58 protein-coding genes (1 of these 58 cut by a window edge) are annotated in these 52020 nt (G+C 39.6%); 49 read left to right on the plus strand and 9 right to left on the minus strand.

The features are described from left to right. From AACZ87_RS19545 to AACZ87_RS19740, 40 genes are all read left to right on the plus strand, one after another. Positions 1–406, plus strand: partial view of an ion channel gene (locus AACZ87_RS19545; RefSeq protein WP_339869685.1) — the 3' portion only. It extends 152 nt beyond the left edge of the window; the window shows 406 of its 558 coding nt (coding positions 153–558); the start codon falls outside the window, past its left edge; its stop codon occupies positions 404–406. A 4-nt stretch (positions 407–410) separates the two neighbouring features. Beyond that, positions 411–1430, plus strand: coding sequence for a type II glyceraldehyde-3-phosphate dehydrogenase (locus tag AACZ87_RS19550; RefSeq protein WP_339869687.1), 1020 nt, complete (start codon positions 411–413; stop codon positions 1428–1430). Between the two features lie 269 nt (positions 1431–1699). Continuing rightward, positions 1700–2170, plus strand: coding sequence for a universal stress protein (locus AACZ87_RS19555; RefSeq protein ID WP_339869689.1), 471 nt, complete (start codon positions 1700–1702; stop codon positions 2168–2170). A gap of 638 nt (positions 2171–2808) precedes the next feature. Beyond that, positions 2809–3669 (plus strand): restriction endonuclease, encoded by an 861-nt coding sequence (locus AACZ87_RS19560; RefSeq protein ID WP_339869690.1) that lies wholly within the window; start codon positions 2809–2811, stop codon positions 3667–3669. Between the two features lie 17 nt (positions 3670–3686). Next, positions 3687–4370, plus strand: coding sequence for a hypothetical protein (locus tag AACZ87_RS19565; protein ID WP_339869692.1), 684 nt, complete (start codon positions 3687–3689; stop codon positions 4368–4370). 26 nt (positions 4371–4396) lie between these two features. Next, positions 4397–5701 (plus strand): APC family permease, encoded by a 1305-nt coding sequence (locus AACZ87_RS19570; RefSeq protein ID WP_339869694.1) that lies wholly within the window; start codon positions 4397–4399, stop codon positions 5699–5701. Positions 5702–5713: 12 nt separating this feature from the next. Next, positions 5714–6037, plus strand: coding sequence for a phosphoribosylpyrophosphate synthetase (locus tag AACZ87_RS19575; RefSeq protein ID WP_339869696.1), 324 nt, complete (start codon positions 5714–5716; stop codon positions 6035–6037). A gap of 297 nt (positions 6038–6334) precedes the next feature. Further along, positions 6335–8437, plus strand: a complete 2103-nt coding sequence (locus AACZ87_RS19580; protein WP_339869697.1) for a copper-translocating P-type ATPase — start codon at positions 6335–6337, stop codon at positions 8435–8437. Further along, positions 8437–9666: an MFS transporter gene (locus AACZ87_RS19585; protein WP_339869699.1), complete on the plus strand. Its 1230-nt coding sequence runs from the start codon at positions 8437–8439 to the stop codon at positions 9664–9666. Before AACZ87_RS19580 ends, AACZ87_RS19585 begins: the two co-directional genes overlap by 1 nt. A gap of 234 nt (positions 9667–9900) precedes the next feature. Further along, positions 9901–10125 (plus strand): hypothetical protein, encoded by a 225-nt coding sequence (locus AACZ87_RS19590; protein WP_339869700.1) that lies wholly within the window; start codon positions 9901–9903, stop codon positions 10123–10125. A gap of 109 nt (positions 10126–10234) precedes the next feature. Next, complete coding sequence (locus tag AACZ87_RS19595) at positions 10235–10612, plus strand: metalloregulator ArsR/SmtB family transcription factor (RefSeq protein WP_339869778.1); 378 nt, start codon at positions 10235–10237, stop codon at positions 10610–10612. Further along, positions 10609–11214 carry a mercuric transport protein MerTP gene (gene merTP, locus AACZ87_RS19600; RefSeq protein ID WP_339869702.1) on the plus strand — a complete coding sequence of 202 codons (606 nt, stop codon included), beginning with the start codon at positions 10609–10611 and terminating at the stop codon, positions 11212–11214. Before AACZ87_RS19595 ends, merTP begins: the two co-directional genes overlap by 4 nt. A 46-nt stretch (positions 11215–11260) precedes the next feature. Then, positions 11261–12607 (plus strand): NAD(P)/FAD-dependent oxidoreductase, encoded by a 1347-nt coding sequence (locus AACZ87_RS19605; protein WP_339869704.1) that lies wholly within the window; start codon positions 11261–11263, stop codon positions 12605–12607. Positions 12608–12640: 33 nt separating this feature from the next. After that, the gene (gene merA / locus AACZ87_RS19610) at positions 12641–14293 is read left to right on the plus strand and encodes a mercury(II) reductase (protein ID WP_339869706.1); all 1653 of its coding nucleotides are present in this window, start codon (positions 12641–12643) and stop codon (positions 14291–14293) included. Between the two features lie 87 nt (positions 14294–14380). Then, positions 14381–14653 carry a glutaredoxin gene (locus AACZ87_RS19615; RefSeq protein WP_339869708.1) on the plus strand — a complete coding sequence of 91 codons (273 nt, stop codon included), beginning with the start codon at positions 14381–14383 and terminating at the stop codon, positions 14651–14653. 79 nt (positions 14654–14732) lie between these two features. Next, positions 14733–15314: a metal-sensing transcriptional repressor gene (locus AACZ87_RS19620; RefSeq protein ID WP_339869710.1), complete on the plus strand. Its 582-nt coding sequence runs from the start codon at positions 14733–14735 to the stop codon at positions 15312–15314. Next, positions 15311–15643, plus strand: a complete 333-nt coding sequence (locus AACZ87_RS19625) for a heavy metal-associated domain-containing protein (protein ID WP_339869711.1) — start codon at positions 15311–15313, stop codon at positions 15641–15643. The genes AACZ87_RS19620 and AACZ87_RS19625 overlap by 4 nt, the downstream gene beginning before the upstream one ends. Beyond that, entirely contained in the window at positions 15640–16326 is a 687-nt protein-coding gene (locus tag AACZ87_RS19630; protein WP_339869712.1) for a cytochrome c biogenesis protein CcdA, read from the plus strand. The genes AACZ87_RS19625 and AACZ87_RS19630 overlap by 4 nt, the downstream gene beginning before the upstream one ends. A gap of 513 nt (positions 16327–16839) precedes the next feature. After that, entirely contained in the window at positions 16840–17052 is a 213-nt protein-coding gene (locus AACZ87_RS19635; RefSeq protein ID WP_339869713.1) for an SHOCT domain-containing protein, read from the plus strand. Continuing rightward, positions 17049–17882 (plus strand): universal stress protein, encoded by an 834-nt coding sequence (locus AACZ87_RS19640; protein WP_339869714.1) that lies wholly within the window; start codon positions 17049–17051, stop codon positions 17880–17882. Before AACZ87_RS19635 ends, AACZ87_RS19640 begins: the two co-directional genes overlap by 4 nt. 4 nt (positions 17883–17886) lie before the next feature. After that, positions 17887–18375, plus strand: coding sequence for a hypothetical protein (locus AACZ87_RS19645; RefSeq protein ID WP_339869716.1), 489 nt, complete (start codon positions 17887–17889; stop codon positions 18373–18375). A gap of 12 nt (positions 18376–18387) precedes the next feature. Then, the gene (locus tag AACZ87_RS19650; protein WP_339869718.1) at positions 18388–18630 is read left to right on the plus strand and encodes a hypothetical protein; all 243 of its coding nucleotides are present in this window, start codon (positions 18388–18390) and stop codon (positions 18628–18630) included. Next, complete coding sequence (locus AACZ87_RS19655) at positions 18605–18889, plus strand: DUF5676 family membrane protein (RefSeq protein ID WP_339869719.1); 285 nt, start codon at positions 18605–18607, stop codon at positions 18887–18889. Before AACZ87_RS19650 ends, AACZ87_RS19655 begins: the two co-directional genes overlap by 26 nt. 48 nt (positions 18890–18937) lie before the next feature. Further along, on the plus strand, positions 18938–19165 hold the full coding sequence (locus AACZ87_RS19660; protein ID WP_339869721.1) for a heavy metal-associated domain-containing protein: 228 nt from the start codon (positions 18938–18940) through the stop codon (positions 19163–19165). A gap of 20 nt (positions 19166–19185) precedes the next feature. Next, positions 19186–19944, plus strand: a complete 759-nt coding sequence (locus AACZ87_RS19665) for a glucose 1-dehydrogenase (protein ID WP_339869722.1) — start codon at positions 19186–19188, stop codon at positions 19942–19944. Positions 19945–20008: 64 nt separating this feature from the next. Continuing rightward, on the plus strand, positions 20009–21046 hold the full coding sequence (locus tag AACZ87_RS19670) for an NAD(P)-dependent oxidoreductase (RefSeq protein WP_339869723.1): 1038 nt from the start codon (positions 20009–20011) through the stop codon (positions 21044–21046). Positions 21047–21088: 42 nt separating this feature from the next. Further along, positions 21089–22774: a vitamin K epoxide reductase family protein gene (locus AACZ87_RS19675; protein WP_339869725.1), complete on the plus strand. Its 1686-nt coding sequence runs from the start codon at positions 21089–21091 to the stop codon at positions 22772–22774. A gap of 144 nt (positions 22775–22918) precedes the next feature. Then, entirely contained in the window at positions 22919–23755 is an 837-nt protein-coding gene (locus AACZ87_RS19680; RefSeq protein WP_339869727.1) for a universal stress protein, read from the plus strand. Positions 23756–23803: 48 nt separating this feature from the next. After that, a complete protein-coding gene (locus AACZ87_RS19685; protein WP_339869728.1) occupies positions 23804–23950 on the plus strand; it encodes a hypothetical protein in 147 nt (48 codons plus the stop codon). Further along, complete coding sequence (locus tag AACZ87_RS19690) at positions 23935–24339, plus strand: hypothetical protein (RefSeq protein WP_339869730.1); 405 nt, start codon at positions 23935–23937, stop codon at positions 24337–24339. The genes AACZ87_RS19685 and AACZ87_RS19690 overlap by 16 nt, the downstream gene beginning before the upstream one ends. A 1273-nt stretch (positions 24340–25612) precedes the next feature. Further along, the gene (locus tag AACZ87_RS19695) at positions 25613–25999 is read left to right on the plus strand and encodes a hypothetical protein (protein WP_339869731.1); all 387 of its coding nucleotides are present in this window, start codon (positions 25613–25615) and stop codon (positions 25997–25999) included. A gap of 199 nt (positions 26000–26198) precedes the next feature. Further along, positions 26199–26717, plus strand: coding sequence for a DUF3347 domain-containing protein (locus AACZ87_RS19700; RefSeq protein ID WP_339869732.1), 519 nt, complete (start codon positions 26199–26201; stop codon positions 26715–26717). Between the two features lie 2 nt (positions 26718–26719). Continuing rightward, positions 26720–27175 (plus strand): DUF2231 domain-containing protein, encoded by a 456-nt coding sequence (locus tag AACZ87_RS19705; RefSeq protein ID WP_339869734.1) that lies wholly within the window; start codon positions 26720–26722, stop codon positions 27173–27175. A gap of 29 nt (positions 27176–27204) precedes the next feature. Further along, complete coding sequence (locus tag AACZ87_RS19710) at positions 27205–27966, plus strand: hypothetical protein (RefSeq protein WP_339869735.1); 762 nt, start codon at positions 27205–27207, stop codon at positions 27964–27966. Positions 27967–28051: 85 nt separating this feature from the next. Next, on the plus strand, positions 28052–28570 hold the full coding sequence (locus AACZ87_RS19715) for a nuclear transport factor 2 family protein (RefSeq protein WP_339869737.1): 519 nt from the start codon (positions 28052–28054) through the stop codon (positions 28568–28570). A 22-nt stretch (positions 28571–28592) separates the two neighbouring features. After that, entirely contained in the window at positions 28593–29048 is a 456-nt protein-coding gene (locus AACZ87_RS19720) for a nuclear transport factor 2 family protein (RefSeq protein ID WP_339869738.1), read from the plus strand. 645 nt (positions 29049–29693) lie between these two features. Continuing rightward, positions 29694–30566 carry a DUF3347 domain-containing protein gene (locus tag AACZ87_RS19725; protein WP_339869740.1) on the plus strand — a complete coding sequence of 291 codons (873 nt, stop codon included), beginning with the start codon at positions 29694–29696 and terminating at the stop codon, positions 30564–30566. A gap of 33 nt (positions 30567–30599) precedes the next feature. Beyond that, positions 30600–32882, plus strand: coding sequence for a multicopper oxidase domain-containing protein (locus AACZ87_RS19730; RefSeq protein WP_339869742.1), 2283 nt, complete (start codon positions 30600–30602; stop codon positions 32880–32882). Positions 32883–33358: 476 nt separating this feature from the next. Continuing rightward, positions 33359–34309, plus strand: coding sequence for a zincin-like metallopeptidase domain-containing protein (locus AACZ87_RS19735; protein WP_339869744.1), 951 nt, complete (start codon positions 33359–33361; stop codon positions 34307–34309). 116 nt (positions 34310–34425) lie between these two features. After that, positions 34426–35154, plus strand: a complete 729-nt coding sequence (locus AACZ87_RS19740; RefSeq protein ID WP_339869745.1) for an SOS response-associated peptidase — start codon at positions 34426–34428, stop codon at positions 35152–35154. On the opposite strand, the gene AACZ87_RS19745 is transcribed toward AACZ87_RS19740, so the two are convergent. Next, entirely contained in the window at positions 35151–35450 is a 300-nt protein-coding gene (locus tag AACZ87_RS19745; RefSeq protein WP_339869747.1) for a DUF3892 domain-containing protein, read from the minus strand. The two genes, AACZ87_RS19740 and AACZ87_RS19745, sit on opposite strands and share 4 nt — an antisense overlap. A gap of 156 nt (positions 35451–35606) precedes the next feature. Here AACZ87_RS19745 and AACZ87_RS19750 point away from each other — a divergent pair, with 156 nt between their 5' ends. The 5 genes from AACZ87_RS19750 to AACZ87_RS19770 all read left to right on the plus strand — a co-directional run bounded on the left by AACZ87_RS19750 (position 35607) and on the right by AACZ87_RS19770 (position 38283). Further along, a complete protein-coding gene (locus AACZ87_RS19750) occupies positions 35607–35969 on the plus strand; it encodes a hypothetical protein (RefSeq protein ID WP_339869749.1) in 363 nt (120 codons plus the stop codon). A 42-nt stretch (positions 35970–36011) separates the two neighbouring features. Then, the gene (locus AACZ87_RS19755) at positions 36012–36467 is read left to right on the plus strand and encodes a hypothetical protein (RefSeq protein ID WP_339869751.1); all 456 of its coding nucleotides are present in this window, start codon (positions 36012–36014) and stop codon (positions 36465–36467) included. 99 nt (positions 36468–36566) lie between these two features. After that, positions 36567–37247 (plus strand): hypothetical protein, encoded by a 681-nt coding sequence (locus AACZ87_RS19760; RefSeq protein WP_339869752.1) that lies wholly within the window; start codon positions 36567–36569, stop codon positions 37245–37247. 145 nt (positions 37248–37392) lie between these two features. Then, positions 37393–37833, plus strand: coding sequence for a hypothetical protein (locus AACZ87_RS19765; protein ID WP_339869753.1), 441 nt, complete (start codon positions 37393–37395; stop codon positions 37831–37833). Between the two features lie 39 nt (positions 37834–37872). After that, positions 37873–38283 carry a hypothetical protein gene (locus tag AACZ87_RS19770; RefSeq protein WP_339869755.1) on the plus strand — a complete coding sequence of 137 codons (411 nt, stop codon included), beginning with the start codon at positions 37873–37875 and terminating at the stop codon, positions 38281–38283. 140 nt (positions 38284–38423) lie between these two features. Here AACZ87_RS19770 and AACZ87_RS19775 read toward each other — a convergent pair whose 3' ends face one another. The 8 genes from AACZ87_RS19775 to AACZ87_RS19810 form a co-directional block, all read right to left on the minus strand. Then, positions 38424–41297 (minus strand): type I restriction endonuclease subunit R, encoded by a 2874-nt coding sequence (locus AACZ87_RS19775; RefSeq protein WP_339869757.1) that lies wholly within the window; start codon positions 41295–41297, stop codon positions 38424–38426. A 121-nt stretch (positions 41298–41418) separates the two neighbouring features. Beyond that, positions 41419–41652, minus strand: a complete 234-nt coding sequence (locus tag AACZ87_RS19780) for a hypothetical protein (protein ID WP_339869759.1) — start codon at positions 41650–41652, stop codon at positions 41419–41421. Between the two features lie 110 nt (positions 41653–41762). Beyond that, positions 41763–42359 (minus strand): PIN domain-containing protein, encoded by a 597-nt coding sequence (locus tag AACZ87_RS19785; protein ID WP_339869761.1) that lies wholly within the window; start codon positions 42357–42359, stop codon positions 41763–41765. A gap of 4 nt (positions 42360–42363) precedes the next feature. Beyond that, positions 42364–42807, minus strand: a complete 444-nt coding sequence (locus AACZ87_RS19790; RefSeq protein WP_339869763.1) for an excisionase family DNA-binding protein — start codon at positions 42805–42807, stop codon at positions 42364–42366. 418 nt (positions 42808–43225) lie between these two features. Next, positions 43226–44521, minus strand: a complete 1296-nt coding sequence (locus AACZ87_RS19795) for a restriction endonuclease subunit S (RefSeq protein ID WP_339869765.1) — start codon at positions 44519–44521, stop codon at positions 43226–43228. Then, positions 44521–46089, minus strand: coding sequence for a type I restriction-modification system subunit M (locus tag AACZ87_RS19800; protein ID WP_339869766.1), 1569 nt, complete (start codon positions 46087–46089; stop codon positions 44521–44523). The genes AACZ87_RS19795 and AACZ87_RS19800 overlap by 1 nt, the downstream gene beginning before the upstream one ends. A gap of 174 nt (positions 46090–46263) precedes the next feature. Further along, positions 46264–46872, minus strand: a complete 609-nt coding sequence (locus AACZ87_RS19805; protein ID WP_339869768.1) for a hypothetical protein — start codon at positions 46870–46872, stop codon at positions 46264–46266. Positions 46873–47702: 830 nt separating this feature from the next. Further along, positions 47703–47897, minus strand: a complete 195-nt coding sequence (locus AACZ87_RS19810; RefSeq protein WP_339869769.1) for a hypothetical protein — start codon at positions 47895–47897, stop codon at positions 47703–47705. 228 nt (positions 47898–48125) lie between these two features. On the opposite strand from AACZ87_RS19810, the gene AACZ87_RS19815 reads away from it, so the two are divergent. The 4 genes from AACZ87_RS19815 (at position 48126) to AACZ87_RS19830 (ending at position 51819) form a co-directional block, all read left to right on the plus strand. Further along, the gene (locus AACZ87_RS19815; RefSeq protein ID WP_339869771.1) at positions 48126–48398 is read left to right on the plus strand and encodes a hypothetical protein; all 273 of its coding nucleotides are present in this window, start codon (positions 48126–48128) and stop codon (positions 48396–48398) included. Between the two features lie 279 nt (positions 48399–48677). Then, complete coding sequence (locus AACZ87_RS19820) at positions 48678–48821, plus strand: hypothetical protein (RefSeq protein WP_339869773.1); 144 nt, start codon at positions 48678–48680, stop codon at positions 48819–48821. A 180-nt stretch (positions 48822–49001) separates the two neighbouring features. Beyond that, on the plus strand, positions 49002–50276 hold the full coding sequence (locus AACZ87_RS19825; protein WP_339869775.1) for a toll/interleukin-1 receptor domain-containing protein: 1275 nt from the start codon (positions 49002–49004) through the stop codon (positions 50274–50276). Then, a complete protein-coding gene (locus AACZ87_RS19830) occupies positions 50254–51819 on the plus strand; it encodes a hypothetical protein (protein ID WP_339869777.1) in 1566 nt (521 codons plus the stop codon). The genes AACZ87_RS19825 and AACZ87_RS19830 overlap by 23 nt, the downstream gene beginning before the upstream one ends. The last annotated feature ends 201 nt before the right edge of the window (positions 51820–52020 follow it).

Consider the following 52020-nt stretch of genomic DNA (forward strand, 5'->3'; position numbering starts at 1 on the left):
TTTATTTGCACTAATTAAAACCATATACTTTACATTTTTCACCTTCAGGCAGGTAAATAAATCCATCAAACAATGTCATTCCTTTAGGCAACTGCTCTGGGTTTTTGGTTTACTGGTATTCCTTATCATATTCTCTTATGCCGCAGATTTTAACTGCATTGCTGCTGCCAACACCGCGTCTTTTAACGGCTTGAAAACATCTGGTAGCCTCGGTTATCTAAGTGTTTTGTTCGAGTTCTTTTACTTCAGTGTAGTCACCTTTGCCGCAATTGGCTATGGTGACATAGTTCCATTAACTACTCCTGCCAAACTCTTGGTGATTATGGAAATCGGGCAGAGTTTTGTGCTGGTCGTATTCGGATTATCGAATATAAATAATATTCATACCTCAATTAAAAACCAATAATATCATGAAAAAGAAAATAGCACTTATCGGATATGGCGTAATCGGCAAAAGAGTGACTGATGCAATCGCTCTGCAAGATGATATGGAATTAGCCGGAGTTTGTGATGTGATCAGCGACTGGCGGATACAAACTGCGGTAAGTAAAGGGTATCCCGTTTATGCTGCTACTGATGAGGCAAAAGTTAGCATGGCGCAGGCAGGGGTTCCCTTGGCAGGCATCATGGCTGACCTTTTAGATATAGCTGATCTTGTCGTTGATTGTACCCCAAAAAAGATTGCAACTCAGAATGTAGAAACATATAGAGAGCATAAAATCAAATTTATTCTGCAAGGAGGTGAGAAGCACGAGACAACGGGCCATTCCTTTAGCGCAGAAAATAATTATACTTCTGCTCTAGACCGAGAGAGTACACGAGTTGTTTCCTGCAATACTACATCCATTCTACGCACGCTCACCACTCTTAAAAAAGCAGATCTTTTAGAAAATGCTCGTGGAACTTTGCTACGAAGAGCGACCGATCCTTGGGAAAGCCACCTTGGTGGTATCCTGAATACGATGGTGCCAGAAAAAGATATCCCCAGTCATCAGGGGCCGGATGCCCAAAGTGTTGATCCTGAATTGGACGTAGTTACCATGGCTGTAAAAGTCCCAGAAACACTCAGCCACCTTCATTACTGGAATGTAAGGCTTACCAGAAAAGCTGACAAGAAAGAAATTATTGATGTACTTCAAACGTCAACTCGGATCACATTTATAAATTATAGTGATGGTTTGGTTTCTAACAATACGATCAAAGAAATGTATCTGGATATGGGAAGGCCTTGGGGTGATATGTATGAAGTGGCACTCTGGCAGGACATGCTGAAAGTAGCAGGCAATGAACTGTATTATGCATATGTGGTGGACAATCAGGCGATCGTCATTCCCGAAACGATAGATGCGATTAGAGCCCTCACTGGAATAGAAGAAAATGCAGAAAAGTCAATCCTTAAAACCAACATAAGCCTGGGGATTGTAAGATGAGTCTTTTTGATTCAGAAATCTAGTCCCTTGAATCCCTCAATAGCTCAGGTGAGGAGTACAATGCACAGTTTTACTTAGATAATGCACGTAGTTAATTTTAAACTAATTGAAACGTATCAAATTCTGAGTAACCTCAGTTGAACCTTGTAGCTCGTAGTTTAAGATAAAAGCAGTACAAGTGTTTTACACTTTGCTTCAAAAGAAGATGCCCAGCTATTTTTAATTAAAAACATTTAATAGAACAACGAAATTGACAAAACATTCAGATTATGAAAATACTATTAGCAATTGATGGTTCAGATTTTAGTAAATCGGCCGTTAAGGAACTTGCAAAAATGACATTGTCAAATGGCAGTGAAATTAGTGTCATGAACGTATATGAGCATCCCACCGTCTGGGCTCCAGATCTACTCACGATGGAAACCGTTCGCCCCTACTATAAAGAGGTTATTTCCAGAGCAGAAAAATCGGCAGAGAAATCGGCAGAGAAAATTGTTGCCGAAGCTGCAAATGCATTGAAAAACAAAAATGGTACACTTAAAATAACCACCAGTGTTGTAAGTGGTCTTCCAAAAAAAGAGATTTTAGAACAAGCTGAAGCCTTTGGTGCAGATTTAATTGTACTCGGTTCCCAGGGCCATGGCGCACTTTCTCGTTTTTTATTGGGTTCTGTTTCACAATATATAGCAACGCACGCCAAGTGTTCGGTAATGATTGCAAGAAATAAAGATGAGAAGTGAAGGTGATTTTGGCAATAAATAATTGCTGCTAATTTGTTTAAAAATGGACAGGATCAAACTAGCATAAAGGAATCGGCTTACAAGTTCACTGATGAAAGCGATCTTAAGGATTTCAAAATTATTTCATGTGGTTATCATTGTTGGAGGGTTTGTAGGTCTGGTCTTTTTCCATTCTTATTTTCACGCTAATTTATGTGGCCTTGTCACTGGATGTTTCTCGAGGTTTGAGTAGCACCGAAATAATCAGGCATAAGACTTTGCCTTAACGACACAATCCGTTTGTTGGGAATAGGATTTGGGGATTACTATTACATTGGCTATGATGATTGTGTTTTTTGTTGTTTTTGCAAGTGTATTTTAGGAACACGTCTATTGGCGATTTTAAGTATTTTTAAACTGGCTCTACAGTTAAGAAAGGTAGAAAGGAAGATGGTTACGCATATTCAGTATGGAGCGTAAGCAGATAGAGCTAAGTATAGTTGAGATCTATACCTTTTAATGGTCGAAAAAGTGCTTTTACCTGATCTATGCTTTTTGGATCTAATAAGGTCATAATTTCATACATCGTAAGTGAGATATCATAAATGCCTCAAGGGCTAATATTCTAACTTTAACATTGAATCGTTAATGTAGCTTAAATGCCGAGAAAGACTATTTTTATAACAAAAGCATCAGGGGAAAAAGCGCCTTTTTCAGAGGCTAAGCTGCGGCAATCTCTAGAAAGAGCAGGGGCTGACTTAGCTGTAATAGATCGGATAGTGAGCGAAATTGAGAAGCTACTTTTTGATGGCATGTCGACAAAAAAAATCTATGGAAAGGCATTTTCAATACTCCGTAAGCACTCAAGACCTGTTGCAGGAAGGTATAAAATCAAGCAAGCTATTTTAGAATTGGGGCCTTCAGGTTATCCCTTTGAAAAGTTTGTGGGTGAACTTCTCAAACATCAGGGATACCTCACTAAAGTCGGAGTAATTATTCAGGGCTATTGTGTTAGTCACGAAATAGATGTAGAAGCCGAAAAGGATAATAAACACTTTATGGTGGAGTGCAAATTTCATAATCGTCAGGATTACAAGTGCGATGTAAAAATTCCGCTCTATATAAAATCAAGGTTTGAGGACGTGAAAAAGCAATGGGAAAAGCGTAAAGACCACATCAACAAATTTCATGAAGGTTGGTTGGTAACCAACACTCGATTTACCGAAGACGCCATTCAATATGGCAAATGCTCGGGGTTGATACTCATAGGTTGGGATTATCCACAACAGGGAAGTTTAAGTGATCGGATTAATGTGTCTGGTTTACATCCTATTACTTGCCTCACCACACTCACGAAACCTGAAAAGAAAATGCTGATTGATAACATGGTGGTACTATGCAAGGAACTTTGTGAAAACCCAGAACTACTAACTGAAATTGGGATTTCTGAATCCCGAATCAAACGGGTCACTAAGGAAGCAAAGGAGATTTGCGCTGAAATAGACAACATAGCCGGATAAAAAATAAATAAAAAAACATGCGCAACATTCTCTTCCTCCTTATTTCATTTCTGCAATTAGTTCCCTTCATTTCGCATGGTCAGGGGAAGGAAATGTTAATAGAGCAAATAGCAGGAAAAAAAATAGAACGTGAAAACTTTGATAAAAATGGACAGCTTTTAGGGAAACAACTATTCATAATAGGAGAATTGAGTCAAGCGGGAGAAACGTATAAAGTAGATGTGGTTACAGAGTTGTACAATGAAAAGGGCCAACTAAATGAAAAATACTCGACCACTTTCCAATGCAATCCTAAAGAGTTTGATGTATTGCTGAACGTATTTCCTTTTAGTGATCCTGATGATGAAAAGATAAAGGTGGAGGTGATCTCGAGAGATTTTAAGCAATTATATGATTTACAAAGTAGCAAATCCAAATCGTTAAAAGATATCGAATTAAAGATGAGCATAGAGTCAGGTGTACTGAGTTTTTTCGGATCGAAAAGCCTTGTTACGATTAAAAACAGAAACAGGAAAACAGAAAATGGAAAGGTTAATATTACTAGCACTGCTGTGATCGAAGCTTACATAATGGGAATTAAAATCAAAACGATCAATTATACTGTAGAAGAATATCTGACCGAAGGTTATGTACTATTAAGCCAGAAATTCACGGAGGATGACGGAGCTTATTTTACTATGAGTTATAATGATGCGAACTAATGACTCAACTTCGCTAAATCCAAATAATGAATAACTACAAAAAGAATAGCCTAAGTTTAACCGGGGCAGTGGCGCTTGGCACCGGAGTGATGATAGGTGCCGGTATTTTTGCCTTGCTTGGCCAGGTAGCGGAGCTTTCAGGGGCTTTGTTTCCTTTAGCTTTTTTAGTAGGTGCAGTTATCTCTGGTTTTAGCGCTTATGCATACATAAAGTTATCGAATGCTTACCCCTCAGCGGGTGGCATTGCAATGTACCTCAAAAAGGCCTATGGGCCCGGCACCATCACAGCAGCAGGATCTCTTTTAATGGCTTTTTCTATGGTTATTGGGGAGAGCCTGGTGGCACGCACATTTGGGTCCTATACCCTTCAGCTTTTTGATGTAGAGCAAAACAGCATCTGGGTGCCTGTGTTGGGTGTTGTATTACTGGTGGTTGCCTTTTTAATTAATATTGCCGGCAACAAAGTAATTGGAAGTTCTTCCTTGGCGATGGCAATTATAAAAATCGGGGGCCTAGTCATCTTTGCCATTGGCGGTTTATGGGCAGCAGGTTTTTCATTTGGTGAGGTCGTGCCTTCCTCTATCTCCGGCGATAATTCAGTATCCGGTTATATAGCGGCATTGGCTTTTACCATCCTTGCTTATAAAGGTTTTACCACCATCACAAATAGTGGAGGGGAGATTGTGAATCCCAATAAAAACGTGGGACGTGCCATTATAATATCACTCTTTTTATGCACCCTGGTGTATGTATTGGTGGCTTTGGCAGTTTCAGCCAATTTGTCAATCCCAGAGATTATAGCTTCCAAAGATTTTTCATTGGCTGAAGCTTCTAAACCTGCATTTGGAAAGTATGGTTTGTGGTTTACAGTGGGTATAGCCATTGTAGCAACTATTTCTGGGGTCATTGCCAGCATATTTGCTGTTTCGAGGATGACCGCTATGCTTACGGAAATTAACCTAATCCCTCATAAACATTTTGGGATGCCAGGTGGGTTACAAAAGCATATGCTGGTTTATACTGTAATTATTGCCATTATCCTCACAGCATTTTTCGATCTAACCCGAATTGCTTCTCTAGGAGCCATTTTTTACTTAACCATGGATATAATACTTCAGTGGGGTGTTTTAAAAAATCTTAGAAAAGAAGTAAATGTCAATGCTGCGATTGTTGTTACTGCCATTCTACTAGACCTAATTGTATTGGGGGCATTTCTATGGATAAAAGCCTCCGATGATCTTTTGGTAATAGTGGTTTCTGTAGTACTGATGATTTTAGTATTTATTGGTGAACGATGGTTTTTAGAATGGGAGAAAATTGAGAATGGCTAAAATTTAAAGTACATGACTAAAGCAAATAGAAATGCCTCTTACGACACTTTGAGCGAAGCTACTAACGCTTTGAGAAGAGATGGATATGTAGAAGACCTCAATCTAAAACCTGAATGCTTGGAATGCCTGACTTCCAAACTACGATTGCATCCGGAGGATTTTGAAATCGATCCTTTCTATCGTTTTGAAGGCATGAGTAATCCTGACGATAATAGCATTGTGTATGCTATCAGTGGCAACAATGGTATTAAAGGCATATTGGTTGATGCTTATGGGGTTTACAGTATAAGTCTAAATCAAGCAATGATTCAGAAACTCAAAATGACCGATAAATGAGTCAGCTAGATTACATATATATGCATCCTCAAATACAAGCTGGTTACGTTGAGAGAAAAAAACACTGAAAAAACTCCGAAAGGAGCTTCTTCTGTTACAACATAAGTTCTATCCCGATGGTAATTACTGTTTGCTCAGCGCTGTGGAAGGCCTTTATACCCTGATGAGGAGATAGAGCTAATGTAGAGCGAAAACAAAACTACACGACCGCTGGTGTCGAAATTATAAGGCGACCAAAATTAGCCGAACAGCGGGAAAAAATTAATTTGGAATACCCTAACAATATGATGAAGAGATATGGAAAATCATGAGCATAATAAGCACAATGAAATGGACCACTCCAAGATGAGTCATTCTAAAATGAGCAATGGTCAAAACGATGATTCCAAAAAGGATCATAGTATAATGAAACATGACCATGGTAATGTGTCGATGGGGATGGCGGGGCACGATCACCATAAAATGATGATTGAAGATTTTAAAAAACGCTTTTGGATCACGGTTATCCTCACCATCCCCATCTTGGTTTTTTCTCCTATGATCCAAGGTCTGTTGGGTTATGAATGGTTATTGCCCGGCAATCCTTACATCCTTTTCGGCCTTTCTACCATAGTTTATTTTTATGGTGGCTGGCCTTTTTTAAAAGGGTTGAAAGAAGAACTGCAACAAGGCGCTCCCGGAATGATGACCCTTATCTCTATGGCCATCAGTGTAGCCTATTTTTACAGTTCGGCAACCGTATTTGGACTTGCTGGACAGGACTTCTTCTGGGAACTTGCCACCCTAATTGCTATTATGTTATTAGGCCATTGGTTAGAAATGAAGTCCGTGCTTGGCGCTTCAAAAGCTTTGCAACTTCTGGTAAGTATGATGCCTTCAGAAGCACATCGAGTGAAAGGGGATAGTGTAGAAGATGTGAAATTAGAAGACTTAAAGAAAGACGATATTATCCTCATCAAACCAGGTGAAAAAGTCCCTGCTGATGGAATTATTGTAGAAGGGGAAAGCTATCTGAACGAATCCATGTTAACGGGCGAATCAAAACCTGTGAAAAAAGGATTGGAAAATAAAGTGATTGGCGGCTCACTCAATGGGAACGGCTCACTCAAAGTAAAGGTAGAGCATACGGGCAAAGACAGCTACCTCAATAAGGTGATCACTCTGGTGCAGGAAGCCCAAAAGTCTAAGTCCAAAATGCAGAATCTCTCAGACCGTGCGGCTAAATGGCTTACCTATATAGCATTGGCGATAGGCTTTGGCACACTATCCGTCTGGTTATTTTTAGGATTCCCATTTGTGTATGCCTTGGAGAGAATGGTAACGGTAATGGTTATTGCCTGTCCACATGCTTTAGGATTGGCTATTCCATTAGTAGTAGCTATATCTACTGCTGTATCTGCGCAGAACGGTTTATTAATTCGGAACCGAACGGCTTTTGAAGAATCACGTAAGATCTCAGTTTTACTCTTTGATAAAACAGGAACATTGACCAAAGGGGATTTTGGTGTAACACGTATTGAATCAGTTGATAAACAGTACACTTCAGAGGAAGTATTACGACTGGCCAGCGCCCTAGAGCTAAGTTCCGCGCATCCCATTGCGGTCGGGATTATTAAAAAGGTAAAGGAAGATAATGTGGCAATACCTAAGCTTGACAATTTCAATGCGATTACGGGCAAAGGAGTTGAAGCAAATGTAGAAGGTAAAAAAGTCAAGGTAGTAAGTCCTGGGTATTTAAGAGATGAAAAAATAGCTATACCTGAAGATGCTTATAGCGATGCCGCTGAAACAGTAGTATTTGTTTTAATTGACGGCAAATTGGCAGGGTACATTGCCCTTGCGGATGAAATTAGACCTGAGTCAGCAGAAGCTATCAAAGTATTTAAAAAGAACAACATAAAAGTGTTGATGGCGACCGGGGACAATGAGAAGACTGCCAAAGCTGTAAGTGATAAACTGGGATTAGATGGGTACTATTCAGAAGTGCTACCCCATCAGAAAGTAGAGATTGTGAAGGAGTTACAAGCCAAGGGTGAGTTTGTCGCTATGACAGGTGACGGAGTAAATGATGCACCGGCACTTGCACAAGCTAACGTGGGTATCGCGGTGGGTTCAGGTACTGATGTGGCAGCTGAAACGGCTGATATTATTCTGGTCAACAGCAATCCACATGATATTGCCAACCTGATTTTATTTGGTAAAGCCACTTACAATAAAATGATCCAAAACTTGATATGGGCTACCGGGTACAATGTCATTGCTATTCCTCTCGCGGCAGGGGTGCTTTATTCTTCGGGGTTTGTATTGGGGCCAGCAGTGGGAGCTGTATTTATGAGTTTGAGTACCATCATTGTAGCGATCAATGCTCAATTATTGAAGAAAAAGATTGGTAACAAGTAATGGGTAATCGGGAAATGCTTGGCAGGATAGCGATTATCTTGCTTAGTATTTTTGTAGTAATGAGTGGGTATGGTGTGTTGCTACCCGTTTTACCCTACTATACGGAACGACTTGCCCTAAAGTCCGGTGTAGTGGCTGATGAGAATATCAACTATCACATAGGTATCCTTACCAGTATCTACCCGTTTTTTCAACTGTTATTTGCGGTTGTTTGGGGTAAGCTATCTGACCGATTTGGTCGCAAAGTACTGATCATTATGGCCTTGTCAGGCTTTGTCATAATGCAGGTTTTAACGGGCCTGTCAACTTCTTTAGCCATGCTTTATGTAGCCCGTATTTTAGGAGGGATATTTTCCTCTTCTGTCATACCTGTGAGCAATGCTTACCTGAGTGACCTTACTAGTACTAAACAACGAAGAAAAATACTGGCCTGGTCAGGTGTGGCTGTTAGTGCAGGTGTCATTGCCGGTCCTATGATTGGTGGTTATCTGGCTCAAACCAATCTGCATTTTAATACCAGATTTGGGCACTTGCTATTGGATAAGTTCAGTGTTCCTTTCCTTGTAGTTGCATTGTTGGGAATAGTCGCTTTAGTAGTTGTTGTATTATGGCTCAAAAAACCAAAGGAGCAGTACACAAATAGCCCGCAAGGTAAACTCAAAATGGCGGCGATGCTGGCCAATCCAGTCTTTTTAAGGCTCTTACTACTTTCGTTAGTGATACAGTTGGCCGTCACCCTATTTGAAACTGTTTTTTCCATGTACGCCAAAGATATCCTTGTCTTTGACACTGCACAGGTTGGTCTTGGGTTTATGCTCTGTGGTTTGATCATGGCTGTTTTACAACCAGTCTTTGCCAGTTTTGATGAAAATATCCTGCCCATGAGACTGCAGCTGATTACAGGGTTTTTACTGGCGGCCTTATCAATGGGTATTTTCACACTAATAACAACTGACTTCTATGTATTCACGATGATCATAATTTTTGCCACAGGCGGGGCGATGGTGACACCAAACCTGATTGCCTCGATCTCATTCATTGATGAAAGTAATACAGGGACTTATTTGTCCACTCAAACTTCTACAAATAGCATCGGCCAGGTATTGGGGCCATTGTTAGGTATGTGGATTTATTCTTTTGGTAGTTCATTGCCATTTCTGATTATCGGGATATTCCTGCTGCTAGTAACTCTACTTACTATGCCGGGACTAAAATTCAATAAATCTTAGCTTGCTATTATCCATAATTGATATGAAAAAAAATAGCTAAATGCTTAGGAGACCAAGCGGAATACCTACTGTTACATACTTGTGATTCCATTGATAAAATAAGGCTCACCATACCCATGCCTAATTACATGGATCAAGTTTTCTCAATACCAACAGAAGCCCGCAGGTACTCTTGTCGGAATAGACTACTAACTATTCGATCAGGGTATTGCATGCTGAGTAGATATTGCACTGATGGCAGATAAGCTGGAGGTCTTGCCTTTTGCAATTGGGCTAAGTAGAAAAGCCAAAGGAATCATCAAGCAAAACTTATGGATAAGCTTGGGAATAGTGGCCTTATTAATTCCTGCCACGCTGTTTGGGTTTGCTTCAATCGGTTTGGCTGTGCTGATACATGAAGGTTCTACCATAGTTGTTGTGGTCAATGCTTTAAGATTGCTTGGTTACGAAAAAAAGTAAGTCTTCAGTCACCATTAAAATTAGAATTGCTGTTTTATATTTAAGAAATTGCTTAAATAAGCAATAATATGTTATATTTATGACGTTATTAAATTCTAAAGAGGAAATCATGGAAAACAATCAATCCTGTATCAGAGTATTTGCCGATAAAGATCAAATAAACCATTGCCGAGAATTACTCCAAGCCAATGGCTCGGCATTTGGTCAATTGAGTGGTTTGCTGGCGCTTGCAGGGAATGAAGTGAGGCTGAAGATTTTATTTCTTTTAGAGGAAGAAAACGAACTCTGCCCATGCGACTTATCAGACATTTTAGGAATGAGCATCCCTGCAGTTTCTCAACATCTCAGAAAACTCAAAGACAAAAATGTCATTGAAGGTCGAAGAGAGGGTCAAACTATTTTCTACTCATTAAAACAAGAACAACTGGCCTTATTTCACCCCTTTTTCAAACACATCATTAATAAATCAAACATAGTTACAGTATGAGCGAGAAAACCAGCAAACTTGTCGGAGCGGGAGTGCTATCGGCAGTAGCAGCATCACTTTGCTGCATTACCCCTGTATTGGCACTCATTTCAGGAGCATCAGGTGTAGCAGCAAGCTTTTCGTGGATGGAACCCGCAAGGCCATATCTTATCGGAATCACCGTTTTAGTATTGGGTTTTGCTTGGTACCAGAAAATCAAGCCTAGGACAGCGGAAGAAATTCAATGCGATTGCGAAGAAGATGAGAAAAAGCCTTTTATGCAGACTAAAACATTTTTAGGCATTGTAACCGTGTTTTCAGCTTTAATGCTTGCTTTTCCAAACTACGCGCACATTTTCTACCCTTCAAATGATCACAAAGAAATTATAATTGTCAATGCCTCAGACATTCAATCGGTAACCTTTGATATAAAAGGAATGACTTGTGCTGGCTGTGCCTCACATGTAGAAAATGATGTGAATAAGCTGCCAGGTATTGTTAAGGTGGTCGCAATTTATGAAGAGGCGACAGCCCAAGTAGAATTTGACCAATCAAAAATAAGCTTGGTTCAAATTGAAGAAGCCATTAACGGTACTGGCTATAAAGTGGTAGGTAAGAAATAGTATTTTTTTGTGCCCTGTATTTAAGAATTTAATTAAATAATTGATTATGTATAAATATGATGTTTTTGTCTTAGGCTCCGGAATGGCAGGAATGAATATTGCCAACATATGTGCTAGCAAAGGACTAAAAGTGGGAATTACGGATGAGCTGCCCTATGGGGGGACCTGTGCACTACGAGGTTGCGATCCAAAAAAAATAATGCTGGGTGCTACGGAGGCGAAAGATTTTGCAGCCCGACTTCATGAAAAACAAATAGCTGAAGTTCCGGCCATCCATTGGAAAGCTGCTATGGAATTAAAGCAAGAGTTTGTAGATGCAATGCCCCCCAAAATTGAAAAAGGCTATAAGCACAATGGAATTGAAACCTTTCACCAATCGGCTAAATTTATTTCAGAAAATCAACTGAAGGTAGGCGATGAAACGATAGAGGCTAAAAAAATAGTGATAGCTACAGGTGCAAAGCCCAAGGTATTAGGAATCACGGGCGAGGAGCACATGCTGACCAGTACCGACTTCCTGAATTTTGATACACTTCCAAAATCGCTTGTTTTCATAGGGGGTGGTTATATCGCCTTTGAATTTGCGCATATGGCAGCCCGCTTTGGCAGCGAAGTCACTATCCTGCATCGAGGCAAACAGCCATTAGAAAGTTTCGATCCGTTTATCGTGGAGCAGTTGACTGGAGCCACCCAGAAATTAAATATCAAGGTAGTGTTGAACACCAATGTTACAGCCGTTGAAAAATTGGGAAATTCTTTTACTGTGAAAGGCAAGGATAAAAACGGAGAACAAAAATGGGAAGCGGAAGCTGTGATCAATTCAGCCGGAAGACCACCAGCAATTTTTGACCTAGATCTGGAAAAAGCAACTATCGCATTCAGTAAAAGAGGGGTCGAGGTAAATGAATATTTGCAAAGCACCACCAATTCTAACATATATGCTGCGGGTGACGCTGCTGATACGGATGGAATACCACTAACACCTGTAGCAGTCATGGAAGGGCATATTGTAGCTTCCAATATTATTAATGGTAACATTAAAAAACCCGACTATACGGCTATTCCTACCGTAGTATTTACCTTACCCACCATGGCATCGGTAGGCCTTTCCGAAGAAAAAGCGACTGAAAAAGGAATTGAATTTATTGTGAATAAAAAAGCTGTTCCAGACTGGTTTACGGCCAAAAGGATAAATGAGAAGACCTACGCCTATAAAACCCTGATCGAAAAGGAAACCGGAAAAATTTTAGGGGCACATATCATTGGCCCACATGCAGAAGAAGTGATCAACCTTTTTGCCATGGCCATAAAGGCTGGATGGACTTCGAAGGATATTAAAACGATGATATTGACCTATCCGTCAGCTAGTGCTGATATTGTTTACATGGTTTAAACACTTAAAATTTCAAACATTTAGAAAAAAATAATGTATAAAGAAATCATAAATCTAGACATTACTGGAATGACCTGTGACCACTGTGCGACAGGTATTGAAAAACTACTTTCCAAAAATGAAGGCATAAAGGAAACCAATGTGAGCTATACAAAAGCTACTTGCGAGTGTGCTTATGACCCTTCCAAAACCAGCAAGGAAGAAATTATTAACACCATTAATGGCACGAAAAACTATCGTGTAAAAGGTGAAATCCCCGAAAATGGTAGTGGCGGCAACAACCAATTTGACCTCATCATTATCGGTGGTGGTTCGGCTGCATTTTCGGCAGCTATCAAAGCCGAAAGTTTAGGTTTGACTACATTAATGATCAACGGTGGATTAGACTTTGGTGGGACCTGTGTGAATGTAGGTTGTGTTCCTTCCAAAAACTTAATCCGTGCAGGCGAAACGGCTTATCACGCTACCCATTCCAACTTTGCAGGGATCAAGCCTAAAGGCGTTGACATTGATTTTGCCCAAATCATCAAAGACAAAAAGAAGCTGGTCGCCACTCTCCAGGAGAAAAAGTACATGAATGTAGTAAGCGATTTTGAAAACTTGACTATGCTTAAAGGTTGGGCAAAGTTCAAAGACAGCAAAACAATTGAAGTAGATGGGAAAGAATATAAAGCCCTTAAATTTTTAATTGCTACAGGAGCTACTACCAACATTCCGAATATTGAAGGCTTGGACAAAATCGATTATTTGACTAATGTTTCCCTTTTCGATCTGGAAGAAAAGCCTGAAAGTATCACCATTATGGGAGCAGGTTATATAGGATTGGAAATAGCTATGGCTTACAATCGCCTAGGGGTAAAAGTTCGGATCATAGAATTTACCGATCGGGTTTTGAGGTCACAAATGCCTGACATTAGTGAAGCATTGGAAACTCAAATGCGAAAGGAGGGAATTGAAATCCTTCCCAACTTTAGAGCCCTGAAATTTGAGCAAAAGGAAAGTGAAACAATTATTCATTGTAAACGCCCTGATGGTTCATTTACGGAAATTGTAGAAAATGGAAAAGTAGTGATTGCCACAGGTACAACACCTAATACCCAAACATTGGGCTTACAAAATGTAGGTTTAGAATTAACCGAAACTGGACACATTTTGGTAAACGAAAAGATGGAAACCAATTTAGTGAACATTTATGCTGTTGGTGATGTAGCCAATACTCCGGCATACGTTTATACGGCGGCATTTGAAGGGAAAATTGCAGTAGAAAATGCCTTTTCAGGAGCAAATAACAAAGCTGATTATTCTTCGCTGCCTTGGGTGGTCTTTACTGATCCGCAAATAGCAGGAGCAGGTTTGGACGAAGCAGAGGCAGAAGCTAAAGGAATTCCATTTGAAGTTTCCAAATTGGAACTCAAAGATGTTCCAAGAGCCATTGCAGCAAATGATACAAGAGGATTCATCAAACTTATTCGCAACACTGAAACCGACAAATTGGTAGGTGCTAGAGTAGTTGCACCCGAAGGAGGAGAACTTATTCAACAATTAAGTATGGCAATCAAATACGGAATAACAGTAAAAGAATTGGCGGACAGTTTTTATCCCTATTTGACCTTGGGAGAAGGGATAAAATTAGCAGCGATAACTTTTGGAAAAGACGTGTCGGAATTAAGCTGCTGTGCCAGTTAGGCTAAATTGAAAAAAATTTGGAGACCACCCCTATACCGCCCCCATCTTTGGAGTGTAATTAATTTTAATCATTAAAATCTTAAAAAGATGAAACGACAAATTGAAGTATTTACAGCTGGATGCTCAGTCTGTGAACCAGTGGTAAAAATGGTAAAAGAAATGGCTTGTGACTCTTGCGAAGTAACAGTTTATAATACCATTGAGCAAGGTGACTCTAAAGTATGTGTTGACAAAATGAAGGAATATAACATCACTTCTTTGCCTGCCGTAGCTGTAAGTGGAAAATTGCTTGACTGTTGCAAAGATAGAGGAGTAAGTAAAGAGGAATTAGTCGCTGCCGGAGTAGGAAAGGCGATTTAAAAGGAAGTTGATAAATTAAGTATCCATACATTCCAAATACTGATTTTCAGTGTTTGGAATGCATTTAACTGCAATCATTATGTTGCCAAAAGATTTAACAAAAGACCTAAAAATCCGCCTAAAAAGCATCAATGGACAAGTTGAAGGAATCATAAGGATGCTTGATAAAAGTGATAATCCGGCACAAATTCTCAATCTTTTTAAAGCAGTTAACAACGGCTTTGAAAAAGCTCAGCATCTTCTTTTAGACGAAGTGTACAGAAAAACATTGGCTATTAAAATTGCAGAGGCATTAGAAGCTTGTCCTGGCAATTGCGGCCAAGAGGAGAAAATTGCTACCATTAGAAATCAGTTCCCTAATTTAAATCTTTACGAGCTAACTGACAAAATGAATGAGATGGAGACCATTTATGAGTTTCTACAAACAAGCAAAGATAAAAATATGAAAACTATAACTTTAACGATTGGCAATATGGTATGTCAAGGATGCGCTGAAAAAATATCAGACATTTTAAAAGAATTAGATGGAATTAAAAAAGTAAAAACTAAAACGATACAGAAAACTGTACAAGTGGAGTTTGATCCTAATCAGATAAATGAATCACAAATAGAAACTGCTTTGACCAAATCAGGGTATGAACCAAAAAAAACTTGTATATGAAAATCGCTGTCAATTTTTCATTATTACTAATGATTGTGATTTTATTAGGATGTGCAGAAAATCCGAAAAAAAGCAGTCATGCTGATGTGAACCAGGCTGATAACGTGTTCGTGGAAGTTTCGATTGAAGGAATGAGCTGTATGGCTTGTGTAGCAAAAGTAAAAAAGACCCTTTCCGATTTAAATGGCATATATGAAGTGAAAGTTAGTCTTGAAAATAAGAATGCAACTATACAATACAATCCTAATAACATTGCATTAGATAAAATCAAACAAGCGATTGATGAAATTGGCTATAATGCTGGAGCTGTAAAAACTTTATCTCAATGAATCTGGAACAATTTTTAAATGAATTTTCCGGTATTTTTCAAGATGGTTCAATATTGAGTTTGGGTATTGCCTTTGTTGCAGGATTGATTTCAAGTGGTGTTTGCCCTTGTACATTGCCTGTTGGACTTGGCTTTGCAGGTTATGTTGGAAGTACTTCTGTTCGGAAATCAAAAACAGGATTTGCAGTCACTTTTTCGTTTTTTATTGGAATAGTATTTTGTTTAACATTATTAGGAGCTATTGCAGGCTATTCAGGAATTTTTCTGACCGAAGTATTTGGGAAGTATTGGGCTTTGGGAATGGGAGTCATAGCGTTAATCGCAGCAGGAATTGCCTTTTATGGCCCATATTTGCGTGTTAGACAACTTGAATCTTTACGAACACCGGGGATTGGTGGTTCATTCATTTATGGGTTTATATTTAGTTTAGGTACAGCAGCCGCTCCTTTATTGCTTTTATTATCCTTTGCAGTTGCAAAAGCGAGTTTAATCTATGGGTTACTTCTCGCTTTCTGTTTTGGTATTGGGAGAGGACTTCCTTTTTTGCTTGTTGGTCTATTTTCAAGTTCTGTTTCCAAACTCGCCAAATTATCTTGGTTAAGAAAAAGTATTCAAATATTGAGCGGAATGGCATTACTCTATTTAAGTTTTTATTTTTTCAGGATTTTTTCATTTTACCTCTAACTATAAAGCAGGTTCTTAAAAGATGTAGCTGACCTAAGTGCTGAATACTGCCTAGCGCTATTAAAAGCGTCAGATCCTTCCTAAAGGGATATATGAGTGGTAAATTTTAAACACTAAGGATTCTGGGCACGTGTGTCTATAAAAAAGGGCTGGAAACTTTTTGAAATTTTGAAGTCAGCTAACTGATTTAGTTTAATTCACCTAATATTCTTTTAGTTATTATTAAAAAAGCCTTTTCTTATAATGAATAACGACGCTTGACCGACATTAAGGCATGTCAAATTTTTGGTGGACCACCTTTGGTTGGCAGACATCTCCAGGAGTCTCGGGCAAGTATGAATATAGCTAGATTTAGCTAACCTATTATGATGATTGAATAGCGGAATATCATACATCAAAGACAAGATTTAACAAATCTAAAGCTTAACAATCTGTTAATTTTGATTAGGGTTAAGTCATCACAGATTGATATGATCGTTTTAAGTTATTTAAATAATTTTAAATATAAGTTTTATGAATGGGTTAGAAGGACACTATTGGGGTATGCACACCATTTGGTGGATGGTCTGGGTAATATTTATGATTTGGCTTTTTTTTACTCCCTGGGACATACCTGGGCAAAAAACCAAAAAGGAAACGCCATTAGATCTTTTGAAAAAGAGGTATGCAAAAGGAGATATTAATAAGAAGGAATACGACCACATTAGAGAAGATTTGCAAATATGAAAAATATATTAGTACCTACCGATTTCTCTGATGCTGCAAACCGTGCAGCAGATATTGCCATTTCAATAGCTGAAGAATCTGGCGCTCAAGTTCATTTTTTACATCTTAAAATCACCCCTATCCCTTGGGTAAAGTTGGATAAAGAAAAGGAGAAACGATTTCCTGAAATTTTAAAGGAAATAGGCCATGCTAAAGACGCACTTAATAAACTGGTAAAGAAAGCTAAAGATAAGGGTGTAAAAGCTGAGCGGTTTGTCGTGTTTGATGTGGGTAGAGAAGAAATACTTAAACACATTCCATTTCATCATCATGATTTTGTGGTAATGGGTTCGCACGGTGCATCCGGGGCAAAAGAACTATTTGTTGGGTCAAATGCTCAAAAGGTATTGAGAGACTCTACCGTACCCGTATTAATTATCAAAGAAAAATCTATCTGGCCGATTAAGAATATAGTTTTTGCGTCCAATTTTGAAGAAGATGTTAAAACACCCTTCAACACGGTGGTGAAGTTTGCCGATCTCAACGAATCCAATATTCACCTGCTATATGTCAATGTGCCATTTTCATTTGAGGAGACCGACAGGAGCATGGAAAAAATGAATGCTTTTCACGAAAGCTGTCTCCGAGGAGGAACCTGTACTTCCAACATATACAATTCGCTGAATGAAGAGCGCGGGATTTTAAAATTTGCTGAAACTGTAGAGGCTGATCTTATTGCGCTGACTACGCATGGAAAAACAGGTTTCTTAAGTTTTGTAAGTAAAAGTATCACCGAAAGTCTGGCAAATCATTCTGAAATACCCATTTTAAGTATCAACCTTAACAAATAGAATTATGAAGAAGATATTAAAAACAGCAGCGGTATTATCCGTATTAATAGTAGCCATATCGGCTTGTCAGCAACAGGGGGATGTCAGCAAAATGTTGGAAAATGAAGAATCCCGAAATCAGCTATATGAGACTATCATTTCCGATAATGAACATTCAAAACAACTGATGCAGGCTATGATGGAAGATGATCATACCCTAATGATGATGAAAGACAATGGTGAATTGATGAGTATGATGATGTCTAACAATGAAAATATGATGGGCATGATGAAGGATAATCCTGAGATGACGCAAGGCATGATGAGCAATATGATGAGTATGGCTGAGTCAGATTCCTCTGTGTGTAAGCACATGATAAGCCTCATGAAAGATAGGCCCAATGTGATGGGGCAGATGATGGATATGATGCATAATGAAGGTATGATGGACAAGGAAACGATGATGAGAAACAGAGAAAAGATGGGGATAGAAAACCATGGAGATCATCACTAAAAAACTATAATTATGAGAAATAATTCTATGACATGGATGCTGGTAGGATGCCTAGGCATATTCCTACTGCTCTTTTTATTGCCGGCTTTCGGCTTTAATGGAACTAACTCGCTTTTCATTTTCGTCATCATCTTTTTCGTTGCTCACCTCTTTATGATGAGAAGCCATGGCGGACACGGAAGCCATTCCGGGCATGAGAATGATCAAGAAAATCAATCTAAAAACAAAAATGATCAGGCAACACATCAACATTAAAAAGTTTGCTTTGGCTTGGGGAGTGGCAGGAGTTGTTTTGTACTTGGGCTGTATTATTCTGATGGCTACGGTAGGCCATGAAGGTACTGTCCTGTTTTTTAACAGCTTACTCCATGGTTTTGATACCAGCGCTATTATCAGAATGGAGGTTCCCTGGACTGAAGCATTAATAGGATTAGTAGAAATATTTATCCTGGGTTGGCTGTTTGGAGCGCTGATAGCAGCAGTCTATAATATATCTTTTAACAAAAAGCACTAATAATAGAGTAACGGTGAGCGTCGATAAAACATAAATAAATTAGAAATCATGGAAAATTCAATTAAGCATACTTATCACATAGGTGGTATGAGTTGTGGAGGATGCGTTGCAACAGTTAAAAATAGATTGTCTGCTGCACCGGGTGTAACATCCGTATCAGTTGACCTTGCAAAGAAAGAGGCTGAGATAACTTCTTCAGCTATAATTAAAGCGGATACACTTCAGGATGCATTAAAGAATACGCACTACACCATTGCAGAACTTAAATCAGTTTAATTAAATTTTTAAAAATTAAAATGATGAAAAATTTAGAAAACAAAGTGGCCATTGTTACAGGAGCAGGTTCTGGTATTGGCAAAGCAGTTTCATTACTATATGCATCTGAAGGCGCAAAAGTTGTCGTGACCGACATAGATGAAAAAGGTGGAAATGAGACGGTGAACCTCATTAAATCAAAAGGGGGAGAAGCTTTTTTCATAAAAGCAGATACTTCCAAACCTGATGACCAAAAATCAATGGTGGAAATGGCCGTAAAGAAATACGGTGGTTTGCACATTGCCTGCAACAATGCTGGCATCGGTGGAGAATTAGCTCCAACGGGAGAGTATTCCATTGACGCTTGGGACAAAATTATAAGTGTCAATTTGTCGGGTGTGTTTTATGGCTTGCGTTATCAGATTCCTGCCATGTTAACCACTGGCGAAGGTGGCAGTATAGTAAATATGGCGTCCATACTTGGAATGGTAGGTTCTAAAAACGTACCTGGATATGTGGCTGCAAAGCATGGTGTTGTGGGACTTACCAAGACTGCTGCATTGGATTATGCTGATAAACAAATACGCATCAATGCAGTGGGGCCGGGATATATCGATACGCCTTTACTGTCCGATTCACTCGATGAAGACACTATAAAATCACTAGCCGGACTTCACCCCATTGGCAGGTTAGGTACTTCAGAAGAAGTTGCCGAATTAGTGCTCTGGCTAAGTTCTTCAAAATCTTCTTTTGTAACTGGCTCTTATTACACAATTGATGGAGGCTATACAACTCAATAAAATATTTCATACCAATTAGACCCTAAAAAATGAATTATAATTTTTTAGGAAATAGAATATTATAATGAAAGACAAAACCGAAGTAATAATTGTGACAGGAAGCAGTGGAATGATAGGCTCAGCCTTAATTCATAAACTTGCTGAAAAATACCATGTTGTTGGATTTGACCAAGATGGCTCTCCGTTTCCGCCCGTTGAGGCAGAATGTGTATGTGTGGATCTCACCGACGATGACCGAATGGCCTTTGCATTCAAAAGAATTCGCTACGCCTATGGTAACAAAATAGCATCGGTTGTGCATCTCGCGGCATATTACGATTTCTTAGGCGAACCCTCTGAGCTGTATGATAAAGTGACTGTGAAAGGCACTGAGCGGATGCTGAAATACTTGCAGGATTTTGAAGTGGAGCAATTCATTTTTTCAAGCAGTATGCTAGTTTATAAACCTTCCTCTCCAGGAGTTTTAATTACTGAAGAATCGCCGTTGGAACCTAAATGGGATTATCCTAAATCTAAAGTCACGACTGAAAAAGTGATGCATGACAAACGGGGTGAAATTCCTGTAGTAATGATGCGAATTGCGGGTGTGTATAGTGAAGAAGGTAGTTCAATACCCATCACCAATCAGGTACAGCGTATTTATGAAAAACAAATTTCAGCACGGCTCTATCCCGCTAATACCGCCCATGGCAGCACTTATGTGCATAGAGATGACGTCATCAATGCGTTGGCCCTTGCTGTTGAAAAAAGGAATGACCTTCCAAAGGAAGTCGTCTTAAATATTGGGGATGATGAGACATTGTCCTATCAGGAATTGCAGGATATTATCAGTAAAGCACTTTCCGGTAAAAAATCATCGATTATCCCTATTCCAAAGTGGTTTGCCAAAGTCGGGGCATTTATGCAAAACCTTTTTGGTAAAGCCTTTATAAAACCCTGGATGATTGACTTAGCTGATGACCATTTTGAAATGGACAGTTCCAAAGCTAAAAAGTTGTTGGGGTGGAAACCAAAACACGGTTTGCGAGATACCCTGCCCAAAATGGTTGAAAACTTAAAGGCCAATCCAAAGAAATTTTATCAGGTAAATAAACTTGAATAGACATTGAGGAATGAATATACATTAACCTAATCCAAGTGTATTATGAAAAAAAATGACCCTTCTTCTTCTTCCAATCAGGGCGATGCGAGTAAATCCTCACAAAAGGCACAATACACTTGCACCATGCATCCTGAAATTATCAGTGATAAACCGGGAAAATGCCCTAAATGCGGGATGAAGCTTGTACCCAAAGGGGAAGAACAAGCTCACAAAATGGAAGGGATGGGCTCACGAGGCGTCACCCGACCAATGATGGACATGGAAGGCCACGAACACAAAAAGGGCCATAAGCACATGGATATGGATATGGGCGCGATGAAAATGAGTGCAGATGATCGTATGAAAATGTTGAAAGATCACCACAAACAAACGCTCTGGGTTTACTGGGTTATTGTATTGCTGGGATTTTGGATGATCACTTCACCACTTACTTTTGATTATGGCAAGAATGTGGTAGCACCTGCTGGAGGAAGACCAGTTTGGTTGTCCCTTAGTGATCGTATTGCTGCCATGTATTGGAGCGATATCATTAGTGGGGTGCTTCTGGTAATTTTTGGTTGGAGATCCCTTAAGCCAAACCGTCCTTATAGCGTTTGGATTAGTTGTTTTATTGGGATATGGATCAGCATGGCCCCATTTATTTTTTGGGCACCAACTGCTATCGCCTATTATAACGGTACTATGGTCGGGGTTTTAATTATTGCCTTATCCATTCTCATACCCGGCATGCCCAATATGATCCGGTATATGAAAATGGGTGGCAATGTGCCTAGCGGTTGGAGTTACAATCCATCCAGCTGGCCACAGCGATCTATTATGATTGGCTTGGCATTTATCGGGTGGATTGCCTCCCGTTATTTGGGAGCATTTCAATTAGGTTATATAGATACCGTTTGGGATCCTTTTTTTGGGGAAGGCACCTTAAATGTTTTGAACTCCGATATGTCGCATAGTTTCCCCATTTCAGATGCGGCACTGGGCACGCTTGCCTATACGCTGGAATTTCTAATGGGATTTATGGGCGGCACTTCCCGATGGCGGACTATGCCCTGGATGGTTACTTTTTTTGGAATTTTGGTCATTCCACTTGGGTTTGTGAGTATATTCCTAGTGGTTTCCCAGCCACTTACCGTAGGTGCATGGTGTGCACTTTGCCTATTTTCTGCCATTATTATGCTTCCCATGATTCCTTTACAAATCGATGAAGTCATTGCTATGTGGCAGCACATGGTGCAGAGAAAACAGAAAGGAGATTCGTTATGGACTGTGTTTTGGAAAGGCGGAGAAGCGCTTTCCACTGAAAACGATCAACGTTCCCCTGACTTGGCAAACTTTGTCGACAACCCTTGGAAGGTTTTTAAATCATCACTATGGGGAATGACTGCTCCTTGGCAATTAACTATTTCTGTAATCATTGGACTTTGGTTGATGATTTCCCCAACCGTTTTCCAGATGGGAATAGAAACATCTGCTGCAAACTTGAACCACTTAGGAGGAGCACTGGTGATCGTTTTTGCGGTAGTGGCCATGGCCGAAGTACTCAGAAGTTTTCGCTATTTCAACGTATTGTTAGGTCTAGCACTGGTAGTTATGCCTTGGTTGATAGAGGATAGCAATATGGTGCACACCCTAAGCAGTAGCCTTGCTGGACTTATCATAATGGCACTTTCCTTTTCCAAAGGGAAAATCAAAGAAACCTACGGACTTTGGGATAAATATGTAGTGTAAATAAGGTTTTTTGATAATAGGGTAGGGCGTTTTCAAGCATCAAACGTTAAAATGACAATCACAGCATATAGCGAATCAAACAAACTCTCAGATCCATTTTAAGAAATAAATATTACTAATGATTATTACCATAAAATAAAACCAATGAAAAAGATACTCGTCCCTTGCGATTTCTCTGATTCGGCAGTCCAAGCCTTCGTATTTGCACTTAAGATTGCGCAACAAAGCAAAGGAGAAATTATTTTACTCCATGTAATTGAGCTTCCTGTTTTGCGCGGTACAATACAGGTGCCAGCACTTTATTTTGAGGAGAATTATTTAAAGGATATGGAAGTGAAAGCCCAAAAGAATTTTGAGGAACTAAAAGGTGAGTGGGCAAAGGAAGGGGTAAGAGTCCGCTCATTGATAGAGCACGGCCCCATTACAAAGACTATTACCCGTATAGCCGAGGTATACAAATTGGATTTGATTGTTATGGGTACACAAGGGGCAACCGGGTTTAAAGAATTTCTTGTGGGATCAAATACTGAGAAAGTTGTCCGCTTCTCGCCATTACCAGTATTGGCCGTTAGGAAATCGCATGAATTTTCGCACATCAAAAACATTGTATTTCCCACAACACTTGATCCGAATCAAAATAAATTACTGATTCATATTAAGGAGTTGCAAAATTTCTTTTCTGCGAAACTTCATCTGTTGTTGGTGAATACACCTCACAATATGAAGAGAACAGTAGATGAAAAAGATATGATGGAAGCGTATGCGAGGGATTTTGATCTTCAAAACTATACAATTAACACGCGAAATGATTTTTACGAATCGGATGCCATCATCAATTTCACTATTGAGAATAAGGCGGATATGATTGCTATGGGTACGCATAGTCGTAAAGGTCTGGCTCATTTATTCTCAGGAAGTGTGGCTGAAGAGGTTGTCAATCGTATGGATTGCCCAATATGGACTTATTCTATAAACGAGTAACTTCGCTTTTTATACTTGGAATTTTAGTCACTAAACCCTAGAAAGATAATGAAGAAACTAGTAAGAAAAATAATGGCTACTGCGGGAGGTTTTTCAGGCATTGGTGAGGATAGAACCAGTTTTCTAGCCAAAGCTAAAAGTTTATTTGTAATCAGCGAGAAGCTAGAAATGGATCAAAGATGTTTGAGGCAATAAGCTCCGTGACAGTCTCCATACAAATACTTTGGCTTTTTATTTTGGCCATACCCATTGCCTGCATTGCATGGACAGTAACCCACGAAGAAGTTTTTCGCGAACCCAGAGACTATTGTATTAACCGAAGTGTGCGTGGTAAAACTTTACTGGAAAGAAAATTCTTTTACATCTTTACCTGTGAGTATTGCTTCAGCCATTACGTAACGATTCTTTTTCTTTTTATGACTAATTACACATTACTGATGAGTGATTGGCGAGGTTATATAATTGCAGGATTTTCATTGGTGTGGATTGCCAACATCTATATGAGTTTATTCGGACTGGTCCGGCAGGATATTAAAAAGGAAATAATAGAAAATAAGATGCTTGAAAAGAGAGGAAAAAAATAATTGTGATGAATAAGTTTATTAGCTCTTATATTTTTATCATTGCCTGCTTAGTAATTATATTATTGGGAGATATGTGTGCTGTTATCGAGATAGAAATCCTTTCAAAATATTTTTACTGTCCTATGTAGAAATACCTATGGGTGATTTAAAATGACAAATTAGTTTATCATAGAATGTTATGAATGAATTGAGGGAGTTATTCCTAGAGCCACAAAGATTTAAAACAAAGTATTATAGAGCTTCCAATATTTATAAAACTGTCGTTTAATGAGATTAGTAAAATATTTTTTAATTACTATCAAAAAGCAATAGTTTAAAATATAAGCTTCATCTCACCTTTAAAGTGGAATAGAAAAATCATATGGCGTAGGTCAGCAAGGTAATTCTTGAAAGTACAGGGTCTGTTAGTTAATCGATAAAGACAGCAAAATATAAATAAGCATCTAAAATAGGAAAGTGAAATTCAGGTAAAAGCAGTAGAATGATGCAACAATTAAGATCTAAACACTTGCAAAAGATAAATTCCCAGAGTACCGATACAGGAATGATAGATCAGCTGCAGCGGGAAACCTTTGGGTACTTTCTGAAATAGGTGAACAGGCATGCCGGGTTAATAGCGGATAAAAGCCAGGATCTCCATCAAGTATAGCAATGGTAGGCATGTGGCTTAGCTGCTATGTCGTAGGCTCTGTGCGTGGATATTTATTTAGGGACGATGCAATCAGGAGGACCCTTGTGGTTTTAAAGTTTTTGCATACCAGTAATCAGGATATCGAAGTGGATGCAACAGGATACAAGGGATTCTAATATCACTTCCTGAATATGCAAACTGGAAAAGGGGCCTTGAATAGTGAATTGTCCACGATTGATACTGCTATATTGTTGGCCGGAGGGTTGACTGCACAAAATTATTTTTCAGGTGAAAATTAATCTGAAAACGAAATACGGACTATTGCTGATGAACTTTATGCCAGAGTGGGTTGGCAGTGGGCGTTGAATGGTCATGATTCAGTTACCCATGGGTGGAAACCGGAGTCTGGATTTCTTCGGTTCCGTTGGGATGAAAAGTATAGCGAGGCGCAACTCATGAATTCATGCCCACTATAAAGACCCACTTGGGAGCGGATATGAGCAGTTCTTGTATGATATTTAGACTTAGATTTATCATATTCCTCCTACCATTATTCATTTGATAATAAAGTACAAATTATCGCAACCTTAATTTTGTATTTGAGTTTAGTAGTAGGTGTTCCGATTAAGAAAAATGAACGTTATGGCGATTGCCGTATTTTTTCTGGCCTCCATTACAGGAGTCTATGGTACATTTTTTATCTGCAATACTGTATTATCAAACGAAGAAGCAAGTCATTCTCACGATGTCAATCATCATGTAGAGGTTGCTGAAGGAACTCATTCTCATAATTCCGACTCCTCAACAGATGATTGTTGCGACGATTTAACCTATTCATTTTTAAATGGAGCCAAGGTGTTGGCAAATCAACTTCACGTTGAATTCCCTTCGATTGGTGAGATAATTATCGTTCAGCCAGTCACTTTCAAACTGGTTGGATTTGAAAATTTTGGTAGTCCATCACACGTTATTGATCCGCCTCCAAAAGCGGTTCATCGGAGGATTTTGTATCAGTCCTTTATTATCTGATTCCTCTTCAATAAGAAGATCAATTTCATTGATTTTCAAAATCCCTATTTCTAAAGCCTATTGACTAAATGACTAACGAGAACCTAGTTCTCAATAGGAAAATAGTGTCGATTTTAATCCATTTAGCATAGGTTTCCTAATGATTCTCAGGACTTTCCTGCGGAATTTCAAAAACGAACAATTTCAAAAACGAACAATAATGAAAAAATTCATTCTATTGGTTTCACTGGCTCTGGGGAGCTGGGGAGCCTACGCACAGCATGTTCACGATAGTGGTGACCACAAAAACACAGAAGAGATGAGCCCGATGGCTCCAATGTTTAAGGATCAAGCAATTGGCAATGCCTACAGTAAATACATTGAGCTTAAAAATGGACTAGTTACCTCCGATGCATTAAAAATTAATGATGCCGCAGCACTTTTGGTGCTTGCATTGCAGGATGTGAATGATGGAGGTAAAGTCTTGGAGCAAGGACGAATGGTATCTAAAGCAAAGAATTTGGAGGAACAGCGGAAGATGTTTGCTTCGCTAAGCAATGAAATGGTTGCGCTGATTAAAAACGCAAAATTATCCATGGGGTCGATCTATGTGGATTATTGCCCAATGGCCAATAATAGTACTGGAGCATATTGGCTTTCTAACGAGATGGCTATAGCAAACCCATACTTTGGCAGTAAGATGCTTACCTGTGGGAGTGTGAAAGAAACCATTGAATAATCATGGAAGCTTTACTCCCAGAATGGGCACCAAATATCCACCCATTGATCATTCACTTTCCAATTGCTCTTTGGTTGGCAGCGGTTTTTTTTGATTTGATTTCCCTTATAAGAAAGGACGCGTGGATTCGAAATACGGCAATGGCATTGTATGGACTTGGTGCCGTAAGTGCCTATGCAGCTTTCCTAAGTGGGGATCAGGCAATTGATATGGTAACTATTCCATTTCAGGGTGAAATGACAGCAAGTAATCACTCCGATTGGGGCAGCTACACTCTTTATTTCTTTATAGCCTATACAATTCTTCGAGGAGTTATCTTCTGGAAACAGTGGGACAAGAAAAAGATAGTGGGCATTGCGCTTTTCATTCTTGGAATTATCGGGGTGGGGATGGTCGCAAAGACCGCAGATCTGGGAGGAAAGCTGGTGTATAAGTACGGTGTAGGAATCAACAAATAATAAGTAATCAACTTAAAACAATAATCGAAATGAAATACATAAAAATAATGATTGTCATTTTATCGGCAACTCTTGTGGTGTCATGTTCACAAGAGAAAAAGACTAGTGAAGAGCATGATATGACCGAAGCGGATGGGCATGATCACAGTATGATGGAAGCCGATGACCATCATGAAGAAGGTGAAGAAAGTGGACACGATCACGGGGCTGAAATGGGTGAAAATCATGAGTCAACTGCAAATGGAGGTGAGATGAAGAAATGGACACCTGGAGACGATGGTGTGAAATCTATCCAATCGGACTTCCATTTTCTAGCTGGAGCAATGGGAAACATCAATCCTGAAGTAATGTCTGAGGCCGGACTGAATGTGATGAAACTTACTGCAGATGGCACTCCAACTGCGTTCGTTTTTCACACCTCTTACGGAAATTTGGGAATGGCCGCAATGCTGAACCTGAAAGGTTTTAATGGGACAGTAAAGTTGATTCATCATGCACAGAACACTAGCAACTATGAATTCGTGGCTATTAATAGTGACAAGATGAAGCTTGGACGTGTAGTGGATGGGAAAGAAGAAATCTTTGATGAGAAAACGTATGAGTCTGCAGACGACTGGACTAACCTTAGAGTTTCTGCTGCTGGCACACACTTTAAAGGCTATATTGGAAATAAGACAATCACTCACGGACATGGTGATATGATGAAGGATGGATATGTCGGTATATTACTTGAAGGCAAAGGAATGCTCCAGATCAAATCTGTCGAACTTACTCCCATGGAAGATGAATAACCTGTATGATATTTAAATTCTTAACAACCTTGTAAGGCACTTACTGTCTTGCAGGGTTGCTTTTTCCAACCTTGATAATGAAATTATGAAATCTAATTTTAACTATTTAACGCTTCTGATCTTATCCATTTTCCTGTGGAGTGGATGCTCTGAACAAAAGGAGAAAGTCGCAGACCAATCGGCTATTGACACGACTGATGATGAAGCCAAAGTAAAGGAAGTCCTAATGGCGTATAAGGCAGGTGTTGAAGCCTTAAGTACAACCGGTCTAAATGACCTTTTTATCAAAGATTCAGAAGTATTTGAGTCTGGAGGTGTGGAAGGTTCTTTTTCCCATTATCTAGATCATCATCTCTCACCCGAACTGAAGGCATTCAAGTCATTTTCTTTTAGTGATTATAAAGTCACTGTAAAGATAGATCTGCCATATGCATTCACAACCGAAACCTACGATTACACGATTGCCTTGGTCTCTGATGAAAGAACCATTGTACAAAAGGGTGTTGCTACTTCCATCCTTAAGAAGGTAGATGGAGAATGGAAAATCCTAAAGACTCATACCTCTGCAAGATCCAAAAAATCAGAACCAGAAGCAGGTAACTAATTCACTTCAAAATTTAATAACCATGAAAACCATCGCAACAAATATATTACTAATGGCTGCCATCTTTTGTAGCCATACAATTTTAGCTCAAACTGAGACAGACCAAGTTAAGCAGGTAATGAAAAAGTACAAGGAGACACTGGAGAGTCTGGATGTTTCTGAGTCTTATGCACTGTTTACAGAAGATTCTCAGGTTTTGGAACAAGGGAAAATCGAAGGGACGTATCGTGACTACATAGCCAATCACATCGGCCCGGAGCTTGGTCATTTTTCCTCTTTCACGTTTAGTGAATACGTAATAGAAGTTGTGGTCGATCTGCCCTATGCTTTCACTACGGAATCATATGTGTACAACATTGTACTTAAAGATGAGGACAAGAAAGTAGAGCGAAAAGCGACAGCCACTTCGATTTTGAAGAAGATCGAAGGAGATTGGAAAATTATCAAAACGCATAGCTCTTCCAGAGCCAAGAAGTAATGAAAACGAAAGGATGTATCCATGCCATTGGCTTTGATTGGTTGAGTATATAGTACGGATTAGCTATCATATTACCCATGCGTTTTTTCGCACAAGAAAACCAACGTTGAAAAACCAAAAGAGCTGTTTCTGACAAAGCTCAGAAAAGCGGAACCGAAATCTGAATTTTAGTTATTTTTGTAATTGGATTTTATGAAAAACAACACACAAAGATTAATCATGTTTTTGATGCTACTGGTTATTTTGACTAGTACTATTTCGGCTTCCGGAAATTCTTCTGAAAAAAGAAAAACTTCTTGCTCCAAACATGCTAATCACTCCGAGAAAAAATCGTGTTGTGATAGCGGAGAAAATCAAGATGAACCTGGGGGTGTACCTTGTGACAATACAGCTTGTCATTGTTCAAGCACAGTTAATGTCACTGTTTTCATTAATGATTATAAATTGTCAAACACTAATAACTTTATACTTTTAGTTAACCATCGGACTTTCGTTCAACACATTCCTAAATCAGTCTATCTTTCCATCTGGCAACCACCAGAAATAAGCTGATTCATTTTTTGACAGGAGCTAACCTGTCCTTTATTGAATACAAACCAAAGGGGTGTATTCGCTTCTTTCTACCATAGTTTAAAATTCATAAAAATGAAATCATTCAAGATCATAATGGTTGCACTTATGGTGTTATCATCAACAGCGCTTATCGCTCAAATTAAAAACGCCCAAACGGAAACCGTAAAAATTTTCGGTAACTGCGACATGTGCAAAACTGCCATCGAAACAGCAGGAAACATTAAAAATACGGCCAGCGTCGATTGGAACAAAGACAGCCAGATGGCCGAAATTACCTTCGATTCCAAAAAGTCAAATCGGGACGAAATATTAAAACGAATTGCCTTGGCAGGTTATGACAATGACCACTATTTGGCTCCGGACAATGCGTATGCACAGCTTTCGGAATGCTGCAAATATGAAAGACAGAAAAAAGAGCCTGCAATGGCTATGTCACTATCCAAAATGGAGATGGAAATGCACGAATCAAAGATGGAAATGAATATGACATCTTCTGAAAACCATGCTAATATGCTTATGCCTGAAATGAAGGAATCAAATTCTCTGGAGATAGTTTTCGATACTTATTTTGCCATAAGCGATGCCTTGGTGAAAACTAATGCGGTAACGGCAAGTGCCAAGGCATCAGAACTGTTGAATGCAATTAAGGTCCTAAAAATAGAAACATTTAAAACGGCAGATCAAGCCGCACTAACCAAGGTGTTGCCTTCCTTAGTGGCGGATGCTAAAGGCATTTCAGAATCCAAGGATATCGTTAAGCAACGGTCAAAGAACATGCACGAAATCTTGGCGTATTACAGCTCCCATGAGCCCCTTTACTTTCAATATTGCCCAATGCAGGATGCCAATTGGTTGAGCAAGGAAAAGGCCATTAAAAATCCTTATTACGGTTCACAGATGCTAAGCTGCGGCTCTACTGTGGAAACTATTGAACACAATAACTGAAGCACAATAGAAATCTAATTTTTCGATTACGAAATGAAAAAATTAATCTTGGTGCTTCTGTTTCTTGGGACATTTTCCCTACAGGCACAAAATATAGTGCGCTACGACCTTTATGTGCGGGATACGCTTGTCAATTTTTCCGGAAAAGAAAGGCACGCCATTGCAGTGAACGGACAAATACCAATGCCAACGCTCACGTTTACGGAGGGAGACATCGCCGAAATTTATGTGCACAATGAATTGGATGAAGAAACTTCCTTGCACTGGCACGGTTTGTTTTTGCCCAATAAGGAGGATGGCGTTCCCTACCTCACCCAAATGCCCATACCGCCGCACACGGTTCATAAATACACTTTTCCCATTATACAACATGGGACGCATTGGTATCATAGCCATTTTGGACTACAGGAACAGATAGGGATGTACGGTTCTATGATTTTGAATAAAAGGACTGATGATAAAACATTTCGAAAAGGGATAGACGATTTGCCCACAATCCCTATCATTTTGAGCGAATGGACAGACATTAAGCCTGAGAATGTTCATAGAATGCTTCACAATGCTTCAGACTGGTTTGCCATAAAAAAAGGAACCACACAAAGCTATGGGGAGGCCATAAAAACCGGATACTTTAAAATAAAGCTCCATAATGAGTGGAAACGAATGCTCGCAATGGACGTAAGTGATGTTTATTATGAGAAATTCCTCATCAATGGTAAAAGCGAAAATGAGGATACATCTCTGAAAGGCTTGAAAGCAGGGGATAAGGTACGGCTCAGAATTTCAAACGGTGGTGCATCGAGCTATTTCTGGCTCACATATGCCGGCGGAAAAATAACCGTGGTCGCGAATGATGGTAATGATTTAGAACCCGTGGATGTGGATAGAATGCTCATTGCAGTATCAGAAACCTATGATGTGGTGGTTACCATACCTGCGGACGATACGGCATTTGAATTTTTGGCCACGTCAGAAGACCGCATAAAATCAGCTTCCATTTATTTGGGTACTGGCATAAAACAGCTCACTTCGCCACTGCCAAAACTGAAATACTTTGAAGGGATGGAAATGATGAACGGAATGATGAAAATGAACGGCGATCTGGACCAGATGGGAATGAATATGAGCATGCAGCAAATGGATATGAATGTGGTGATGTATCCTGAAATAACTGGGCCTGCAGCTAATGGAAAGGGTATGAAAATGGATAAGGATGACGAAGAACATTCAGGCCATAAAATGGAGCAAATGAATGGAATGAAAATGAGCGAGGATATGTACAAAAGCAATGAGCTATCCGATATTACTACGCTCAACTATGCCATGTTGAAGTCGCCAACCGTAACGACGCTTCCCGAGGATGCACCTATTAAAGAGCTTCATTTTACGCTTACGGGAAATATGAGCCGTTATGTTTGGAGTCTGGACAACAAGGTTATTTCCGAAACCGATAAAATCCTGATAAAAAAAGGTGAAAAAGTGAGAATAACCATGTACAATAATTCTATGATGCGACACCCTATGCACTTGCACGGCCACGATTTCAGGTTGCTCAACGGCGAAGGTGAATACGCGCCACTTAAAAATGTGGTGGATATCATGCCTATGGAAACTGATGTGATCGAGTTTGAGGCGAATGTTGAAGGCGATTGGTTTTTTCACTGCCATATTCTGTACCATATGATGAGTGGTATGGGTAGGGTGTTTAGCTACGAAAATCAGGAACCTAATCCATTGATTCCAAATCCAGCACTCGCCTTGAGAAAACTAAAAGGTGATGATAGAGCCTTTCACTTGATGGCAGAAAACGATTTTGCTACCAATGGAAATGATGGGCAACTGATGATTCAAAGTACAAGATGGAGTATTGGTACCGAGTGGCGTTTGGGATATAATGACATGCACGGGTATGAAACAGAAACCCATATAGGCCGATATATTGGAAAAATGCAATGGTTGATGCCGTTTGTAGGCTTTGATTGGCGCTATCGAAAATTGGGTCATAATGAGTTCGAAGAAAACCTTTTTGGTCAAAAAAACACCAAGGATAATCGTTCTTTAGTTAGTCTAGGTGTCGCTTACACATTGCCAATGCTAGTAGTAGCTCAGGCCGAAATATTCACCGATGGTAATGTTAGGTTGCAATTTGAGCGTAATGACATTCCACTAACCCAAAGGTTGCGTATGAACCTTATGTGGAATACTGACAAAGAATATATGGCAGGATTACGATATATAGCGACACGAAATTTGGGAGTAACCACTCATTACGACAGTGATATGGGATTTGGTATTGGTGCAATGCTAAACTATTGATGAAAGAAGAGTTTTCACTTAAAGCCATACTTATTTGTAATTTACTAAGCTAACAAGCTACCAATAATTGCAAAAGAGTATGGCTTTTGGCTTGCTTGACTCACACTGTAATAAAAATGTCAGTGAGTAAATGGATAAAGGCAGTGGACTATTGCTCACACTTCTCTTCTCACAAAACACTTACTGGTCTGGTTGACTAGTCCTGTATTGACGCAAGAGTTTTTTTGACTGGTTATCATATTTGAATCCTATCAAGATGTACTAATTTTGATTTAGTTAGGGCTGAAAGAATTGAAATTTATTTTTTCTATTCCTTCTTACGCCAATTTAACCTGATTCCAGCACACGAGACAAGAGACTACGGCATAAAGCCCTCGCTCTTGCCTTTGCTGGTTTATTCCGTTTCCTCTTGCACTTAGTGCCCGACTCAGGCTGGTGCAGCTTCATAAGTATTTGTAAAACCAAAACAAAAAGCTATGAAGACTGAAACAAAAAAATCAGCAAAGAGAAGAAGGGGATCTGACTTTCAGCTAACAGGATCCCAATCTGATATCTATCAGAAGTTTACCGATCTGATTATTGAGAAATTGGAACAGGGAATTATTCCCTGGAAGCAACCTTGGCATGAGATGGGACTGCCGGCAAATTACCTCACCAAGAAACCCTACAAAGGGATTAATCTCTGGCTGTTGTTATCCTGTGGACATCAATACCCTTACTACCTGACGTTTAAACAGGCCAATGGATTGGGCGGTAAAGTAAAGAAAGGAGCAAAGGCTCTTCCGGTCTGCTATTGGAACTTTGCCTTTCGGGATAAGAAGACAGGCAAGGTGATTCCAGAAGATAGGATTGGCGAGTATGATCTCAAACTGGTGAGTAAATCCGTTTTTCTCAAAGAGTTCAAAGTGTTTCCCATAGAACAGATTGAGGGGATAGATTGGGAGTTTCCAGAATTGCAGGAAAAAGATCCACTGCCGATAAATGAGAAATGCCAGAAAATCTATGATAATATGCTCCAGGCTCCTGGGTTGGTTCATACTGGTTCCTCAGCTTACTACCGGGCAGACCTTGATCAGATCACGATGCCGGAGAAAAAACTGTTTGACTCCGCTGAGCAATATTTTGGGGTATTGTACCATGAAATATCCCATTCAACAGGCCACTCTTCCAGATTAAATAGAATAGGAGTTTCAGAACCTCAGCAATTTGCATCTGCGATTTACGGAACGGAAGAATTGATCGCTGAGATGGGAGCAGGGTACCTGAACAACCTTACAGGGATATTGGATCAGAGCCTACTGGAGAACTCTGCAGCTTACATCCAACACTGGCTGAATGAGCTCAGAAATGACAAACACCTTCTGATAGAAGCAGCAAGCAAAGCACAGAAGGCAGTGGATTACATCCTAATGGAACCTCCATTTTAGGAAGAGGGGAGCAATCCCCTTTTTTTGGTCATGGTTTACTTTAATAGCATCTTTTTTTGTGTTTAACTTACTGTTGATGATTAAATTCAATTCATCACAACAAAACTCCATTTACTATGTGCTACCACGTTAACCAGTCTTCCCTGGACTTTGATGAAGATTTTAAAGTGACTATTCCTGAGAACTGGGCGAAGTCAACAGGTGAGCGCTTTCATCTTAATGGATTTGCTCATCCTAAATTAGGAGTAGTAGCCAGTGACAAGCCCAATGACCTTCAGGAAATGGAGTGGGGGTTGGTGCCCTTTTGGGTGAAATCAGCTGAGCAAGCTACTGATATTGCAAATAAAACCCTGAATGCTAAAGCTGAGACAATTTTTGAACTGCCCTCATTTCGTGCAGCAATACTTAAGCGACGTTGTATTATTCCCGTAACAGGTTTCTATGAATGGAGGCATTATAAAAGTAAAACGTATCCGTACTTCATTCATCCGAAAGGTCTAGGTGTTTTTCAGTTGGCAGGGATATGGGAAGAATTGACAGATAAAGAAACAGGGGAAATCAAACGTACCTGCTCTATAATTACCACAGAAGCAAATCTATTGATGGCCCAGATTCACAATACCAAAAAGCGCATGCCTTTGATTTTAGATGTTGACAACGCAAAGAAATGGATTGAATCAGATTTAAAGAAGGATGAAATTCAAGAATTGATGAATCCGATTTCAATGGATCAAATGGCCTCTCATACCATCAGTCGATTGGTTACTTCCAGGACTGAAGATTCCAATGTAAAAGAGGTAACAGGGAAGGCGGAATATGCTGAACTTCCTGAGATGGTAGATTAGTAAACTATTTCGTTTTTTATTTCAGGTAAGTCTTCCAAGAGGTTATGTAGATACCCCTCACCAATTGCCGTTAAATTTGGAATTCCCTTTGTTGAATGGATCACCGTTACGCTGATTTCATGGTGGTTTTCCAGGATAAAAAATTCCCAGTTTCCATGGGTGATTCCCTCAATGGCTTTTTCCGCAGTAATCACCCACCGTTCACCGGTGTTATTAATTCCACCGATTTGGCTGATTGTCATTGATCCTGACCCGGCTACTTCTTTCTTAACGAAATGTATTCTTAATCTTGTCATTCTTGTTATAGGCCCCGCTGTAAATATGGTGTATTGAAAAATAGTTTTTCTAACTAGCTATTTTAGCATTGCATAAGAAGTTGAATGTAGGCTATTCTCTTTCATTTTTAAGTTCATTTTGATAATTTGTTGAAGGTTTGGCTAACTGTACTTTTTATGAAACAGCAACTTTTTACTTCTTGGGGCGTTGCTGCATTGCTTTCATGTAGCATAGGTATAGTAATTCTCACTGACAAGCTTGGGAAGCGGGTCACATTTCATAAAGGAATTGTCACCGGTAAGGAAGCTTATCAGGGAGCAGCTATAGTAGCGTTTCGCTTAAAAGTTGAGCATTTACCCAATCCTACAAGATTTACCGTGCTTACCGATGATAACAAAAGAGTAACTGTCATGGGATCTGGAATTGGTATTGAAGAGAATGATTCTATTTATTTTACCCGAGAGGAAAATTTGAGAGGATTTGTTACCAATATATTGGCTGATTGGAGAGCTATTAGCACAAGTTTTTTTGAAGATTGAAAGGCCAGTCAGTTGTTTGATTCTGTAAACCCAATTCTTACTATGAAGCTCACCAAAGAAACAGCAGAAGACCTTGACCTACTCATAATGGATTTGGTTTCGGATAAACCCAAAGTAGCATCAGTGCAGGATATGAAGGCAACCCTTTTTCCGGATAAACCTGAGGCTTATTTGATTGCTATGTTTCATCACCTGAATGATCATAGGCCAAAACTATTATTTCCAAAAACTAATCCAAATCCTGAGATGTTTTGGGCAAATGAATACTTACCTGCTTTTTATTTCGAGGGAGGCTTTACAGCTATTTTTAAAGAACAGGAAAAAGCCAAACAGGAAACAGAGGAAAAGAAAAGACTAGAGCTGGAGAAGCTCAAGTTTGATGTCAAAAACTCCAAGAGAATTTACAAGACCTATTGGTGGACATTCTTTTTTGCCCTGGTTGGGTTTGTTTATGTGGTCATTCGCTTGATTACTTGGTTTTTTGGCAGTTCGGCTTGAGATTGGTTCGTGATGAGTAAGTATATCTGAGATCCCATGGTTAGATTTACCACTGCTTAATTAATAGTCGCAGGCCAGTGCAATAAGAAAGGAATTGATTTGAGACATAGATTTTACCTAAAGCCGAGAAGAGAACAACTTCAGATTCAGTTGATGATTGGATTTTTTGTCCTACTGGTAATCTTGGTGACTTTCTATATTTCTTGGAAGTCGGGTGTTTATTGGGTTGGGGGTGTAGTCTTCGGAATAATACTGTCTGTGATTGCGCCTTTTTTCGATACTCCTTCTTTAAAGAAAAGCGGGGATTTAATTTATTATTCTCCTCTGTTCCTGGCTGAAAAACCTCAAGACGGAAAAATTATACTACATGGAGGGACTTTATTTGATTATGTATTTGTGATTGACCGGAGGACAAACGGAAAACAAAGGACGAACTTTATACTTCAGCAATATTTGGAAGGGCTTTTAAACCTGATTGAAGTCAATCAAAACAAGAAGACTGAAAACTTCAAAATCAGCGGCACCAGTTATATCATAAATGAGCGGACTGCCCAGCGGGTAGGATTTAAAGTAGTAAAGACCGACTTTCTTCAGACGGCAATTTTGATGGTCAATTATTTCAATGTCCTGCTTACCTATTCTATCGCCAAAGGCAGCTTGTCTTTTCCAAAATTGAGTGACACAAAGACGTTCGAAACTACCATTGATAAATTGATTAAACAAAAAGACTTCATCAGAGATTTGAATGAAAAACTAAAAGACAATCAAACCAATAGGTAGTCCGGATCAGAAATAATCCCAGTCAGAACTGGCTTACTTTTTAAAGTATAAGATTGACGCTTTGCTGAGTTTGTTGAATTATTAAAGTGTTACCTGTCACTTTTCAAAAACTATCTTATATTTATATGGTCATAGATGGTTAGTTATGAGGTATTTAAATGGTTATTCTGATTGGGACGATAGAAGAGATAGAGAAATTGCATTGATAGAGTCAGAAGCAGGGTCATTAAATGTTTGGTTTTTTAGGGTTTTCATCCTATTCCCTATTATTGTTCTCGTTTTAATTATTACAAATGAATTACTGGGCAATTCTTACACTGCAAAAGGAACTGTAGTTGGATATTCTTTTTCTGAGGGTGAATGGGTGGGACCGCCGTCAATGTTTTCTGATCATCCTAGTATGATGTCTTCATTTACCCATTATAGAGAAGATGCGTATAATGTGAGTGCCTTAATGGAATCAGGTGAAGTCATATCGTTTTTATGTTTTTCCTGTGATGCTTCAAGTTTTAAAAGCATTGATTCGATTAGCTTCCTTGTTTCCGAAAGGTTAGTTGGTGCTCCTATATATTCAGAAATGAAGTGATAACTTTGAGGTTAATATAAAATCCATTTCTGAACCAATATGATTGCAGATTCACTGGCCAGACAGTTTTTGGTAATGCACAGGCATTTTTTACGGATATCGGCTATCGAGGATGAGCTAGGAATAAGCGGAAAGTCACTTTATAAGTGGATGGTTGGGAAGCGACCGCTGCCGGATCGTTGGGAGCAGACACTGTATGATTACCTGTACCCCATGCTGGATCCAATGAATGAAATTCATCAGAATTGCTTTCAGGCTGACAAAGTTTTGGTACTTGAGCAGCACCACATTCTTCCAAAGTATCAGGATATCAAGCCGGAGCTATTGAAAAGATTGCATTTTTACAAAGAGTATACCGCAGGTGCTGATGTGGTCTATTTCAGGTTTATCAATAGAACCCAGAGGGAAAGTTATATTTCTATCTATTCGATTTATAGCAAGAATTCCTGATAGGGTATGACAAGGGAAATGGGGGTGTGGAATTGACGAGTATTTGGCTTTAATTCGAAACACATATAGAATTGATTATCCTACCTTCTCAATACTTCCAACCAGTCACAATAGCTTGTGTTTACTTCAAAGAATGCTACTTAAGCCGCTGCTGAAATCCCGTTGATAAAAGTCTCCACGAAGTCCATGATTTTTCCTTTTACACGTTCGGCAATTGTCTTTCGATCCTTCAGTCCAGGACGAGCATTGAGCATGCCGATAATATCATCCCGAAGTGGCTCTTTCTCTGTGTAGATGAAGTCGCCGATGACCTGTTCCAGTTTCTCTGTATCCAGCCCTTCTTCATGGCTAAGAGTGTTAAGTGCATCAATTCGCTCCCTAGTCCAGAAGTTGAGGAACTCCTCAGGGATGTCTTCTGAGTCTTTGATGATTGGGAGTGTCTGATTGATGAATTTCTCGATGAGTTCCCGTTTGCTTCTAAGCTGGGATTCTCCTACAATCAGCTCCACAATTGCTTTTTTCTGCTTCTCCTGATCTTCCGGTGCAGCATCCTTGAGGTTTGCCAGTAGTTTCAAAATGTAACTGACATTGATTTCATCCCGGTGGATCAGCTCCAGTTCAAAATCGACATCGTTCAGGATAGAGACCTTTTCCTTGCTTGGCTTTTTGCTGGAGTCGTAGATGTCGAGGTACTTACTCTTGTAGTCCTCAAAATCCTGCTCGGACATGACCAAGTCATCAAATTCAAACTCAGTGAAAGTACCCAGCACATTCTTCAGGCGCATCAATTCCCTGAAAGCTTTGATGAATTCCAGTTTCTCTACCTCGCTTGGTAGCTCATACACACTGTCCACGGTCGGTACGACAGCAAGTAACTTGGTAACGGCTTCCTGGAATTTCTCTACGTAGTCCTCATAAGGTTGCATGATGATTTCATCCTTTGCCGCTATGTTGGAGAAAAGGGTGATCGCGTCGTCGGTAGCCTGTTTCAGGTTTCGGAAGCAGACGATGTTGCCCTGGGATTTCAACTCGTCCAAAATTCGGTTGGTGCGGGAATAAGCCTGGATCAGTCCATGGAATTTCAGGTTCTTATCCACGTATAGCGTATTCAAGGATTTGCTATCAAAGCCTGTAAGGAACATGTTTACCACCAAGAGTATATCAATCTGCTTTTTCTTTACTCTATCTGCCACATCATTATAGTACTGATAGAAGAGTCGACTGTCTTTGGTGTTATAGTTTGTGGAATGGGTCAGGTTGTAATGCCCCATAAATTCATCCAGGTAATCACGTGGGTGCTTCTTGTCAGGAGTTTGATAAATCCCGCGCCCCGTATCTGCAGCCATTTCCAACTCCTCTTTTTCCCAATCCTGCTCAAACTCTTCTCCGCTGTCAATCAGATCTACATTTGCACCATAAGAGAAGATGGTTGCGATCTTGAGCTGATGCTCTCCGGCTTCTTTTTTCTGGTGAAATAGCTTATAATATTCGATTAGTGAGGCTACGCTGGATACACAGAAAATCGAGGTGAAAGATCGGCTGTGAGTTTTACGGCCATGATTAGCGATGATATAATCAGTGACGTTATTCAAACGTTGAGGGGCATTCATCACTTCTTCTTCATCAATTGCCTCCACATTGATGTCTAGTATGTTTTCCTTTTTCTTGAAGGTGCTGATGTATTCTACTGAGAACTTCAACACGTTTTCATCACGAATAGCATCTGTGATCACGTACTTTTGAAGGCAGTCTCCAAAAAGCATCGTAGTCGTCCGCTTGCCAAAGGCATTAGTCCCGGCATTCTCTTCAAAGATCGGTGTCCCTGTGAAACCAAATAGCTGAGAACACTCGAAGAATTCTTTGATGTCGGAGTGGGTCTTTCCAAACTGGCTTCTATGGCATTCGTCAAAGATGAAAACGATTCGCTTATCTCGGAGCTTCTCCAGCTGCTTTAGGTGCCTTGTCTTGGTGATGGCAGTATTCAACTTCTGTATGGTGGTGACGATAAGTTTGTTGTCGCCAGCCAGCTGCTTTACTAAGGTGTTGGTGTTATTGGTGCCGTCGATGCTTCCTTTACAGAAGGAGTTGAATTCCTTGGTGGTTTGGTAATCCAGGTCTTTTCTATCTACCACAAAGACGACTTTGTGAACCTGTGGCAGGTTGGTAAGAATCTGGGCTGTTTTGAAGGAAGTCAATGTCTTGCCCGAGCCCGTAGTATGCCAGATGTAGCCATACTTCGGAGTAGTTTTTACACGCTCGATGATTGCCTCCACTGCATAAAACTGATAGGGGCGAAGCACCATTAATGTCTTCTGAGTTTCATTCAGCACGACATATTTGGTGATCATTTTTGAAATGTGGCAAGGTTCCAGGAAAATGTCGGAGAACTCTGATAGCTGTGTGATCAGCTTGTTTTTGGTGTCTGACCAATAGAATGTCTGTTTGAAAGATCGGTCTTTCAGCGGTGCATTCGCATAGTACTTTGTATTGACTCCGTTGCTGATTACGAAGATCTGGATGAACTGGAATAACCCTTGCCCAGCTCCATAGGAATGGATCGTATAGCGATCTGTCTGCTTGAAAGCTTCTTTGAGTTCTAGCCCTCTTCGCTTCAATTCTATCTGTACCAGTGGAAGGCCATTGATCAGGATGGTGACATCATATCGGTTCTTATATTTCCCTTCGACGGAGATCTGCTGGGTTACCTGAAACTGATTTTGACACCAGTGGATCTGATTGACCAGTTCTATGGTTCGGTGCTCTCCAGTCTCATCCACATATGGCACTCGATCTCGAAGGATTTTGGCTCGTTCGAAGACGTTTCCCTTGTTGATGAAATTCAGGACCTGTCTGAAGTCATCCACACTTAGTTTTACTTTGTTATGGATCTCCAGTTGGGACTTGAGGTTCTGTAGTAAAGCTTCTTCGTCTTTGATGATAACTGACTTGTAGCCCAAAGCCTGAAGCTGTAGGATCAAGTTATTTTCTAATGCCTGCTCGGGTTGTATTGTCATGAACTGAAAAAAAAATGACCCGAGTGCAGATCTTACGGTATGCAACTCAGGTACTGTTACAGCTAAGATGTGGATTTAGTTGGTGTGAAGCAAGTTCTGAGAAACTTGGCTATGATGATTTTTAGAAATCCAGCATTCGGAACAGCTGATTCTTCTCCACTAGATTTTCTTCGTTTTCAGATTCGCCATAGCTGTCAAGCAACTCTTGCTTCTGATTCGGGGTGAGATCTTCCCACATATCACCTGAAGGTGTGCCTTTTTTCTTAAGGATCTCAAATAGCATTTCCAGAAGTTCCTTATTCTGGCTCTCCTTTAAGAGTTTGACGATGTGCGATTTTAATTCGACGAGTGACATGATTTTTTACAAATGCTTGAGCCTGAAATGTTAATCTAGCAAACCGACTTAACGAGTCAAAGTTCTGTGAAGGATTTAATTGATTATCAGTAAAGCCAAATGAGAAAAATTTAAATCGATGAAGTTACAGATTCATTCCCTTCAGAATTGTCTGTAAGTTTCGCTAGAATGGAAGCTGTTTTTGGTAGATCCGTTTTTACTAGAGTTGCTAAAACTTCACTGACGGATCTTGGCGGATTCTTAAGTCTGGCAACCATATTTCTAAATGACTTATTTGCAAGTTTCTGGTTTTGGTGAATTAGCAAAAGGCAGAAATCATCTGGATGGATCGGCTTGATACCATATTTATCGAGTGTTGCGGATGGAAAGTCTTTTAGGTTGGACGTCACCAAGAAATTTGCCTTACATGTAATTGCCGCAGCCATCACGTGGTGATCATCTCTGTCAGGCAATTGGATTGGACTCAACATCAGATCCCAATCCTCAACCAATGCATCAGGAAAATATTCGTCCATTGCTAAAGTGATCCGGAAAATCCTATCCGGATCTAGATCGGGCCGGTTTTGTATCAAGTTTCGTCTCCATTCCTCCTGAATGTCTTTGCTCCAAAAAGGCTTGAAAAAATCCGTTTCAGCGAAAGTTAAAAGAAGATCGCGTATGGTCATAGGGTATAATACGCAAGCATCTAAAAGTGCTCGGATCTCCATAATCTCAATAACCCAAGCCCATTTCTTGAGCCTCTTTGGCTAGGAAATCCAATCCTTTTCTACGTGTTTCTCTAAGTTGCTTATCGTATTTTCTGACATCATCAAGTAATATACGACGATGGGATCCTGCCATTTTATGCGGGATTTTCCCTGTATCAAGAAGCTTTATAAGATGTGGTCTGGATACCCTTAATAGATCCGCAGCTTCTTGAGTAGTTAGCTCGTTGGAAAGGGAAGATAGTACAACAGACTTACCCGAAGCCACTGCGCCAAGAGCTTTTTCAACCAGTTTTAGAATCCTTTTCGGAAGAGAAACGATTTTTCCTTCTACCTCAAATTGTACGATTGCTTTAGCTCTCGAAGCATTCGTTATTTCCTTCAACGTAGCAGCGGAAGTTCTTGCAGCAGCTTTCTCTTTGTCGGTAGGTTTTTTGAGAGTTTCCAGCATGAGTGTTAGTGTTTTTTGTCAATATAGCAAACGCAACAAACGCAACAAAGTTTCTGTGAAAATATGTTCCTGTGGCTGAAGGAGGATGCTTTGAAACTAGTGAAGATTAAACCAACTCCATGTAAATCGGCAGTGTTTGCGAGCGGCGTTTGTTTTCTCAGTCCCCTAAAAAGCAAAAGACACGCCCCGGGACGCTGTTCAAATGGGTAGCGTGGCGTGTACTGTCTGTGCAAATATAGGGATTTTAGGAAAAAGCTCACTAGCTATGAGATAAGTTCATCCTGCCGTTTGGAGGAAGGAAATCGGAAATTGTCAGGTCTTAATTGGTGGCGTTTTCTGTATTGATATTGATCGCTTTGATCCATCTGAAGGCCTACGTGCGATGTAGGTGGTTATGTAGGATGGATCGGGGTGATTTTCATACAAACATCTTTTGAAGCAGCCCCCTCTTCCAGGTCTGAGTCTGGTTGATTTGGCGAATTAATTTTTCTGTAGTCTTATCAAGACTTCTCAGAAATTTGACAATTTTTTGTTGTTCTTCCAGGCAAGGAATTACCAGTTCTAACTCTGACATTCTAGTGACAGAGATGCTCAGAACTTTTGTGCCTTGAGCGATTTTTTTCACTTGGTTTCTGACAACTGAAGTTTTCATTAAATAGCCACCAAAACCAATTTCGACTGAATGATTTTTCCGTTTAGCGTGAAGTGTATGGAGTCCAGAAAATACCTTTTGAACGGATGTGTTAATCACTTCAATTGTTTTACCGATATCTGCATAATCTTCTGATGCATCTGCGATGATTAAATCACCTGCTTCCACTTGATTTTCTATATATGTCTTTCGGATCTCAATGTCTTTATTTAGAAAAGGAAGGTTGATTTCTCTTAAGTCCACAAGTGTAGGAAGTTTAGTGTGAATATCACCGTAGTGGATATTCCTGTACTCCCCTGATTCGTAGTTTAATTTATCTCTTGAAAACGAGTTCGTGGTTCGGAATTCATATATCTCCCCCAACTTCTTCTTTTCCCAATCAGGAAAATCCGAACCGTCGTCTTCCTTGAAGCGGATTTTCGGTACTTGTCCTGAGCCTGTCGAAGGAAAGAGCTGCTGCATCACACCTTTTTTGTAGGCTTCAAGCTTCTCTTTTTTCTGCTCTAGCAACTCAATCCGCTTGTCCACAGCTGTCAGAAACTCGGCAATCTTCTGCTGCTCAAGCTTTTCGTAAGGTTGAGAGGTAACGCAATCACCAATTTCTCCGAGGTTTATCTTTTTTGGGAAAGCAACATGGATAATTCTTTTATGTAGCTCTCGTTTGAATTGATCTGTAGAGATAAAATGATTCAAATACTCAAGACTTACATCGCCTTTGATCCGTATGAGTGCAAGACTGACATAATAAGCAAGTGGTGAATTGCTCTCAACTATCGCAGTTGCTCCAATTATACCTGCAGTTATCCTTGTCATCAGGATATCGCCCCTCCTAGGTGGATTTTTGAAATCCTTTTTAAAAGCTGCAGGGGTAATGAATTTCTTCGTTCCAGAAATGTTATGTATGCTTTCTACACTTACAAACGGTATTCCTTCAGATACATATTTCGGAGTTTGATGAGTTCCGTCAAAGATTTCGGCTACCTTACATAACTTGTGCTTTTCCCACGAACCTGAAAAATTACTGAACCTTAAATCAGGGATGCTTTTGCTCTTTTTTTTCATCAAAAAGGAGTTTTGATTCCCAGTTCCTTACAGAAGCTAATCAACGAAACCTCGTTGGATTTCAACTCAGAGTCCAGTTGCACCAGTTCCTCGGCTACTTCATCCAGATTGATGGATTCTTCTTCCTCGAAGGTGTCCACATAGCGCGGGATATTCAGATTGTAGTCGTTTTCGGTGATTTCTGCCAGAGTCGCTACATAGCTGTATTTGTCTTTGGTTTCTCGCGTGCGGTAGGTTTCGATGATCGCTTCCACATCTTCCTCTCGAAGTTCGTTTTGATTTCCCAGCTTGATAAAGTGATCAGCTCCGCTGGCATCGATAAAGACGACGTTGTCATTCTGCTCACGACATTTTTTCAGTACTACGATGCAGGTAGGGATGGAGGTGCCGTAGAAGATATTTGCCGGAAGTCCAATCACGGCATCCAGTACATTCATGTCTTTGATCATGTACTCCCGGATCACACCCTCAGCTCCTCCACGGAAAAGTACACCATGTGGAAATACACTGGCCATGATTCCGTTATCTGCCAGCTGGAAAAGCATGTGCTGCATAAAGGCAAAATCTGCCTTTGTCTTAGGGGCAAGTCTTCCAAACTGACTAAATCTGGCATCGTTGCTATTGAGTGGGTTGTCGTCTCCTTTCCAGTGTGCAGAGAAGGGTGGATTGGCGACGATTGCTTCGAATCTTAGGTTTTCATGCTGTGGATTCTCCAGCGTATCTTCCTGCTGAATGCTGAAGTCACGGTAATGCACATCATGGAGAATCATGTTCATCCGCGCCAAGTTGTAGGTGGTACGATTGAGTTCCTGTCCGTAGAATTCTGTGATTTCGGCTTCCTTTGCTACCCGGAGGAGGAGAGAACCCGAACCACAGGTAGGATCATAGACGGACTTGATTTTAGTTTTGCCCGTAGTGACTAGCTTAGCTAAGATCTTCGATACCTGTTGAGGGGTATAGAATTCCCCTGCAGATTTCCCTGCACCAGCTGCGAATTTACCGATCAGGTATTCGTAAGCATCTCCGAGTACATCGGATTCTAGGTCTCCGAGTTTGAAATCGATCTTATTCAGGTGATTTAGGATCTGTACGATCACGGCATTTCTGGCAGCTACAGTTCTTCCGATCTTTGTAGAGTTCAGATCCAAATCTTCGAAGAGCGCATTGAAATCCTCCTCGGAGTCAGTGCCCATGGTGCTTTGCTCGATGTGGTTTAGCACAGCTTTCAGGTCTTCAAGAATGTAGTTGCTTTCTGTTTCTGTGTCCGCATTTCCCCGGGCAGCAAGTGCAGAGAAAAGTTCGCCAGGCTGCAGGAAATAGCCCAGCTTTTCCAAAGATTCTTCTTTGACTGCTTCCAGCATTTCTGGATCAGTCAGTTGGGTGTACTCTTTGATTTTCTCAGTTTCCAGCAGGTTATTGGCAAAGATATTTTGTTTCTCAGAGAGGTACTTGTAGAATATAAATCCCAGGATATAATCCCGGTAATCATCAGCGGAGATTTTGCCCCGGAGTAGATTTGCAATCCCCCAGAGCTGTGTTTCCAACTGGCGTTTTTGATCTTCAGACATTGAAGTGGTTGAGTTTGATACTATTGAAAAACGGATTCCGACAGGATGAAGCGCGAGGCACAGCTGCTCACCATCGAAAAAGTGTTTGCTTGGCTAAAAATAGGTTTTTCGGTGCAAAGGCAAAGCACCAAATAAACAAAAGATTTCCAATATAGGTTGATGAATAGATCTAAGTTAGAGGATTTGATAATCTCCGATTGTCTTCCAGTTAGTAGAAGTAAATTCTGTGAACCCACCTTTAACTCCCCGTCGTGCTCCGCGAGATGGTGATCTAAGTCGTTTAAATTGGATGTTTCGTTCTGGGTGATTAGTTACCCAGTCGAAAGTGGGCTGAAACAGTTGATTCCATGGAGAAGGAAGAGTTTTTCGTGTTAAGCAAATCTGTTTTATTTCCTTGTGATGTTCCAGTAGGGCAGGAATGTTTGTCGACTCGATATCGAACTTAGCCAGTTGATCATCCTTGAATCTTTTTACCATTTCAAGATGAGTTGGGTTGTTAATATCCGCGTCATTGAGGCAAGTGATAATGTCCGTAACGGCTATGTGGTGATTTCGGCAGAAGTTTTTCCAGTCCTCTGGAGTTCCTGGAATCATACTATGGCCAATGTGAATTGTTGGTAAAATGCCCCAGAAATCGTTTCTGGCAGTTCTACCATAAAACCACTCTGCAGAATTGTTTGGAAGATCCCAGGCTGGGTTAAAAGTGCCAATGAACAGCGTTCGAACTTCCCAATCTACATATTGAAGCCTTAGGTCATTTATAAATCGGTGGGGGCAAGACATGGTTTTTCATGATAAGGTGTCAATTTAGTAGAAAAGTAGTTGCAATCAACATCCGCAAATGGCTAATTCTTTAACCGTTGCTTTCTTCTTTCTCACTAGATCCTCTCAGGATTATACTATAGTATAAATAGGTAACATACCGTGCTGAAAGTAAGCTTTACTTCGACTCTCCTTCGATGTTTCTACGATGCTCCTACGATGCTTGTCCGATCAGCCATCGAAGATGGATCGGAAATGCATAAGAGAATTTACGGGTGGATACTGTAGTATCAGTAGCTAACAACTGATAGAGCTACCCTTTGGAACTTGCTTACCTATTACTCATTTACTAAGCAACCTTTACTAAAAAGATAGGATATATGAGAACAGGAGCGAATGATAACTTTTTGGTTTGTAAAGTTTTGATTCAACTAGTCACCCACTGGTTTTTTGATGATAATTCCGATATTGGATCGGTAAACCCACAGACTTATTTCCTATGGATGCTCCATTATCACGTTTGAAGAAATCATCAAATTAAACGGTCACGACTGGGATAGGGCATATGCGGTGCTGACCTACCATCTCGAAAAAGGCAATATTAAAAAAGAAGTGCTGGAAAATGGGATGGTGATCTACCATAATCTTACCTGTGTGCAGGAATTCACTAAGATCCATGATAAACAAATTGAGCCAGATCCTGATAACAAGGTCGTGATGCGCCCTAGACGGAATCGAATAAATAAGGGTGAAGGGAATGGGTGAGGATGGAAAGCCAATTGCTCCCGACCACTGTACGGGATAGGTAAGCATATCAGGGTAGGGCAAGGTGTCTAGAAATGATTCACAAATCATTTTAGCCTTGAGCCTGAAGGTAGGGCAGCCAAATCCCACCCAGTCACTACAAACCATTTGACTACACCCAGACGTGGTATGCAGTGCTGACCTACCATCTCGAAAAAGGCAATCTTAAAAAGGAAGTGCTGGAGAGTGGTCTGGTGATCTACCACAATCTTAAATGTGTGAAGGAATTCACTAAGATCCATGATAAACAAATTGAGCCATATCCTGTCAACAAAGTCGTGGTGCGTCCTAGACGGAATCGAATAAATAAGGATGAAGGGAAGGGGTGAGGTTATGAAGCCAATTGTAAATTGATAATGATATTAGGGTAGGACATAGCGTTAAAAAATGATCCATAAATCATTTTAGTCCCCAGAGTGAAAAGATTCGGGAGGCCAGATTGTAGGGTAGTCAAATCCCACCCAGTCAAAATGACGATTTCACTACACCCAGGTGGGGAGGAAGAAAAGGATCAATTGGATGAAATCATCAAAACCTTCAATGAAAGATGGTTTCATGGGTGGGAGGCTACCCCGGAAGACCAGCGTGTAAAGTTTATCCAAGTGTCCAGAAAGCTGATCGAGCATCCGGATATTGAAGAAAAGTATTTTAATAATCCCGATAGCCATACGAGAGAACTGGTACTTCATTATATGCTTAAAGAAGTGTTGAATAAGCAGCGAAGACAGGAGCTAGAGCTATAAAAGCTGACAGCCAAGGACGAATCATTTTATCAGGCATTTTTTGATACCATGAAGCGAATGATAGATAACCCTGGGATGACAAAGACTTAGGATGATTTATCGATGTGTTTTCTCGCTTGAGAACCGTGTTTGTAATAGGACGGCTTTTGACTAGTTGATTGGATTTTTTTGGTCATTGAAAACTTTCCCGACATTTTGTGTCTAAGTTGTTGCTTAGCAAGAGATTCTGCCATTTTTTAGGTTAGCTTCACTACATGTTAAATCAAAACCACACAAATAATGGAAATTAGAAACGGAATCAAACCAGGACCAAAGAGAATTGCAGATTCAACTGGGAAACCGGACAGGCGTCAACGGGATAATAAAGAAACTCCAGGAAACACACCTTCGCTGAAGCCACATAAGCATAAGCCAGGGAAATGAAGTAAGGGATAAATAGTGAAAAATACCCTGTACTAGGTATATTTTTGTGTCTAAAATACCTTTTCTTGCCGTTGTCATTTAGTTATTATAAATAACCAGAGGTTGAGGTCAGATTAATTTGAGATTTAATACACGATTTACATACAATTATTAAGGTACTTCTATCAAAAAAACTGAAAATTGGAAAAAGAAAGAAATCTCATTTTCATTAGTCATGCCCAACCTGAAGATGACTATTTAGCTGTTTGGCTTGCATCTAAAATTCGCCAATTAGGCTATAATGTTTGGGTTGATAAAGATAATCTAAAGAAGGGAGACGCTTTTTGGAATGAGATTGAATTGAAAATGAAGAATGATTCCTTAAAATTCATCCCATTAGTTTCTGAAGCATATATAAACAAAGCTCAAGATAAAAATAGAGGTGTTTTTATGGAAGTTAGTTTGGCAAAATCCATTTCAAGGAAAATTGAAAACTATATATTACCAATTAAAGTTGACGGATGTAGCAGTGATGATTTCCCAATAAGCATTCTCCCACTTGACATAATTGATTTTAGTAGTAACTGGGGTAGAGGACTTAAAGAGCTAATCGAAGAATTTGAACTGCAAAACATCCAAAAGATCAAAGTAGAACCAAATGTTTTGCAACAATGGCACAAGTACCTTAACATCCAAGGTCAAGTTTTAAACCGTCCAGACTTCTATGGTTCCAATTGGCTTTCAACTACCCTTCCAAAAACGATTTCTATTTATCGTTTTAGTGGAGATGCAAGAAAAGCTCAAAAAGAAATTCCTTTTGCTCAAAAAAGAGATAAAGATTACATCTTAGGTTTTTTTGATGACTCTGGACTCGACTTGAGAACCGAGTTTAGAGAAGATGTTGCAGTAGAGGACTTTCTGTTTGATGATACTTACATTCTTAATTCGGGAGAAACGATTATAGGTACAAAATTACACTTCACGCAACTAATGAATAGTGCTTTAGATGAGTTTTTCTACTTGCATGAAAACATTAAATGTTGGAGAAAAAAAAGCAAAGAAAAAATTTACTATACAAAGAAGCCCCCCAGAGATTCGGGTGGTTATCCATTTGAAGTTGGAAATCGTAAAGGATGGAGAACTTTAAAAGGGAAAAAAGGTGATATTTTTTGGAATTATAGTATGTCTTTTAAATTTCAGCTAAATCCATTCCCTCATTTTGTTGCTAATCCTCACTTGTTAATTTCAGACGAAAATGGATTCAAGGAGGATGATAGAAAGTATAGAAGGTCAATTCCTAAAGAGTGGTTCAATAGACATTGGTATGACAGGATTTTTGCATTTATGAATTACGTAAATGAAGGCAGAAATGAACAGTTTTTAAAAATTAACTCAGGTCGAGAAGAATTTGATATTGATATAAGAACCTCCCTGTTTAAGTCAGATAAAGGATATGATGAACCTGAAACACTTTAAAGAGCCCAAACTAACATTTGGAAAAGGGCAGACTGCAGAAGACCCAAGAGACGGTTTAATGCTTTTTGGAGCTAATGAGCAATTTGAACGAAACTCTATAAAGGCAGGTGTAGTTGCTACAACAGAGGGTTTATTTAAATATAAGAGCTTTGTAAAAAGGCTTCAATCTCCCATTTTTTCAAAAAAAGTAATGTATGGGAAAACTTATGACAATGAAGCCCAAAGACCTAGCTATACTGGATTTGAAGCAACTTTTGGAATTGAATGGAGTGAAGAACCAGTTCTCAAGAAATACCTTGACAATTCAGAAATTGAGAAAATTCTTGCTATTGATAGAAAGCCAGAAAGGACTAGGAAACTTGTTGATTACTACGCCAATAAAATTATTGAATCAAGAGGGAAAGACGATAAACAAATTGACCTATGGTTTATAATTGTTCCGAGATCTGTTTACATGGAATGTAGATACAATTCAAAAGGGAAGGATATTACAGCAAAGGAAAAGAAGCAAATTGAGATCTTAAAACAAGGTCAAGGAAGCCTTTTCAAAGAGTTTGATGAAGAATTACTTGAACTAGAAAGACTAAAGGACGACTCTACAGATTTTCATAACTTGATAAAGGCTGAGTTATTAAAAAATAAGATCCAAAGCCCAGTTCAAGTGATTGTAGAACCCACTTTAGAATTTAAGGACAAATTGCTTTTAAAGGAACTTGGTGATGATATGAAAGCTCACTTAGCTTGGACTCAATCGGTAGCCGTTTACTATAAACTTGGTAATAAACCTTGGGTTTTAAATGATGTGAGGAAAGATGTCTGCTACTTGGGTCTAATATTTAAGAGAGTTGCAGATAAATCAAATAAACGTTCAGTTTGTAGTGCAGCTCAAATGTTCTTAGAAGATGGCGATGGCTCAATTTTTAGGGGCAACATTGGCTTATTTAAGAGTGAAGATAGTATCGGCTATCATTTAGATGAAGAAAGTGCAGAGAAACTACTCAATATGGCATTGGAGGACTTTTTTGAATCACAAGGTAATTATCCGAAAGAGCTCTTTATTCACGGACGGGTCCAGTTTGAAGACGAAGAATGGAAGGGCTTTATGAATGCTATAGCAAATAAGAAGGCTGATACTCAATTAAATGGAATTCTCATCAAGGACACTCGATCAGACAGTCGAAGAAAATTGAAGCTTTTCAAAGAAACCTTCAAGCAGAAAAATAACTATGGGGTGTTGAGGGGTTTAGGCTGGATTATCAATGATGAATCTGGTTATTTGTTCACGAGAGGGTTTATTCCCCGTTTAGGTTCGACAAATCATCTTGAAACAGCTAACCCATTATATATAGAAGTAAATAGAGGTTCTGCTCATATTGAAACTGTAATGCAAGATGTTTTAGCTCTGACAAAACTGAATTACAATGCTTGCGTTTACGGAGATGGCTTGCCCGTAACATTAAGATTTTCAGACTTAATTGGAAATATTTTAACAGCTACGAAGAACTGGGAATCCGAAATGAGGCAATTCAAATATTACATATGAAAGTGAGGATTCGTGAAGAATGATAAATCAAATGTTAAACACCCTTCCCAGAATATTTCGAGGGAAACTAGATAGGTTCTTCTGAGAATTGAGTCGATATTTTAAAGGGTTTAAACTGATTTTGAAACTCAAAAAGTAAGAGGAATTGGTAGTATCCCATTAAGTGTGTAAGTGTAGAAAAGTTATTCTATAATTTTTCGG

This window comes from uncultured Algoriphagus sp., from assembly GCF_963974365.1.
Lineage (GTDB): Bacteria > Bacteroidota > Bacteroidia > Cytophagales > Cyclobacteriaceae > Algoriphagus.

Bases quoted from the DNA above. Each gene is read 5' to 3' on its own strand.
- AACZ87_RS19785 (WP_339869761.1), bottom strand. From the start codon at position 42,359: ATGGAGATCCGAGCACTTTTAGATGCTTGCGTATTATACCCTATGACC.
- AACZ87_RS19655 (WP_339869719.1), top strand. From the start codon at position 18,605: ATGATCAGGCAACACATCAACATTAAAAAGTTTGCTTTGGCTTGGGGA.
- merA (WP_339869706.1), top strand. From the start codon at position 12,641: ATGTATAAAGAAATCATAAATCTAGACATTACTGGAATGACCTGTGAC.
- AACZ87_RS19605 (WP_339869704.1), top strand. From the start codon at position 11,261: ATGTATAAATATGATGTTTTTGTCTTAGGCTCCGGAATGGCAGGAATG.
- AACZ87_RS19565 (WP_339869692.1), top strand. From the start codon at position 3,687: ATGCGCAACATTCTCTTCCTCCTTATTTCATTTCTGCAATTAGTTCCC.
- AACZ87_RS19620 (WP_339869710.1), top strand. From the start codon at position 14,733: ATGTTGCCAAAAGATTTAACAAAAGACCTAAAAATCCGCCTAAAAAGC.
- AACZ87_RS19755 (WP_339869751.1), top strand. From the start codon at position 36,012: ATGAAGCTCACCAAAGAAACAGCAGAAGACCTTGACCTACTCATAATG.
- AACZ87_RS19560 (WP_339869690.1), top strand. From the start codon at position 2,809: ATGCCGAGAAAGACTATTTTTATAACAAAAGCATCAGGGGAAAAAGCG.
- AACZ87_RS19700 (WP_339869732.1), top strand. From the start codon at position 26,199: ATGAAAAAATTCATTCTATTGGTTTCACTGGCTCTGGGGAGCTGGGGA.
- AACZ87_RS19615 (WP_339869708.1), top strand. From the start codon at position 14,381: ATGAAACGACAAATTGAAGTATTTACAGCTGGATGCTCAGTCTGTGAA.
- AACZ87_RS19795 (WP_339869765.1), bottom strand. From the start codon at position 44,521: ATGAAAAAAAAGAGCAAAAGCATCCCTGATTTAAGGTTCAGTAATTTT.
- AACZ87_RS19710 (WP_339869735.1), top strand. From the start codon at position 27,205: ATGAAATACATAAAAATAATGATTGTCATTTTATCGGCAACTCTTGTG.
- AACZ87_RS19715 (WP_339869737.1), top strand. From the start codon at position 28,052: ATGAAATCTAATTTTAACTATTTAACGCTTCTGATCTTATCCATTTTC.
- AACZ87_RS19720 (WP_339869738.1), top strand. From the start codon at position 28,593: ATGAAAACCATCGCAACAAATATATTACTAATGGCTGCCATCTTTTGT.
- AACZ87_RS19680 (WP_339869727.1), top strand. From the start codon at position 22,919: ATGAAAAAGATACTCGTCCCTTGCGATTTCTCTGATTCGGCAGTCCAA.
- AACZ87_RS19660 (WP_339869721.1), top strand. From the start codon at position 18,938: ATGGAAAATTCAATTAAGCATACTTATCACATAGGTGGTATGAGTTGT.
- AACZ87_RS19815 (WP_339869771.1), top strand. From the start codon at position 48,126: ATGACGATTTCACTACACCCAGGTGGGGAGGAAGAAAAGGATCAATTG.
- AACZ87_RS19770 (WP_339869755.1), top strand. From the start codon at position 37,873: ATGATTGCAGATTCACTGGCCAGACAGTTTTTGGTAATGCACAGGCAT.
- AACZ87_RS19690 (WP_339869730.1), top strand. From the start codon at position 23,935: ATGTTTGAGGCAATAAGCTCCGTGACAGTCTCCATACAAATACTTTGG.
- AACZ87_RS19550 (WP_339869687.1), top strand. From the start codon at position 411: ATGAAAAAGAAAATAGCACTTATCGGATATGGCGTAATCGGCAAAAGA.
- AACZ87_RS19575 (WP_339869696.1), top strand. From the start codon at position 5,714: ATGACTAAAGCAAATAGAAATGCCTCTTACGACACTTTGAGCGAAGCT.
- AACZ87_RS19650 (WP_339869718.1), top strand. From the start codon at position 18,388: ATGAGAAATAATTCTATGACATGGATGCTGGTAGGATGCCTAGGCATA.
- AACZ87_RS19740 (WP_339869745.1), top strand. From the start codon at position 34,426: ATGTGCTACCACGTTAACCAGTCTTCCCTGGACTTTGATGAAGATTTT.
- AACZ87_RS19585 (WP_339869699.1), top strand. From the start codon at position 8,437: ATGGGTAATCGGGAAATGCTTGGCAGGATAGCGATTATCTTGCTTAGT.
- AACZ87_RS19580 (WP_339869697.1), top strand. From the start codon at position 6,335: ATGGAAAATCATGAGCATAATAAGCACAATGAAATGGACCACTCCAAG.
- AACZ87_RS19695 (WP_339869731.1), top strand. From the start codon at position 25,613: ATGGCGATTGCCGTATTTTTTCTGGCCTCCATTACAGGAGTCTATGGT.
- AACZ87_RS19775 (WP_339869757.1), bottom strand. From the start codon at position 41,297: ATGACAATACAACCCGAGCAGGCATTAGAAAATAACTTGATCCTACAG.
- AACZ87_RS19780 (WP_339869759.1), bottom strand. From the start codon at position 41,652: ATGTCACTCGTCGAATTAAAATCGCACATCGTCAAACTCTTAAAGGAG.
- AACZ87_RS19595 (WP_339869778.1), top strand. From the start codon at position 10,235: ATGGAAAACAATCAATCCTGTATCAGAGTATTTGCCGATAAAGATCAA.
- AACZ87_RS19830 (WP_339869777.1), top strand. From the start codon at position 50,254: ATGATGAACCTGAAACACTTTAAAGAGCCCAAACTAACATTTGGAAAA.
- AACZ87_RS19705 (WP_339869734.1), top strand. From the start codon at position 26,720: ATGGAAGCTTTACTCCCAGAATGGGCACCAAATATCCACCCATTGATC.
- merTP (WP_339869702.1), top strand. From the start codon at position 10,609: ATGAGCGAGAAAACCAGCAAACTTGTCGGAGCGGGAGTGCTATCGGCA.
- AACZ87_RS19630 (WP_339869712.1), top strand. From the start codon at position 15,640: ATGAATCTGGAACAATTTTTAAATGAATTTTCCGGTATTTTTCAAGAT.
- AACZ87_RS19725 (WP_339869740.1), top strand. From the start codon at position 29,694: ATGAAATCATTCAAGATCATAATGGTTGCACTTATGGTGTTATCATCA.
- AACZ87_RS19570 (WP_339869694.1), top strand. From the start codon at position 4,397: ATGAATAACTACAAAAAGAATAGCCTAAGTTTAACCGGGGCAGTGGCG.
- AACZ87_RS19555 (WP_339869689.1), top strand. From the start codon at position 1,700: ATGAAAATACTATTAGCAATTGATGGTTCAGATTTTAGTAAATCGGCC.
- AACZ87_RS19805 (WP_339869768.1), bottom strand. From the start codon at position 46,872: ATGTCTTGCCCCCACCGATTTATAAATGACCTAAGGCTTCAATATGTA.
- AACZ87_RS19665 (WP_339869722.1), top strand. From the start codon at position 19,186: ATGATGAAAAATTTAGAAAACAAAGTGGCCATTGTTACAGGAGCAGGT.
- AACZ87_RS19675 (WP_339869725.1), top strand. From the start codon at position 21,089: ATGAAAAAAAATGACCCTTCTTCTTCTTCCAATCAGGGCGATGCGAGT.
- AACZ87_RS19625 (WP_339869711.1), top strand. From the start codon at position 15,311: ATGAAAATCGCTGTCAATTTTTCATTATTACTAATGATTGTGATTTTA.
- AACZ87_RS19735 (WP_339869744.1), top strand. From the start codon at position 33,359: ATGAAGACTGAAACAAAAAAATCAGCAAAGAGAAGAAGGGGATCTGAC.
- AACZ87_RS19635 (WP_339869713.1), top strand. From the start codon at position 16,840: ATGAATGGGTTAGAAGGACACTATTGGGGTATGCACACCATTTGGTGG.
- AACZ87_RS19730 (WP_339869742.1), top strand. From the start codon at position 30,600: ATGAAAAAATTAATCTTGGTGCTTCTGTTTCTTGGGACATTTTCCCTA.
- AACZ87_RS19820 (WP_339869773.1), top strand. From the start codon at position 48,678: ATGGAAATTAGAAACGGAATCAAACCAGGACCAAAGAGAATTGCAGAT.
- AACZ87_RS19670 (WP_339869723.1), top strand. From the start codon at position 20,009: ATGAAAGACAAAACCGAAGTAATAATTGTGACAGGAAGCAGTGGAATG.
- AACZ87_RS19750 (WP_339869749.1), top strand. From the start codon at position 35,607: ATGAAACAGCAACTTTTTACTTCTTGGGGCGTTGCTGCATTGCTTTCA.
- AACZ87_RS19745 (WP_339869747.1), bottom strand. From the start codon at position 35,450: ATGACAAGATTAAGAATACATTTCGTTAAGAAAGAAGTAGCCGGGTCA.
- AACZ87_RS19640 (WP_339869714.1), top strand. From the start codon at position 17,049: ATGAAAAATATATTAGTACCTACCGATTTCTCTGATGCTGCAAACCGT.
- AACZ87_RS19590 (WP_339869700.1), top strand. From the start codon at position 9,901: ATGGCAGATAAGCTGGAGGTCTTGCCTTTTGCAATTGGGCTAAGTAGA.
- AACZ87_RS19685 (WP_339869728.1), top strand. From the start codon at position 23,804: ATGAAGAAACTAGTAAGAAAAATAATGGCTACTGCGGGAGGTTTTTCA.
- AACZ87_RS19765 (WP_339869753.1), top strand. From the start codon at position 37,393: ATGAGGTATTTAAATGGTTATTCTGATTGGGACGATAGAAGAGATAGA.
- AACZ87_RS19800 (WP_339869766.1), bottom strand. From the start codon at position 46,089: ATGTCTGAAGATCAAAAACGCCAGTTGGAAACACAGCTCTGGGGGATT.
- AACZ87_RS19645 (WP_339869716.1), top strand. From the start codon at position 17,887: ATGAAGAAGATATTAAAAACAGCAGCGGTATTATCCGTATTAATAGTA.
- AACZ87_RS19790 (WP_339869763.1), bottom strand. From the start codon at position 42,807: ATGCTGGAAACTCTCAAAAAACCTACCGACAAAGAGAAAGCTGCTGCA.
- AACZ87_RS19810 (WP_339869769.1), bottom strand. From the start codon at position 47,897: ATGGATCTTAGTGAATTCCTTCACACATTTAAGATTGTGGTAGATCAC.